Genomic DNA, 57,671 nt, shown 5'->3' with positions numbered 1-57,671 from the left:
AAGGCCGCTTTCCAGGTGCATAGCTGTTAAATTTGCCAGGCGTCAGATCAAACAGCTGTCCACGGTCTTGCAACACAAAGCCCAAATCTGGCGGGGTCATTCCAGAGCCCATACCACGGTAATTACTCTGGATCAGCGATACCATATTGCCATCGGCATCCGCTGTCGTTAGGTAGACGGTGTCGCCATGCAGTAAATTCGGATTACCCGGCTCAACACTTTTGGCAGCTTTATCGCGATCAATTAGCTGTGCTCGCTGATAGTTGTATTGTTCAGATATCAGCTGCTTAACCGGAATATTGTTGAAGTCAGGATCACTATAAAATTTTGCCCGATCTGCAAAAGCGAGCTTTTTCGCTTCAACAAACAGGTGGACATATTCAGGACTTAACGGCCCCATCGCTTTAAGATCGTATGGTTCCATGGTTTTGAGGATCTGCAACGCCGCAATTCCCTGCCCGTTAGGGGGTAATTCCCACACATCATAACCACGGTAATTAGCCGACACAGGTTTAACCCATTCACTATGGTGTGAAGCTAAATCCTCGTATGAAAGATAGCCCCCTTGTGCCTTAATATACGCCGCAATACTTTTGGCAATATCACCTTTATAGAAGACGTCACGTCCACCTTTTGCAATTTTCTCCAGTGTATTAGCCAACGCCGGGTTTTTAAAAATTTCTCCCGTTTTAGGCATTGCACCATTCGGCATATAGGTTTCTTTAAACCCCGGAAATTTACCTAACCGCTTAGCACTGCGTTGCATGTAATATGCGATTAACTCCGATACCGGAAAACCATTACGCGCGTACGCAATAGTCGGTGCCAGATTTTTCGACATAGATAGCTTGCCAAACTTTTTATGTAGCTCGTACCAACCATCTACCGCTCCGGGCACAGATACCGGCAAAGGGCCGTACGGAGGCAAATATTTCAGTCCCATCTTCTGCAACATGTCTAATGTGAGCGATTTGGGGCTGCGGCCAGACGCATTTAGTCCGTATAGTTGTTGCTCTTTAGCGCTCCAAACAATTGCGAATAAGTCACCGCCGATACCTGCTCCTGTGGGTTCAACCAGTCCAAGCATGGCATCAGCCGCTATCGCAGCATCGACGGCACTCCCTCCCTGCTTTAGTACATCCAAGGCGACTTGGGTTGCCAATGGCTGACTGGTAGCTGCCATGCCATGAGAGGCATAAACCTCAGAGCGACTGGCAAATGCAGCGCCGGTGACACGGTCATAAGCGAACGACGTAGTAACAAATAGAGCACCGACGAAAAGTGAGCTAAGGCCCCAGCAACAAACTCGCATGTTTTCTCCCAAAGAATGCTCTTTCATAAGCTGACAACGAACATCAGATTGCCGCTTTAACAAGGTAATCATCGAAAAGTAGCATAATTGTGAAGATTTGTTGATCAACGCTGCTGTAATAAAACATTTCAAAAAGAAGCAACTAGCCTTAAATGCGCTAAAACGAGGCTAATTTAGCCCAATAACATATAAATGCTGCACTACACTTAAATGGGTTATCGCGCAAGCTTGGGGACGTAAGGTATGAATCTGGTGATTTTACTAACGGTGCTACTGGTACTGTTCTTAGCATTTATGCATTTGTTGGCGCCTTCACGTTCCAAATTGCAAAAAGCGTCTGGCAAAGCCAGAAACCCCTATCATGCTGTAAGTATTACTAGCGACGGAAAATGCTGTGATGCCGCTGCTGCTATCGAGGGTAAACGTTATCTTTCTGCCGATGCGCCGACGTTACCGCTTAAACACTGCAATGAGGATTTTTGCCATTGCCGCTATCTGCATTTTGAAGATAGACGCGTGCCCGGTAGTGACCGGCGATTAGATTATGGCATCACCCACGACCTTTACGGTGCCTTTGGTGAGGTTAATCGTCGTAAAAAGCCAAGAGGTAGACGTGTAAGCGATAAGATTGTCATCCACGGATCATAACGCTCGTTAATCCTGCAATATTCCGTAATCAGAGACTCAGACAGGCGCGGTTTGCTCAAAGCATGGCTGTTGCGATAGCGCTTTCTGGCATAAATCTATCGATGGCGCGACTTTGCGCCAATTCAGTTCTGGGCAACGGAAATCTAAATAATCGACCACACATTTAAGCATAATATGCCGCACATCAAATGATGTTGCCGTCATACCGCTGCGCTCAACTTCCATTAATGAACGCAACACAGCTTGTTCGTGACGCATTAGCCATTTTGACGAACCACAATGTTGCTCAAACCTTTGTACTTCCATACGCAACCCAAAAGCCGCGTCCATGATTCCTTTCAACAGCGAAAACTGGGTGGCGGCTTCCCAGTCATTAGCTTTAAAAAATAGAGATCCATTTTGATGAGGTTGTGCATCCAGATAACGCAGAATCACTTCACTGTCATATAAAGCCGCACCGTCATCAGTGATAAGGCAGGGAATTTTCCCCAGAGGATTGGCCTCCAGCAACTCAGCATCATCAGCGAACGGGTCACACAGCTGCTCGTTGACACCAGCAAGATTTAAATATCGCCATGCGACGCGTACTGCTCGAGCATAGGGAGACGCTGCTGAATACAATAGTTTCATGATCTTGGTTACCAATATTTTTCTGTAGTGATCTGCCCCGGTTTGCGCCGTAGATTTTTAGAAAACCCTCGTTCACTAAGTAGAAGGTTACATTCTTTAATCATTTCAGGATTGCCGCACATCATTATCTGGCTCTGGTCTGGCGACAACGCTATCCCCAGCATCTGCTCTAGCTCACCAGAACTTATGCCTGTGGTGATCCGTCCGGCAAAACTGTCGGGATGCAACTCTTGAGTCATGGCCGACAAAAAATGGAACTGCTTATGTTGTACTTGCAACTGGCCAATTAACTCCCGATAGGCGAGATCTGATGCTTGCCTAATACCGTAAATTAAAATGACTTTGCTAAAGCGCTGCCATACCTGTGGCGCTTGCAATATCGATAAAAAAGGCCCGACGCCCGTTCCGGTGGCTAACATCCACAGATGCTCCCCTTGAGCGGGTATTTCAGATAAGGTGAGAAACCCCGTTGCACTGGTGGTGATATCGACCCAATCCCCCGCTTGTAGTTGATGTAATCGCGGTGAAAGCTGACCATCAGGCACTTCCATGGCGAGAACTTCGCTGTAATTCGTCCCAGGAGGGTTAATCAAAGAATAAGCCCGCGCCAGACGGCGCTCTTCAGCGGGCAAACTCAACTTAACAAACTGCCCGGCCTCAAATTGTAGCGATGCCGATAAACGGAGACTAAACAGCCGCTCATTCCAGTCGATACGCTCAATGACGTTGGTACTTTGCCACATAAGATTTCCTCCCGTCATAGTCACTTTAGCTTAACTCGCTGGCGCAAAAATAAAACCCCAACAAAGTGGGGTTTTATCCGTTCGGATAATTGGCTATTCAGTAGTGCTACTAGTAGCGTCAGATGGGCCTAACAAATCTTGCTGGAATTTCTGCAACCCTTGCTGCACGAAGTCATAGGTGGTGTCCACGCCATCCGCAATATCTCCATTGAGCACATTCAATTTATCGAGAATATCGCGCGCTTCGGCAAAGCCTTTATCGATGGCGCCACCGATTATGTCCATAAATCCGCTTAGCTGATCTTCAAACGAAGATTGCTGATTTTGCTGTTGATAAACAGAAAAAAACTGCGTTGCAAAATCTACAATTCTTCCCGCTGTCGCTTCTGGTGAATAATCCACACCGCTTGTGGCAATGGTTTGTAGCGGATTATCACCCAATGCTGGTTTCAACTCTTCATTAATGGCTTCCAACGCCGTGCGATAAAGCAATGCAAGAGGCTGATCGCCAGCACTCAAAGCAACATCTTCCTGCGCCGACAATACCGCAGCATTCATCAAGTCGCGGCTCTGAGCGCGAATACTTTTATTACTGGCAACTTCAGAAACGGCTTTACCGTGGTTACCATCTACGGTAGCCGTCTTGTCTTTAGCAACTTGCGACACCTGATAGCCATGATTTTGCACTTCCATAACCCATGCTCCGCTGTGAAGATATGATCAATTTTATCGACCATTATTTATACAAGTTTAGTTGCTGTTTAATAAATATCCCGTAAATGCGTATGATGTAGACTAACCTAATGGGATGAATAGCAAGATAACGTCATAAAATTAAGGGAGAATTTATGACTGATACGCAGTGGTTTATTTGGGGACTCGAACTTTTTTCCAGCTTGTTCTTAATTATCGTTGGCTGTGGAGTTCTGTTGCTGCTTTATATGTACCTCGCTGACCGATTACAAACTCGCCAAGCCGTAAGGCACAACTATCCAATTATCGGCAGGTTTCGCTATTTTTTTGAAAAGCAGGGTGAGTTCTTTCGACAGTACTTTTTTGCTATGGATCGCGAGGAGCTACCGTTCAACCGTGCCGAACGTAGTTGGGTGTATCGCGCGGCTAAAAATGTTGATCGCACCATCGCCTTTGGTTCGACACGTCCGCTGGATGCAAACGGATCTATTTTATTTCTTAATACCGCCTTTCCCAACGTTGAAGGAGAAAGCGTCGCCTCCGCGCCAATTACCATTGGGGAGCTCTGCGAACACCCCTACATCACCGACAGAATTTGCCATATTTCCGCCATGAGCTTCGGTGCATTATCTCGACCAGCCGTTACCGCCCTATCCCACGGTGCGGCGATGGCCGGTTGCTGGCTCAATACTGGTGAAGGAGGTTTAAGCCCTTATCACCTAAAAGGGAACTGCGACATCGTATTTCAAATCGGTACCGCAAAATACGGTGTGCGTAATGATAAAGGTCATCTTGACCACAAAAAGCTACGTCAGCTAGCCGCTAAACCTCAAATTAAGATGTTTGAGATAAAGATGAGCCAAGGCGCTAAACCTGGCAAAGGTGGCATCTTGCCCGGCATTAAAGTCACCGAAGAGATTGCTACAATCCGAGGTATTCCTGTCGGCCAAGATTCTATTAGCCCCAATGGCCATATTGAGTTTCAAACTGTGGGCGACATTCTCGATATGATCCACAAGGTGCGCCGCATCACTGGCAAACCGACAGGAATCAAATTCGTTCTCGGTGAGCAACATTGGCTTGCAGCACTATTTGCTGAAATCAACCAGCGCGGTGCAGCATCCGCCCCCGACTTTATTACAATTGATGGAGCAGAAGGTGGTACCGGTGCAGCGCCACAACCTTTGATGGATTATGTCGGTCTGCCACTAAAAGAAAGCTTGCCAATTGTCGTGGCACTACTTAAACAAAACGGATTGAAAAACCGAGTCCGTGTCATTGCCTCAGGTAAGTTAATCACACCGTCGCGGGTAGCATGGGCACTGGCGCTGGGGGCTGACTTTATCGCCTCAGCGAGAGGAAACATGTTCGCGCTTGGTTGCATTCAAGCACTGCAATGCAATAAAGATACCTGCCCAACAGGGATAACCACGCACAACAAAAAGTTACAGCAAGGCTTAGACCCACGAGATAAATCGGTCAGAGTGGCAAACTACAATCGAATTTTACATCACGATTTAGGAATGTTAGCGCACACCTGCGGCATTAATGATCCTCGCGAACTGTCTCCACGACATATCCGTATCGTCACCGAAACCGGCTTCAGTCAAGCTTTGGACGACAGTTATCGTCATCTGGAACGTTAAAAAACTTGTGCTCTTACAAAAATATAGAAAGTTACATTGTGCGCCGCATCACACAAATGGTAATATTTAATGCCAAAGTCACAGACTTTCTTATTTGAGAGGAGCAAGGATGAAAACTAGTTACGTGAGCCTGATGCCCGGCACAGACTGCGTTAAAGAGGCATCCTTTAGCTGCAAGAGCTGCAGCCGCATGATCGAAATTGAAGGTGAGATGTTGTGTTATCGCAGCGGTAAAATTACCGGTCTAAAGCCTATAAACCCTGTTGATGGCTGTAAGAATCTGCTCTGTGATGGCTGGGAGAAAGACCCGTCTTCAAACGACTAAAAGATTAACCATCCGCATTATTGCGGATGGTGAGCGACGGCAGTTTTATCAATCGACGCATAAAGCGCTTCATAATTTATCCCACCCATTTTCTTTTCTGACTTCATTGCTAACGTCAAACCTCGTGTAGTAATGATAAGTCCTGCGCGCAATTCGGTGTGTAACTGCGACAATTGCAGTTCATCCAAACCACGTTTTGTTAAGGTGGCAGATAAACTGCGCCAATCGGTGGTAACCTGATGTTGTGTGCCTTCCAAGCTGACTAACAACGAAATATTGTCCATATATCTTCTCCAGATTCTCTCTGTGTGGCGTCATTAGATACTAGCCAGCAGTTGCTGAATCCTCCCTGAATCTTGACCACGATATTGCACTAAAAATCAACCTTATAAAGGAACGAATGACTATGTCGCATACGGCCCAGTATCATTTTGCAACTTTTTTAGCATTCGCAGCGTTCACGAGGTTATGTCGGCTAGTTTTCTTTGGTAATCTAAGTTGAGCAGATAACAAGGGACTGATCAAAGCTAAGACAGGAGCTAACTAGATCTGTATAACTAAAGCAAGAAAGGTCCCCTTATGCCGGATTCAAAAAGTAAACATCCACCACTGCCATTGGTGCAGACTTGGGTGTGGATGATGGTCGAATCAAACGTGCCAGAAATTCGAGAAAAAGGAAAAAATAATCTCATCGCGTGTTTTGGCAGTTTGGCAAAAGCCAATGAATATGTGCAACAACAGCTAGAAACAACAAAGGCACCCTAAGGTGCCTTTTTACTTGTCTGCGACGAACGCTTATTTGGTCGCTCGTCTACGCGCTAACACCGCATCATTCAGCGTTGCCAATAGCGTTTCTGTATCATCCCAACCAATACAGGCATCGGTAATACTCTGACCGTAGCACAGAGGTTGTCCAGGCTTAAGATCCTGACGACCTTCAACCAGATGGCTCTCCACCATGACACCAAAAATCGCGTTTTCACCGGCCGCCATTTGCTGAGAAATATCCTCAGCCACAACCATCTGACGCTTGTAGTCCTTATTAGAGTTAGCATGGCTGAAATCAATCATGATATTCGGACGCAGTCCAGACTTACTCAACTTGGCTTTCGTTTCTTGTACATGCTCAACGCTGTAATTCGGCGCTTTACCACCACGTAAAATGATGTGGCAATCTTGATTCCCTTTGGTTGAGACAATTGCCGAATGACCAAATTTTGTTACCGACAGGAAGTAGTGAGATGCACTGGCAGCCCCAATCGCATCAATCGCGATTTTAATATTGCCATCAGTACCATTTTTAAAGCCCACAGGACACGATAAACCTGATGCCAGTTCACGGTGCACCTGTGACTCTGTCGTGCGTGCACCAATAGCCCCCCAGCACATGAGATCCGCCAAATATTGCGGTGTGATCATGTCAAGAAACTCACCCGCAGTTGGCATGCCAGCATCATTCACTTGCAGTAATAAACGGCGCGCTTTACGCAAGCCATCGTTGATATCAAAACTCTTATCCATGTAAGGATCGTTAATCAATCCCTTCCATCCGACGGTGGTACGAGGTTTTTCGAAATAAACCCGCATTACCACTTCCAGCTGATCCTGATACTTTTCACGCAGCACACTTAAACGGCGGCCATATTCCAAAGCAGATTCAGGATCGTGAATTGAGCACGGCCCAATAATCACGAGCAAACGGTCATCAGCTCCCTTGAGTATATTGTGGATACTCTTGCGAGAGTTAAACACGGTTTCTGATGCTGCTGCGGTTGCCGGAAATCGTTCCAGAATGGCTATCGGGGGTAATAGTTCTTTTACTTCGTTAATTCTTAAATCATCATTCTGGTACAGCATGATTTCTATGAGCCTCTGACATTCTACGACACGAAAGTTATAATTTATACTTTTTACACATATGTTGCAATTATTGAACAAAGTTTATTAAAACACAGTTTCAACATATGAATCCACTAATGATATTGGCTTTTTAATTAAATATACGTAAGTCACCAATATCGCTGATTTTGCAGACTCAGTTAGCCAAAAGTTAATTGCAACTCACTGGTTTATGAATAAAAAAACAGGGCTAATTAGCCCTGTTTTTGTTCACATTACTGCGTTGTTATTATGCGTTTTTAACAGTAACGAATTCTGGGTAAGCATCAACACCACAATCGTAAGCGTCTACACCGTTATACTCTTCTTCTTCAGAGACACGGATACCCATAGTCGCTTTCAGGATTGCCCAGATAACCAGTGAAGTACCGAACATCCATGCGAAGATAGTCACAGCACCCAAGGCTTGCGCACCAAAGGTCGCATCAGCGTTAGATACAGGTACCACCATTACACCGAACAGACCGGCAACACCATGCACAGAACATGCACCTACTGGGTCGTCAATTTTCAAACGGTCGAAGGCAACGATTGAGAACACCACCAGAGCGCCAGCCACCAAACCTACGATACCCGCCATAACCAATGATGGACTTGCAGGGTCAGCGGTAATAGCCACCAAACCAGCCAAAGCACCGTTCAATACCATAGTCAGGTCAGCTTTGCCCCATACCATCTTACATACGATCAGCGCTGACACTGCACCGAATGCCGCAGCAGAGTTGGTGTTAACAAATACTTTTGCTACCGCAGATGCGTTTTCAGCATCAGATACCATCAGCTGTGAACCACCGTTAAAGCCGAACCAACCGAACCACAGGATAAAGGTACCAAGCGTTGCCAATGGCAGGTTACAACCTTGAATTGGGTTAATTTCGCCGTTAGGACCATATTTACCTTTACGTGGGCCAAGTAACAGTACACCAGCCAATGCTGCTGAAGCACCCGCCATATGTACGATGCCACTACCAGCAAAGTCAGAGAAACCAGCTGCAGACAGGAAGCCTGAACCCCAAGTCCAGTAACCTTCGATTGGGTAAAGTACCGCAGTCAAAATTACGCTGAAGATCAAGAATGCCCACAACTTCATACGTTCAGCAACAGCACCTGAAACTACAGACATAGCTGTTGCTACAAACACTACTTGGAAGAAGAAGTCAGATTCTAATGCATGATCGGCACCTTCTGCTTGAGAGCCGATTAAGGCACCAAATGATGGCAACCAGCCACCTTCAGTGTTGTCTACATACATGATGTTGTAGCCCACCAGCAGGAAGGTCACACATGCAATTGCATATAGAACGAAGTTCTTAGTCAGAATTTCAGTGGTATTTTTAGCACGAACCAAGCCGGCTTCAAGCATTGCAAAACCTGCTGCCATCCACATAACCAGAGCCCCTGACACCAAGAAGTAGAAGGTGTCCAGCGCAAAGCGAAGCTCTGTAACGGTAGTCCCCAATTTGGTTAATTCTTCCATTGTTATTATCCCCTTTCCCCTTAAAGCGCTTCAGAATCAGTTTCACCCGTACGAATACGGATAACTTGTTCCAGATCTGTCACGAAAATTTTCCCGTCACCGATTTTGCCTGTATGGGCAGCATTAGTAATCGCTTCCAGCAGGTGATCTAAGTTTTCTGCTTTTGTCGCAATTTCCAACTTCACCTTAGGCAGAAAATCCACTTGGTATTCTGCACCACGGTACAGTTCGGTATGCCCTTTTTGTCGACCAAAGCCTTTCACTTCGGTAACTGTCATGCCTTCAATCCCGATTGCCGCGATAGCTTCGCGAACGTCATCCAGTTTGAATGGCTTGATGATTGCGCTGACTAATTTCATCCAGACCTCCAAATCGCCTTTTGTAAGTAGTGTTGTTGAAACTTTTAATTCAAGCATCAGGCCAAAATGTTAATTTTTTGTTTTACAAAGAGTTAGCGCATAACACACCATTTTGGAGCGAATCTTTTGCACCAATAGGAAACAAGGTGAAGAAAATTGCACCATTTTGACACAACTCCTGTGCATGAGCTGCACCGTTGTCGTTCTCAAAAAATATGTCCTAGTATTGAAGTCCGTCACACTTATGGAGAGCACCGTGATAAACAGTAATGACTGCGTCTTTGTTCTGGTGGATGTTCAGGGAAAATTGGCGCGATTAATGTCAGAGTCTGAACGACTACACCAACGCCTTCTTACCTTGATAAAAGGTTTACAATTGTTTGATATTCCTCTGATATGGCTCGAACAGTTGCCAGATAAACTCGGTGCCACCAGTGAGGAGTTACGTACGGTATTGGCCGAGCAGCATCACCCGATCATCAAGCAGCATTTCAGCGGTTGGCAAAATGAAACCTGTCGCCAAACCCTGCAAGATTGGGGACGAAAACAGGTGATTCTTGCTGGAATTGAGGCGCATATCTGTGTTTATCAGACGTGTACTGATTTTTTAGCACAAGGCTTTGATGTACATGTAGTTCTTGATGCAATCGACAGCCGCGACCTAGAAAACAAGAAAATCGCCATAAAAATGATGCAAGCTCAAGGTGCACAGTTGACCCAAACTGAGTCATTGCTGTTTGAGTTGCAGCACATTGCCAGCGGAGAGCGTTTTAAAAAGTTATTAACGCTCATTAAATAGCCGATGCTCATCGCGACCAATAAAAAAAGCCTTCGCGAACGAAGGCTTTTGATTTCACAATACTTCAGGAATTAGTAAGTTGCTTCGCGTTTTTTCGCTTCAGCATCCCACACTGGTAACACTTCTTTCTTGAATGCTTCTTTATCTGCATTCAGTTTATCCATGTCCAATCCCACAACCGCCTGAGCTTTTGCTTTGGTAGAAATGTCTGGAATCGCTACTGGCTGTGCAACACCTTTAGCCGCCAGCAACTGTGCCAGTTTGATACGAGCAGAAGCTGCTTTATCAACTGCAGTTCCCAAAATGCGCAGCGCTTCAGTTGGGTTGTGTGCATATACGCCGTGAGAAGCGATAGAGTAATCCCAGCGCCATTGCGCGTGACGGATATCCATCAGAATTGGCTTCATTTCCGCTTCGGTAGCACCAGCTTGCCACGCAGCCCCAGCTTCAAAGTGAGCGTGTACTAACTGGGTTTCTGCAGCAGCTTTCAGCTCTTTAACTTTTGCTTTGCCTTTTTCGTACTGACCGACCATAAACTCTTTGCTTTGGGTATGGCAGCGAGCACAGGTCTCCTCAAAGCGGTCAAATGGGTTACCCACTTTATGATCTGTGTATTTACGGCCTTTATCATTGGTAACTTTCGGCATATGGCAGTCGACACAAGACACATTGTTAGCACCGTGTACACCACTTGACCATGTTTCATAGCCAGGATGCTGTGCTTTCAGCATTGGTGTTTTTGAGATTTTATGCGTCCAGTCAGCAAAGTTCAGGTTATCGTAGTAGCTTTCCATGGCCTCAACCGAGGTACCATTATCCCAAGGGAATTTCACAAAGCCCTTACGACCGTCGACTTTCTCAAAGTAATACTCAACGTGACACTGTGAGCACACCATAGATTGCTTTTGGTTACGTGTTGCTTTATCAAACGGTTGGCCGATGGTTTCAAAGGCGCGCTCTGCAAATGGACGACTCAAACGCAGTTTAGAACTGCCTTGCTCGTGGCAGTCTGAACAGCCGATGGTATTGGTGATTTCGCTACCACCTTTATACCATTTGCCAGTGAAGTAGCCGTCTTCACCCTGCTCTTCAATCACACGTGGTACATCCGGACTCTTACAGCTCCAGCAAGCCATTGGCATTGGACCATCTTGATTAGAACGTGGGGCACCGGTACGCAATGTGCCACGAACATCACTTACTGCATACATATGACCACGAGGTGCATTGTAGTCTTTGGCAAAACCATATCCTGCCCATAACACGACAAGGTTAGGATCGGCTGCGAGCAAATCTGTGTTGTCTTTGCTTTCGGCAGTGTCGTGCCAAGAAGCATATTGAGGTTTAAATTTATCTTTGTAGACTTGGCTACGCGGTTCAGTTTTGTCACTGGCGAATGCGCTGGCAGCCATCACTGTGGCAGCCATCAGCATGCTAGCGGCGATAGATTTTCTGCTGAAGTTTTTCACCATCTCATCTCCGTGTTATTTTCGTTGTTGCGTTGCATTAGCACGACTTTCACGACGAAAAGTAGTCCTTTACATAGGGCCGATATATACCTCTTAGGGAATATCCGCCGCCAAACTTGCGTAAGATCAAATTACGCGCGCGATGTACCTCACAGTTTTAAATTTATGTTAAGTAACTTTAACTTACACTAATGAAACTAATATTAATCAGCACTCTGTGTAGGGATTTTATTTCCCTTCTTGAAGCAAATATTTATATTATCTTCAGCTAGATACCGCTAACCGAGACTCTTCAAAGGCGCTTACCATGAAAAAAGGAAGTCTGACAGCCACCATTCTCGGCATGATGATGCTGTTAATTTTGTTATCCAGCGGTTTGGCGACTTTTTCTATCGTGAACCTGTCTTATAGCCTGGGCGATGCCCGCGCAATTAATGCCTCTGGTTCATTGAGGATGCAAAGCTACCGCCTGCTGTTCTATGCCAATAGCGGCAGTGATGCTACTGACGAAAAAATCAAAGAATTCGAGAACACGCTATATTCAGACGCGCTGAAACACTCGATGGATTGGTCATCACCAGCAGCACTAAAACAGCAGTACCAGTTAGTGATCAAAAATTGGCAAACAATGAAATCCTATGCTAAAGCAGAAAATTCACGCAGCTATGCCGCAGCTGTAAAAGGGTTTGTCGATACCATTGATAAGCTGGTGTCGGAGATGGAGCAACACGCGGCATTTAAACTCAGAATTTTAGTCATTTCTCAAGCCGTAGGTTTGAGCCTGATGCTATTCATCGCCTTCTTTACCGTACGCTTTATGCGCCGCAAAGTGGCTCAACCATTAGGACAGATGATGGAGTCGGCCCACATTATTGCGCAGGGTCGTTTTGATGTGTCGATCCCCAATTCCGAATATGAAGAGTTGAGCGCCCTTTCCGGGGCATTACGTTCAACCGTCACACAACTTGCTAGCCTATATGGCAAGCTCGAGTCACAGGTCAAAGAGAAAACGCAGGCGCTAACACAGGCAAACAAGGAGCTGAGCTTTCTCTATGACAACCTGATAATGCTCAACTCAGGTCAACTCAACTTTGATTTACTGCGTAAGGCACTGATGCAGTTAAAAGATTATGAACATCTACACTATTTGCGCTTAGTAATCCAACAAGATGGCGAAGAGATGGATATGGTATCCGCCACTGATGATTGGCCCGAAGGCGCAAGCAGTACCTGCTATCCGGTAACCTTTGAACAGCAGCGCTTGGGCTATTTGGAAATCATTTCAGACGCCACACTCAATAGTAATCTGTTCCAAAATTTTGCATTGATGTTAGCCCGTTCCATCATCATTCATAACGCGTCTGAAGAACGGCAGCAACTTGCGTTATTAGAGGAGCGTGCGGTTATCGCCAGAGAACTGCATGACTCACTTGGCCAGTTACTCTCCTTCCTCAAAATTCAGATCAATCTGCTTGGAAAAGCGCTTGATGAACAGTGCCGCACCGACAAGGTTGAGCGTCAGCTAAGCGAAATCAACAGTGGTGTTAACACCGCCTATGCTCAACTTCGAGAGTTGCTCTCTACCTTTAGACTAACCGTCAAAGAGCCCAGCTTAGGCCATGCCTTAGAGGCCATGTTAGAGCTGTTACGACCACAAACTGACGCTGAGATCTCGCTCGATTATCGTCTGCCATCTCATCTGTTGGCGGCTCACCAACATATTCATATTCTTCAACTTACTCGTGAAGCCACACTTAATGCGATCAAGCACGCAAAGGCGCAACATATCAAAGTGTCATGTGAAAAAAATGCTGATAACATGGCCGTGATACGCATTTGCGATGATGGTATTGGCTTAGACCATATTAAAGAACGCGAACAACACTTCGGTATCAGCATTATGCATGAGCGCGCGAGTCGCTTAGCTGGTGAAGTCAGTTTTTCAGGGAATGAGTCCGGCGGCGCAACCGTAACGCTGGTGTTTCCTCCGCAACAGGAGCAAGACAATGGCTGAGGTTTATTCTGTATTGGTGGTCGATGATCATCCGCTACTCAGACGGGGGATCTGTCAGCTATTGGAATCTGACGATAGCTTCAGTTTGTTTGGTGAAGCAGGTAGTGGTATCGATGCGCTATCTGCTCTCGCAGAAGATGAACCCGATATCGTACTGCTGGACCTCAATATGAAAGGAATGTCCGGTCTCGATACCCTGAACGCGCTGCGCCAAGAGGATGTTACCTGTAAAATCATCATTCTTACCGTATCTGACGCCAAGCAAGATGTAGTACGTCTTTTAAAAGCCGGCGCCGACGGCTATCTGCTCAAGGATACAGAGCCTGATTTACTGCTCAGTCAGCTTAAACAAGCAATGTCTGGTAGCACTGTGGTGAGCGCTGAGATCGCGGAATATGTCGATGAACTAGCAACCACCACTGACGAGAATGAGTGGATTGACGCATTAACCCCAAGAGAGTTGCAGATTTTGCAGCATCTTGCTGAAGGCCTGAGTAATAGAATGATTTCAGACGTGCTACATATCAGTGAAGGCACGGTGAAAGTACACGTGAAAAACTTATTGCGTAAAGCGGAAGCCAAGTCGCGCACCGAAATGGCGGTAAGATATTTAAATCGTTGAGTGGTAACCGAGTTATCGCTTAACGTTGCGCGATGACATCTATTCGCAGCCAAAGAGCCCCGCTGTTTGGCTGTTCTTATCCCCAATTAACGTTCAGCAATAAAGCGCTGCCAGCTATCTAACACTTGCTCAAAGTCTTCAAGACCACAGTAAGCTTCAGATTCAGCATCATACAACGCCATGTTGTCTTCAATCTCCGCGTCGTTATCAAAGTCCATCACATGGGCGTAAATACGTACCTGCTCGGTGTCCATCTGTAAGGTCAAATCACCACCAACCAACTGCCAATCATTTAGCTTACGTTGCTGCAACTGATCAATCACACCTTTGACTTGCTGACACAGCGCATTATCGTTACCCAACTCTTCGGAAAACCATTGCCCCATTATCTGGTGTTCCATGCTGAAACTCGCCCATGGGGCCCCACTCAACATATCCCGTCTAAATTCATATTCCATGGAGTTTCTCGCGTCTTATACTGTTATTTCTATTTTAATCCAGCTCGGACAAGAATGCCTTAGCGAAACAATCTTCTCTTCTCAATAATGGCAGATTGGGTTAGCGTGAGGGCTCTGCAACTTAGGAGATAACAAGATGCCAGACGGATTAGTTAGCGCACTGCAACTTAATGGCGCAGGCGCCCCACTACAACTGTCCAAAGCCGAAGCATTAAGCCCAGCGCCACAAGGATTGGTGTGGCTACACTTCAACTACAAGCATCCTGCTACTGAACAATGGCTAGAACAGGAAAGTGGCTTAACGATGCTGGAAACAGAAGCTCTGCTGGCGCAAGATACACGCCCTCGGGTGCTGCGCTCTGGTGATGGTTTGCTGCTGGCACTACGTGGTATTAATCTCAATCCTGGTGCGGATCCTGAAGACATGGTGTCAATTCGCATCTATGTCTCCAATCACCGCATCATTACGACTAGCAGTCGCGATCTTCTCTCAGTAAAAAGCTTGGTAGAAGACATTATTAACGGTGCTGGACCCGTCAATAGTGGCGGTTTCTTGCTGGGGATTACCGAACGTCTGACGGAACGGAACGTCACTTTTATTGATCAGCTTGAAGAACGCCTCGATGAGCTAGAAGAACGGCTGCTGGATGGTGACCGCCGCGACTTACGCACCGACATTGCCGAACTCAGACGCCAAACCGTGGTAGTAAGACGCTACTTAGCGCCACAGCGCGAAGCATTTAGTAAGCTGCTGACCGACTCAGCAGGGTTGTTTGATGAACATCAACGGCTCAATTTCAACGAGATCAACGACACCTTAGTACGCGGAATTGAAGATCTCGACTCAGTGCGCGAACGTGCAACGGTCGCCCAAGAAGAGTTGCAAAACCATCAATCAGAAGCCGTCAATCAGCGTCTCTATTTCTTGTCATTGATTAGCGCTATCTTCCTGCCGTTAGGCTTTTTAACTGGTTTACTCGGGGTCAATATTGCGGGGATTCCTGGCGCCGAGACACCTTGGGCATTTGCCGCATTTTGCGGTGGACTAATGCTGATTGTGGGCGTGCAACTGTGGTTCTTCTATCGTCATCGCTGGCTGTGACGTTAAGTAATCGCCCATAAAAGCAGACAAATGTCATCTTTAGGGGCGATAAGCAAGATGGCAATTTCAGTCAGGCTTTCAATCTCAAACGCTGCCAAACTGCTGGCAGCTATTGAGGAGTCAGCAAATGTCAGTTCAATTTCAACGTATTGCCCGAGTTTGTGAGTTTATTCAACGTCACTTAGACGATGAATTAACGCCAGTACAACTGAGCAATATTGCCGCCTGTTCGCGGTTTCATTTTCACCGTCTGTTTGTCGCCTATATTGGCGTCAGCATGACGCGCTATATTCAGCTCGCAAAGCTCAAGCGCGCCTCGTATCAGCTCGCATTTGAGCCGTTGAAAATTATTGATATTGCACTGAATGCTGGCTTTAGCAGTCCTGAAGCCTTTGCCCGCACGTTTAAGAAAACCCTTGGACAAACGCCTTCGGAGTTCCGCAGTAACGCTGACTGGCCTCAATGGCATCAAGTATTTCAATTACCCAATGTCACGACAGGAGCTCATTCGATGCAAGTCAAAATCGTTGAAAAACCAACACAACAAATTGCCTATCTCACCCATCTTGGCGATCCACAACGAGTATTGGAAACCGCCGGAAAATTTATTGAATGGCGTAAGGCTACTGGCTTATCCCCAATTGCCAGTAGCGATACCTTTGGTATTCCGTTTGCGGATCCCAATACCGTGCCAGCAGAGGAGTTTCGCGTGGATATCGCGGGCACCATTAACACTCCAGTACCAGCCAACACGTTTGGGGTACAAAATGGTGAAATTCCCGGCGGCCGTTTTGCGGTGCTACGCCACTTAGGCAGTCACGATAATTTAAGTGATAGTGTCTACGCGCTTTACCGTGACTGGTTGCCTGAAAGTGGTGAGGAGTTACGCGACTTTCCTTGTTTCTTTCACTGGCTCAACTTTATTCACGAAGTAGACGAGTGCGACTTACAAACCGATATCTACTTACCCATCAAATAAACTAGGTTGCTCGGATAATAAACTCAGCCCCATAAGCGGCGATGGCTTTGGGGCTTATTCGTTAGCAAAAACTAGTTAGGTTTGACGCTTGGTAACGCCATATCATCTGTCACGCTTAATTGCGGATAGTGATGACTTAACTGCTGATAAAGCAACGGATACAGCAACTTAAGTAACGCCATGCGTCTGAGATGAAATTCATCAATTGTGGGCTGATAGCGCATCAAAATGTCGACCATTTCCAGCAGATGTTCTGCAGAAAATTGGTATCGCTCAGGAAATAGCACCGCATGGAGTGGGTCTTCACCATTGTCCTCGTCGAGATCAAACGGATAACCCTGCTGCTGTAGATAGTTCAACAGTGCGACATTGTGTTGCAGCGCTGCATAGTAAACTAAGGTTTTACCATGATCGTCTTTATTCGCTAAATCTGCCCCACCTTCCTCTAAGCGCTGCACCTTAAGCGGAGACAGATTATGTTGGGTAAGGATGTAATACGGCACATCTACGGTATACAAAGCACTATTTGCCAACTTGCGGTAATAGCGCCCGTCATAGCCTAACATCTGAAAAAATAGATTATTTTTCTGAACATCACTGAGCTGGTGTTGCTCGGCCAATTTAATAGCAGCATCGATATCATCATCTCGATTTAGCGGGGCAAAAATTGCATCACTTTCAGGTACAAAGCGCTGCGGAAAACTATTAATCGTTTGCTGGCGATACCAATCAACTAATAACGGATCGATCTTGGCCGCTTGCTGCATTAATAAATCGGGTGCATCAGGGTATTGCTGCTGTAGTTGCTTAAGTTGCTCTGGTGCACTCGCTACCTGCCAGCGTTGCCGCACCTCGGCCAACGTATCGTGGCAGTGCTGGAAAAACACCGGCGAATCATCAATACCGAATTGCTGATTAAGATACTCAGCTCGTTGCCGGGAAAGTTCGGTAATAAGCGGCGATTGACGATGCTTAACATCAAGAGCAATAGCATCTCGCTGAGGAATTTCCATTAAATCAAGGCCATAATCCTGCATTAGCTGACGCACTTGTGGTGGCTCAAAACGAAAGTAATTTCGCGGAATGTAGCCCTCAATATTCTTGTCATCCTGCGCCGAAAAGCGCGCGCCTAAGTCATAGGGCAGTAGCATATTAACAATGTCGACTGCCACCGTAACCTGAGTTTTGTCATCGAATATATGGTCACTTAAATTGATCAATGCCCACTCTTGTGATGAACCTAAATAACGATCATTACTCGGTTGAACGCCCGCATCGAGCAACTGTTTAACAATGCCAGCACGGTTGCCATAGATGGCATAATCCAACAACGACGTAGTGGCAATTTTGTCATAGCCAACAGTGGCGGCGGGATTTTCCAGATGAGTCAGCAACCGCTGAATATCCGCTTCCTTCGTTTCTATATCAATAAGGAAGTAAGCGACATCGTCAATGGAAACCTGTTGAGGCATAGGTCGTTTTGCTTTTTCTGCGTCATCGAGCGCCATAAATTCCGCTAAATCGGGCACTGGTATCTTACGTTGAAGTTTAAATCCCAGCGCTTTTGCACCTTGCAAAACATCGTCAGGCGCATTGTCTTCAAACGTTTTTTGAATGCTGAGATTATCTTGAGTAAGTTGGCTATGTTTGCGTAACTGCTTGATTCGAAATTCTTCTGCAAAATTTGAATTGCCTAGGTAATCAATCGCTTGGGTAATCTCATCCAGTGAATAGCCTTGCGCTAAATAGCGATCCCACTGTTCATAATTTTCCCACAGCCAGGTATTTTCGGCTTTATCTTTGTCTTTTGTCAGGCGTCGACAATCAGCAAAATTATGCGGGTCCGGTGGCGACGCTGTTGGGATTGAACGGCCTGCCGCCGTAGCAGCACCATTTTTTACAGCAAACTGTTGCGGCGCGACAGGCGTTATCTGCTGAGAACTTGGCTGATGGGATGTGGATAGCAGCAATAGCAAAACAATGACAACAACCACCATCGCGGCGAGTAATAACGTCCATTTACGAGACAAAACACGATTCCTTGTATGACGACGAAAGCAAAAGAGCCAGCGCCTGACTCTGTCGCAATGAGGTCACAAGGTCAAGATCTTCGCGAAAGTTTACTTTGGTGAAAATAATGAATAATCAATATCTTGATGAGTAAATCAGGATAAACTCTGGCGCATAACATGTTAAGCAATAAGGCTACTGACGTCCTGTTAGCTTACGCCAGCACAGGACAATCAGATGCAACAGCAACAAGCCCGAAAAAGCACAACAAAAGAAAAATAAGGCAATGGAGTTAACCGATTTAGGCGTATCGGCAAACAGATAAAACCACGTCGGCCATCCTATCAGTGACAAAACGGTCAGTTGCCACATACAGGTTTTGCAGCGGCCAATTTTCTGTTTAAACACGTCGCTAAAGCAGGCATCACACGCCATCAATAGATCCAGCAATCAATCATCTAATTCCACTAAGCTTAGAGCTTATTGCGCTACAACTCTAGGGCATAGGCTCGCAACTTGGTTCGCGAGTTGTTGTTGTTTTTTCTCGCCCCCAAATACTGACATTTTTAAACTATCCAGCTCCATGCGTTGGGCTTCACTAAGTTGCACTGCTGCAGCCTCCATAATCACGAGGCGAGTGTTGATAGAGTTACATAAAATGGATTTGGCGCGCGACTCATCGCCTTTATCTAACGATTCTAGTACCGACACCATCTCCACCAGTCATTGAGGCACCGCCCCCTGAAAGAGCAAGATACATTCCTGTGTAAATACCAACAAGAGAGCGTTCAAACGTCCCCCTATTGCGCTAACTCTTAAAACTGTCCACCTGCCGATTAAGGGCCTGATAAAGATCGGAAATCTGTACCGATTGCTGCTGCACTTGTTCGGCCATCTCATTCACACCGTCTGTTTGTTCCTTTAGCGCCACCAGATTTTGATTGATATGGTTGGCAACTGTGGATTGCTCCTGAGTCGCCTGCGCGGTTTGTGCGGCCATCTCCTGCACCTTATCAAACGACTCACTAAGACAGTCAAAGATGCGCATCACCTCTTCAAAATTGGCCACGGTGGTATTAGCGTTATTTCTGCTGTTTCGAATCGCTTGTGCTGCTTCGGTCACACTTGTTTTCAGCCGTTCAATCATGGTTTCAATTTCATCTGTACTGCTTTGAGTCCGCGTTGCTAATACCCGAACTTCATCGGCGACCACTGCAAAACCTCGGCCCTGTTCGCCGGCCCGCGCCGCCTCAATTGCCGCATTTAATGCTAATAGATTGGTTTGTTCCGCTATTTTACGAATAACTTCCAGCACGGAAGCAATAGCGGCTGAACTCTGTTCCAGCACGTTAGCGCGCTCCAACGCCACTTCAATATCTTGTACCAGACTATCAATGGCGCGATTTGAGGTGGTCACGGCTTTGACCCCGTTTTGCGTTAACAGACTCGAATTATTGGTTTCATCAGCAGTACTTTTCGCCAGCTCCGCCATATGTTGATTGGACATATTCATTTCGCTGCCCGCACTGACAATCGCTTCCGATGCCTGCACTAACCCAGAAATGATCTGCCCCGCCTGCACCGATACTTTATTGAGCTCAAAGGTGGTTCCCCCAAGCGCAGAGGAGTTTTGTTGTATGTTGCCGACAATGCAACGTAAATGTTCCACAAAACCGTCAAACTCGCGCGCCAAATCACCCAACTCGTCTTTGCCTTTACTACCAATTCGTTGGGTTAAGTCACCATCACCAGCCGCGATTTCTTTAATCCGCTGAGTGATATGTTCTACCTCACGAGTCAATTTTAGCGGTACTAAATAGCCAACAATAAGTGCCAAAATAAACGCTACACAGATAATCACCATCGCTACGTTTTGATAGTAGGCCACATTCTTGTGTACCTCATCTTTCATCACCCGCGCATGCTCTCTGGCGGCTTCGCCCGCCTTATCCAACACGCCGCGAATCGCCGCGAACTTGGTCTCCATGGTATGTAAATCCGCCGGTAAACTCTGCTGTGTTCTTGCTTGAGGAGAAGCAAGCAGCGCCTGACATTTTTGATACCACTGGTTATATAAGGTGTCGAAGCCGTCATAGGGCGCCACCAGCGCCGGTTCACGAATAAGATAACTGCGATAGTTATGAAAACGCTGCAGTACCTGTTTAGCATTCTCATCGAAAAACGTCTGATTTTGCTCAAAATCACCCACGTGATGCACTAACTTTTGCAGAGCTAAGCGCGCCTGATAGATATCGCGATCGGCATTTAATACCTCGGCCATCGCTTCAACATATTGCGATATGTCCGCTGTTTTATCTTTTTCGACATCCTGGGTATGGGTACGTAGGGATTCACCCGCTTTATCGAGCATATTGCGGATTTGCTGGAATTCGTCATCCCCTGCCTGTAATTCCTGCGTCAATTTCACCGACACATGAGCGCTATCCATCACCTTGGCACTCGCTTGCAGCCACTCATGATAAAGCGTGTTGAAATTGGCAAAAGGTGCTGTAACCTCTGGCTCGTCCGCGAGGTAGTCGAGATACTTATGAAAACGCTGGTAAACCTGATCAGCATTATCATCAAAGTCTTGCTGATTGGCGTCACGAGCGCCCTCGCCGTTAATCAGCCGCTCTTGCGCAATACGCGCTTGGTAAATATCTCTATCGGCATTTAATACAACCGCAATCGCTTCAAAGTAATTTTCAGCCTGCCGTTTCATCGCATTGGACTGCACTAAACTCATGATCACCATAAAGCTGAACAACGCGATTAATATCAGTGCCAGAAAGGCAATTGGAAGGATCATCTTGATTCTGATTGAGTGAATACGCATCTAAGCCCCAACATTCCGTGTTTTCCCTGCTGTAAAAGGAGTTTAGGTAACAGCTTCGCATCTCGCCAAATATCAGACCGTTTTTTAACCACAACATGGTTTATGACCGGCATCAGTAAACAATCATGCAAAGTGTAGAAATTAATCATCATAAATATCTATTTCTGTAGAAAATATTCACTTATAAACCACGTATCATTAGAAAATATGGCAATTTAATTCTCCTTCTTCCGCGCTATCTTAAATACCAATAATTTGGATGATGGCGACAACAATCATGCACACCGCTTTATGGAACACCTTTATCGCAACTGTAAAAGCTGAAGTAATCCCGGCTCTGGGTTGTACTGAACCCGTCTCGGTTGGGCTTGCGGCGGCAACAGCGCGGCAAAAACTGGGAAGCGTGCCCCACAGTGTACAAGTGCAGGTGTCACCCAATCTGATGAAAAACGGTATGGGCGTAAAAGTGCCGGGAACAGGGATGAATGGTCTGGCGATTGCGGCCGCTGCCGGCGCTTTTGGTGGCGATGCGGATGCTGGCTTAGAAGTTTTTCACAGTTTGAATGAGCGCCAACTATTGCAGGCCAAGGCATTAATAGAACAAGGAAAAGTTAAAGTCTCCGTCGCTGATACCCAGCGCGTGTTACTCGCCCAAGTGACCTTATTTGCCGAAGGGCATTCAGTGCGCGTCACAATTGCCGATGACCATACCAAGATAGTGTCGATTGAAGAAAACGGCATCACCACCTTTCTCGCAGAAGCTGCAACCAATGTCACACCGATTGCCGCTAGCAGTAAATTACCGGCCAGTGTCAGCGTAGAAGATATCTATCAATTCGCCACGCAAGTGCCATTAGCGGACATTGCTTTTATCGAACAGAGTAAAATCTTAAACGAAGCCTTATCAAAAGAGGGATTGAGTGCAGATTATGGCTTACAAGTTGGTGCAACCCTGAAGCGTCACGTAGATCGTGGTCTGCTAACCGGCGGGCTGTTAACCGATGTGATTAGTCGTTCGGCTGCCGCATCCGACGCTCGCATGGGCGGCGCCATGTTGCCCGCTATGAGTAACTCCGGTTCAGGCAATCAAGGCATCGCCGCAACTATGCCAGTCGTTGTAGCGGCAGAATATCTTAAGGCTTCACATGAGCAACTTATTCGCGCCTTAATGCTGTCGCATCTCTTGGCAATCTATATTAAGCACCACCAGCATAAGCTATCTGCATTGTGTGCAGTGACCACCGCAGCGATGGGCTCTGCGGCGGGCATCACCTATTTGCTAGGAGGCAGCTATCAGCAAATCAGCTTTGCGGTCAGCAGCATGATTGGTGATGTAGCAGGTGTCATCTGCGACGGTGCGAAAAATGCCTGCGCAATGAAAGTGTCGTCGGCAGCTGGCGCCGCAATGAAGTCCAGCTTGATGGCGATTGATAATATTTGCGTAACGGGAGAGGAAGGGATTGTCGCCGATGATGTCGATGGCTCCATCCGTAATCTGTCGGCGCTGGCCAATGGCGCCATGACCCATATCGACCAGCAAATCCTCGATATTATGGTAAAAAAGGCGCAGTAACGACGCTCAGACCGGTAACGCTGTGGAGTACTTTAACGGCTCCATGGCGAACGTCGAGGTGACCTTAGAAATCCCATCAACATTGTTAACCAGCTTCTTATAAAAATCATCAAAGCTTTTCATATCAGCTACTTGTACCTTCATCATATAGTCGTACTCGCCAGCCATACGATAGAATTCCATCACCTCAGCAAAATCACTCACTTTCGTCACAAAGCGTTGATACCACTCATGGGAGTGGTTATTGGTGACCACCAACACAAAAGCAGTAAGCTCCAAACCCAGCTTTTCTGGGTCTAACAGCGCCACCCGTTTACTGATAATTCCCTCATCTTCCATGCGCTTTAAGCGTTTCCAGCATGGCGTCGTAGTGAGGTTTACCTGTTCGGCCAACTCATTGAGCGAAATCGTGGCATCCTGCTGCAACAACCTGAGTAGGGTTTTATCGATTTTATCTAGCTTCATACGCAACAAACACTGAATAAGGCGATTGCAATTAAAATAACCTCTAAATCTACTTAGTTGAAGAAAATATTTCTATTTTATCCTCGATATGAGTCACCAACCTTTGCTAATGAATCTAGCGTCTGACCGTTAGTCTAGCCCCCATTTAGCCACAAGACTCACCACTCACTTTCGGTTATTCAGTCACGTAACAATTCATACAAATGTTAAATACTTTGATCTAACGCAAATAATAATACTTATCATTTGCCAGTGCATTTTTGCCACTATAGAATCGCCCTCACTTGATTAACAAATGCTTACATTTACCGGTTTTGTTACTGGACTATTTTTTCGGCACATTGCCATTTTCTGGGGATAACACTTTGAAAAAGCGCTACTTAGCATGTCTTATTGCTTCAACTCTGACTCACACTGCATGGGCCGATGATGATGTAGAACGGCTACAAGTGTGGGGCACCAAAGTCACCAGCTCTTCTGTTTATGTCGATGATGAAGCCATTGCTTCCAAGCAAGCAGATCATTTGAGTGATTTGTTAAGAGAAATACCAGGGGTTGATGTGGGCGGAACGCACTCGCTAAACCAACGTATTAACGTGCGCGGTTTGGATGATACCGATCTGGAAATTATGATCGACGGTGCCTCACAAAATAACAGTATGTTTCACCATATGGGCAACCTGAATATCAACCCGGATATTTTAGAGTCGGTAGATATTCAAGTAGGTTCCAACTCAGTAGTGCACTCAGGTTTGGGTGGCGCTTTGGAATTTCGCACGAAATCGGCACGCGACCTGCTTGACGGACAAAACCAATTTGGTGGCCGAATCTTAGTCGGCTACAACAGCAACAACAGTGAATATCTGTCATTCACTGGTTATGGACAACTCACTGACAGCTTAGATCTTCTGGCTTATGGCACCACGCAAAACCGCAATAACTTCAAAGATGGTGATGGCATCAAAGTGTTGGGCAGCGATGGCACCATTAGCAACGCGATGGCCAAATTGGGCTGGGATATCAACGACCACCAACGTCTGGCAGTAAAATACGATACTTATCGTAACCACGGTGATTATACCGCCCGTCCTGATATGGGAGTACGTACCAACACTGCCATTGGTGGCGGCGATGTGCCCTTGTATGACACTCACTATGACCGCGACACTGTGAGCGCTCACTATGAGCTAGATTACGGTGCGGCACTGAATCTGCGTGCAGATCTGTACCGCAACACCTCAGATCTATGGCGTAACTACGAAGGTGATGAAACCTCAGGCACCTCAGAAAACACCGGCTTAACCTTGATTGCCAACAGCGCGCTGAAAACAGCGTCCATCAGTCATCAATTCACCTACGGTGTGAAATGGCTTAAGTCGGAAAACGACAGCGAATCTGGTAGCGGTGATGACATGACTCGCGGCCATGAACAAGCCGATGATTTAGGTCTTTTCGTTGAAAATACCATCGACTTTGGCAACGGCCTAACACTGACACCGGGAGTGCGTTTCAACCACTACAGTAAATCCTCTGCAGCAATGCCTGAAGAGCAAAGCTGGAGTAACTGGCAAACTGCACTGGCAGCGCAATATGCCATCAATGACGACTGGACCATTCACGCCAGTACCACTGAACTGTTCAAAGGACCACAACCGGGAGAAATCTTCAGTAACGAGCAAGCGGGCAAAGTCCGTAACCCGGATTTAGATCCAGAAACCGGCCGCAACAACGAAGCGGGAATTCGCTATAACGCCGCCGATATTCTCGGCGCGGATGAGGTCAAACTGGCATTTACCGCCTTTGAAACCCAAATTGATGATTATATAGAAGCGGTTGATTATCCATTAGACGACTGCACTGGTCGCAACTGTATGGAGTGGGATCAAAACATCGGCAAGGTGAAGATACATGGCTATGAAGCCAGTGCCTTTTATGCGTTGGATGAATTCTCAACCTTAGTCACCTACGCCAGCTCAGATTCAAAAGTGCATAACACTGGCGTTACTGGTGGCGAACCACTGGAGCGTGAAGTTGGTGACAGCGCCAGCGTGACCCTGAAGTACTTTGTCACCTCACAGGATCTCGAACTGCGTTGGCATTGGCAGAAAACCTTCGCCGAAGACACTAAAGCAGGTTATCAACTGCATAATGTTTCGGCGGTGTGGGAACCAGCGGCATTTAATTACAAGTTGAACGTGACCCTTGGTATCGAGAATCTGTTCGACAAACTGTATGTATCGCATGCATCTCGTACTGGCATAGCTAACCACCCAGTATTTGGCATTCTGCAGTTAGATGACTATGAGCCAGGTCGTAACATTAAGTTGTCAGTCGCGTATAAGTTCTAACACTTGCGTGAATCAGTGAGGGGAGCAAAGCTAAAGCTCCTCTCACAATCGCGTTACTCATCAACTACCTAACTCCGCCAAGCGTTCAGACAGAAAGAGGCAGATAAACCTAACTGCGGTTTTGTGCGGATTTAAATGCTTCAATCAGTATTGCCAGTGAATGAACGAACTCATTCCCCAAGCGTGCATGAGCGCCCTCCGGAGTTGTCTCTAACAAAACTGCGCCGCTTGGACCTTCAACCAGAATGCCTGCTGACACAGATTCGAGAACTGCTTTTGTCGCGGGCGAATCTGCCCCTCATCAGGATCGGACAACACCTCATAACTTAGCCAACAATCGGCGCAAACCACGTCAGGATTTGGTGAAACTGCTTGCTCAGTTTCCTGAATTTTTTGCACCACAGCCCCATTAGCAAAACGTACCGTCTGAGTGGTGCGCACCATCGCGCTCCACTCATCTTCACTGTGTTCGTGACTGACCTGACTTTCGCTTATCAGTGCACCACTGTCGTGCGCATTTATTGCCTGAATGTAATGAAACAGCGCATCCATTCATTAACTCCTAGCTTTGGCTTATCGCCCTAGCTTATGCCGAAAACCCACAATAATTAACCCGCAGTTATTGCGGGTTTTCGCTGCTAGCTAATTGGCTTGGTCCGGCTTTTGCCATTCGGCATCCATGTAAGCCTCAATGTCGACCACATCAATCTGCGCATCATCCAGATAACGCCGGGCATATTCCAAGTAAATACCAGAACTTAAAAATAACTTGAACACATCGGCATCCACATGCCCCTGCTGAACCATCTGGTACAGGATCTTAATCGACACGCTGACCGGTTTGGCCTTTTTGTATGGGCGGTCACTGGCGGTGAGGGCTTCAAAAATATCCGCCAGCACCATAATACGCTCAGGGATAGACAAAGATTCTGCGGTTAACCTCCGCGGATAGCCACGGCCATCCAAGGTCTCGTGATGCGTTGACGCATATCTGGGCACTTTGGCCATATCTGCCGGGAATGGCAAGGTATCAAGCATTTGAATGGTACTGACAATATGCTCATTAATCTTAAAGCGATCTTCGGCGGTGAGCGTGCCCCGTTCAATCATCAGATTGTGTAATTCACCGTGGTTGTACAACAACGCCGGTACATCCATTTTGATGCCCAGATGCTCAGGATAATCCACACTATGATAACGCGGCACCTTATGGATCGGCTTATCGGCGAGTAACGGTTCTTTCACCGGTAACTGTTCTTCTGCCGATAATTCGTCATAGCAGCGTTCCTCTAATGGCCCTAATCCTAGACGATCACTCAAATACCGTGTCCATTGCTGTTGACTAATCTGCCGCAAACGCGCTTTATCTTCATCACTCAGCAGTTCACCGCCGACATTAGTTTTGGCGACAAAGGCAAAATCCTCCATGATCTGCGCCCGTTTTACTTCTCGCTGATGCGCGAACTCAGCCTGCTTTTGCGGATGTTTTGCCACTTGTTGCAGATAGTCAATTTCCGCATCACGCAACAGCACCTCAAAGCGCATTCGCACTTCATGGATACGGTTATAAATCATCTCTAGCTTGGAGCCTTTATCGACAATATGCTCCGGCGTAGTGATTTTGCCACAGTCATGCAGCCAGGCACCGACTTTAAATTCTCGCCACTCGGATTCTGATTCAAAATGAAAATCAGCAAATGGCGCCTCGTTCGTCGCATTGGCACGTCGCACCAACATCAACGCTAACTCCGGCACCCGTAAGCAGTGACCTGCGGTGTAGGGAGACTTATAGTCAATCGCCTGTGCAATCAACTGAATAAAGGCATCTAACAGCTCTTGCTGGCTCTGCTCATGTTGTTCAATAGAATGAGACATCTCCAGCATTGACTGACCCAAGCTATGAATTTCAGTGATGCTACTGCGCGGAATATCCAGCTTATCATATTGACGTTGTTTGATTTTTTCGTTTTCCTGCGCCAAGCGTTTAATCGGCGAGACGATAGGCGCCGAAAATAACCAAGAGGCGGGACTCAGGATCAACAGCACTGCAATGGTAATCCCAAGCGATAACGCAATACGATGGATCGCTGCCGACAACAGCTCGTTCCGCGGTAGTAACACCGCCAGAAAATGGGTGTAGGTATCGCTATGGTCAACTGGGGTAACGTAAACAAAGAAATCCTCTCCTTGCTCCGTTAGTTGCTGCAGACTATCTAATTTTGCCGGCGCAGCGGCGAGATCTATTAGCCCTGCATAAGGAACCGTGGTTGAGCTTGATTGCTGCCACTGACCCGACAACCAGCGCTCAGTTAACAAGCTTTTGTAACGCTCATTCACCGCGTCAATCGCCTGATTGATAATGGGCAACAACTCCTCATCACCTTTCTGCAGTACAAGATGCAACTCGCTAGGGACACCAATTTGGCTTAAGTCGAGTTGAGGATGATATTTCAAACCGCTGATAAAGTAGTTTGCCGCCTCATATTTCAACACCGCTTCGGAATCAATGCCGCCATAAACTTCGCCGTTCACTACCGCTTTAAGCACGCCCTGTGTGGAGTCCACCTCTTTGATATTGATTTGCGGATAGGCACGCTGCAGATAATGAATAATGGTCCAGCCTCGCGGAATGGCGATGGTTTTGCCATACAGAGAGGCAATGTTATACAGCTCAGGTTGCTGTTCATTAGTGACTAACACATAAGGCAGATCGAGATACGGCTTGGAAAAAACACCCAGCTCAATATTGGTATCGCTCTTATTAATCGATTGCAGCATATCGATGTCATGCTGATTAAATAAGCTCAGCAACGATTGCCAGCCCACACCATTAACATAGTTAAACTGAATCCCGGTCGCGTCAGATAACAGCTTAAGAAAATCAATACTGTAACCTTTCGGGTCGCCATAAATAGTGAAGTCGATAGGCGACCAGTTGCGCTCGTTGGAGACTTTTAGCCAAGGGTAGCGCGACAACACTTCTCGCTGACTCACCGTCCAATCTAACGGTGCCATCTTCGGCATTGGCGCACTGCGACTATTACCATTGACTGCCGCGATCAGATTGCCAGAGGGTTGAAAGATAAAGGCTTTGGTGTCCTTATCCTGCATTTTGTCGGAGAAATATTGCAGCACTGACGACAAGGCAATATCCACCGCAAACACCGTTTTGCCGTTGTCCGACTTTAATGAATATGTTTGCCCTGGCGCTTGTAAGTGTTGAAAGAGATAGGGTTCGGTCTTACTCACCGCGCCTTGTTTGGCTTGTTGATACCACAAGCGTTTATTGGCCATGTAGCTGGACACTTCATTACGGCGATGGCGTACGTTAAATTCGTCGTCCATAAAAGCTAACTGGCGCAAACGTTGACCATTAACGTCGGATACCGTCAGCAATATCCAGCGGTCCTGCATGTCGGCGTTATACATGATGCGGATTTGCGGTGAACTGTCGAGATTGATCACTTCGTACATATCACCATCATCAAAGCCCATGTAGATGGCGTAAAACATCGGGTTAGCCCGCATAAACTCGGCAAATAACGGTAAGCGATTAGGGGCTACCTCAGCGAGTGCAGTCGCTTGTTCCTGTTTAGCCAGAATTTTTACGGTACTTGAAGCATCACGATCCAGCTGCTTTAACGAGCGACCGACTTCAGCGCCAAAATGACGAAAGCTCTGCTCAACATTGTCCTTGGCCAGTGAAAATGAGAAATGATATTGCAATGAAAGCGCCACAACAGCCGTCAGTAATGTGGCAAAAATAAACACGGAGACAACGGTGACTTGGATAGAGAAGTTAAGTCTTCCCATCACTTTTCGCAGATTCAGCATTATCGCCTCCATGCCAAGAATCCAACTTCAAAGATGTAAGTTAAGTGTAATCTCATAACTGCCTTGTATGAGATCTTTACCTTAACAGATGTTTTATACTTAGAAACCAGCCAAAATGCCGAATATTGTGTAAATAAACTACGGTATAAAAAATTAGAGTACAAGCTCCAATTCATGCAATAACCCACTGTCACTCAATCAAGATTAGCTGAGCGCTAGATAAAGGTGGAATTTAAAAATTAGACTTTTACCTGTTCGACGCGATAGAGCCCTCCGAGCACCATAAACTCTTGTTCACCTTGCAGACTGCCGGGCAACAGCGAATCAAAACTGACAATTTTGCTAAGCGGTACTTTTACCGCGACGACTTGCGCGCCAAAATGCAACGCATCTTCGGCTGTGAGCGTAAATGAGCTGAGATTATTCAACAGCGTCGCAGAATGGCCATCAAATTGATAACTCGCTAGCTCGGCGCTACCTCGATACAGGGTGATATGTTCACACTCAGGAAAGCGTAAACTGAGTTCTAGCTGACAAAATTGATAGAGTAAATCGAGTTGCTCAAACAGTTCGTTGGTGTTGTAAGTCGCCACCGCACACTGGTGGCGAAAGCGCAAATAAGCCTCACTTTCCGGCCCCAGCACTTCCTCCTGATGAAAGCGGGTTAATAAGCCAAAGCGTGATTCGACCCAACTGCGCCACGCCGCGCCTTGTTCATTATCTGAATCAAACAACCACCCTAAGAGTAAGCGCCGATAATTCACTTTAGGACGGCTAGGTGCGTCTAACTCCTGCGCGGCTTGCAGCAGCTCTTTAGAAAGGCAAAACCGCAACTGCATAAAATCGTTAAAACTGGCAACACGATCAGTACTGTTTTCAAATTGTCTCAACGTCGTAAATAGCTTCTGATACCAAGTGCCGACACTGTCCAACTGCAGCGGAATAGGACGTTGCTGATAAGCCAAACTCGCCAATAACCAAGACGGCACATTGCAATGATTCAGCGCTATCGTCACCTGCTGCAATAATGCCATTTCTGTATCGCTACAATGATAGGCTTGCGCTAGCGTCACTATCACACTCCCAGACTATGCTGACGCGAAGCATGGAACAGTGCATCGGCAAGTTTCAGTATCTCATCATGTTGATGAAGCGCTTGACGCCAGTCTGGCCGAATATGCTGGTAGCCATAAAAGGCACCGGCGAGTTGGCCAGCAATCGCTGCCGTAGTATCGGCATCATCACCTAAATTGGCTGCCAGTAGCACACATTCTGGGTAACTTTCACTATGAGTAAAACACCATAATGCCGCCTCAAGACTATCGATCACATAACCACTGCCTTTAATCTCATCCCGACTTTTCGAGACAAACTCACCCGCTTTAATGGCATTAATTTCGGCAGTACGCGGGGTATAGGACAATTGCTGATAAATCTGCTTATCTGCACCGTTTATCAGGTGCATCAACAGCTTGGCAAAGTACCGACTGGCGTCGTGACACAGCTCTGAAGCATGAGTGGTCAAGGAACTTTCACCGCCATAAAACTCAGCTTTCTGCGAATCCTCTTGATAGAAAATCGCCACCGGTGCCATGCGCATCAGGCAGCCGTTCCCCGAACTCCAACGATTTTTAGCGCCTGAAAATGGCTCACCGGTTTTCTGAAACCGACGCAGCGCAGTGGCAACGGTACTGCCAACATCAAAGCAGATACCGATACTGCTCATGTAACCGTTATCCATCCACTCGCAGTAACGCATCATTTGATCATGCGCATCAAAGCCATCAGACTCCACCAGACTGTGACCAAGACACAAGGCCATCGAAGTATCATCGGTCCAATAGCCTTTTTTCAGTGAAAACGGACCACCACCGACCATGTCATCAATCGGGGTAAAACTGCCACGCGGCTGGAACTCAAGGGTGGTGCCTACCGCATCCCCTATCGCTAAACCAATTAAACAACCACGCGCTTTATCCTGCAGTTGCTCAGACGATAATGGCGTCATAACCGCTCCTTAGTTGTCTCAGTTATCATTAACATAAGCGATTGTCGGCAAATAAACATGACGTCGAGCAGTTTTGTTGTATTTTCGTGCGACAGACATAAAAAACGGCAGCCGAAGCTGCCGTTTATTTTATCTAGCGGGTGACTGAAGACATTACTCAGCAGCCAAAGAAGACATGTCGATAACGAAGCGGTGCGCCATGTCACCTTGTGCCAAACGTTCAAAGGCGCTGTTGATTTCGTCCATTTTGATCATTTCGCAATCAGGGTAAACATTGTGCTCGGCACAGAAATCCAAGACTTCCTGCGTTTCTTTGATACCACCGATCAAAGAACCTGCAACGCGGCGACGCCCCATCACGAATGGAATGCTCATTAGCTCATCCAATGGGCCTACTTGACCAACGATAACGATAGTACCGTCAATGTCCAACAATGACGCATACATGCTCACATCGTGTTTCACAGGTACAGTGTCGATAATCACGTCAAACGAGCTGGCAGCAGCGGCCATTGCATCCGCATCACCTGAGGCCAAAATACCTTTGGCGCCCATTTCAATCGCTTCTTTCTCTTTGTTTTTAGAACGGCTGATAGCGGTCACTTCAGCGCCCATAGCCACCGCCAGTTTAACCGCCATGTGACCCAAACCGCCCAGACCGATAACCCCCACACGAGTGCCTTTGGTTACATTCCAGGTACGCAGTGGAGAGAAAGTCGTGATACCCGCACACAAGATAGGCGCAGCTTTACTGATATCCATATTGTCCGGAATGCTCAGCACAAACTCTTCACGAACGACGATATGTTTAGAATAACCACCTTGCGTGATCTCACCCGTTTGACGATCTGGCGCACCATAGGTTGGCGTCATCCCGTTACGGCAGAACTGCTCTTCGTGGTGATGACATTGGTCGCACTCCAGGCAGCTGTCTACCATGCAACCCACGGCAACACGGTCACCGACTTTGTAGTTTTTAACGTCTGGGCCAACAGATTGCACCACGCCGACGATTTCGTGGCCCGGCACCAATGGATAAGGCTGCGGGCCCCAATCGCCATTGACTGTATGCAAGTCTGAGTGACAAACGCCACAATATAGAATTTCAATCGCAACATCATTTGATCGCAAATCGCGGCGCTCAAAGTGATAAGGAACTAATTCTGCATCCGCAGAGTGCGCTGCATATCCTACTGTTTTCATAAAATCGATTCCCTATTTCTCTTGAGTTAAAAATACAGATAATAAATACCATTACATTATGGAAAATTTCTCACCATAAGTACCTGCCTGATCCTCTTTCATTATTGCCCAATTTTTCGAGGCAAGTCGTTCAGGCGGTAAATAGCAACGGCATTTCTGGCGTGCGCCTAGTTTAACTCAATTTTTTATAAACAAATTTCATAATGGTTATGAGGCACATAAACATAGAGAAATAAGCAGCTGCAAGCCGATACTGTGGTTACCCCAAATCCCCTGCTAGACGAATAGCAGAATTTTAGGTGAGCCAAGGAAAACCGTTGAGAAGGATTTGGCTTGCTTAAAATTCCAATCTAACCAAGCGAGTACAGTGGATTAAGAGGAGGTTTTCTCTGGTGGCACGCTCACAAGTTCAGTTTGCGCAGCGTTCGATAGCCGTCATTGCAGACGGCTATCGATATAGCGATTAGCTGAATAAACTGAGGATTAGCGTGGCAAGGATCAACATCATGGCACCGCCAAGACGTGAGGAGATCTGCGCAAATGGCATCAACTCCATGCGTTTACACGACGCCAATACCGCCACATCGCCAGTACCGCCCATGTTCGCCATGCAAAGACCACCGGTAATTGCCGCTTCAATCGGATAGAAGCCCATCATACGGCCAATCAAGGCACTGCCCACCACGGCGCCCAACACGGTGGAAAATACCATTAGCAGATTCGACAGTGTCAACGAGGCAACAATCTGACCAAGGTCTGTGTACACCACCCCAATGCCCACCAACAGTGCCGGGGTGAGATTATCCAGCACAAACTTACACCAGCCGTGAGCAGCTTGTTCCAGTTCGCGCGGCAGCACACCTGAGACTTTTACCAAGGCAACAAAGATGATCATCAGCGCATAAGGATGCATCTCAATCACAGTGCCGAGCAGCGTACCGACAAAGTACATAGTAATTGCCAGTAATGCGCCTAAGCCAAGTTGCTGCACACTGTGTGATTGCGGCTCTTCCTCGACAACCTCTTTAACATCACCACTGATCATCAGCCGGCCATTACCAGTTAGCGAAGGCACATATTGCCCCAGCTTGTGCAACAGGCCTGCGGTGACAATGGCAATTGCGTTACCAATCGCTAGCGCGGGTACCATTTTCGACATCAGAACATCGGCGCTCATCTCGGTACGTCCGGCCATGATCTCCACCAATGGCACCGCGCCCGCGCCCATACCGCCGCCCATAATCGGCAAAGCGATCAGCATAATGGAATCAAAGAAGCCTTCTCCGAGTAGTTCGCCCACCAGCCCTGCAAATAGAAATGCAAAGGCCACACTACCGAGGATCACCGGGATATATTTAAAGGCGGCTTTTTTGAGGACGTCGGAGTCCATACCAAGTACAGAGCCAGTCACCAAACTGGCAATGAAAAAGGCAAGAAAACCACCACCTTTCATAAAGGTAGTCACAGTGGCAACCGTTTCTGTCGGTACTATGCCGCTATGAAAGAGATAGGATGATCCAAAAATCACCACAATCGCTCCGCCACCAAAAAATTGATTGATGATGGGCGTTTTATTGCCGATGAGATTCAGGATGTAACCCACTACCGCCATAATCCCCAGAGCCCCAATGAGTCCAGACGGTAACTTATTTTGAAGAGTGGCCAGCGTTATAATTACCGCTGAGAGTAAGAACACGAAGTTAATCGTGCGCTTGTCTTTGGCAGAAATTGAAGTGCTATTCATTTATTATTGCTCGCTCTTGCAGAGTTTTTAGTATTTCCCTTAATGGGATTTGTATGCCCCCGTTACCGGGTCGTTAATTAAACGTCTGCGAAGACTAGCATCTTTAAACTGGCGGGCGACTCAGCGGTATATCATTAAAAACTAAAAGATAGATATGTAACTAAAGTTAGTGATTGGTATATCTAACCGCCATTTCGGCGGCATTCTTGGGCAATTAACTGTGGAATGGCGGACGCAATTAATGATTTGTATGAAGAATAACGCGACCGCCATGATATTTATCTAGTCGTCAGTGCCATTTTGACTCGGAAAAAGTGGCCGCCAGACGCCACCGAAGTGTTCATCTTCGGTACCAATACTCATCACACTGCCCGGCACATTAACATTTGGTGCCGCTAGCGCCTCCACTTTAAAGCCATCGATTGGCCACGCTGCAGCCGCATGTTTCAACGCTTCTAGCGGTGTTTTAGAAGAATTTTGCGCTAACCTGGCAGCGGCATACACCACTGAGCGGAACGGGCCATTATCACCAGCATCTTGCGTCGCAACCGCCCAAATGATGCCATCGTTATCGAGATAAAGATCAGAGATAGAGCGATACTTCGCTGTGCGCCAAGATTTCGGGGCTTTTACTTTTACCGCTTGCTCCGCATAGTGTTGCCAATCGATGCTCGTCGGCTGCAGTACCCCAATCCGCAGCACGCCATGGCGATAAGCTTTGCTGCCGCCACGCTCGCCGAGGATCACTAAGGTGTTAGCGCCCATCTTGGCACAGAGCATCCCTTCAAAGTTATCGCCGTGTTTACCTTTGCCGCTGGGGATTAACTTAGGCACATGATAGACCTGCAGCACATTCGCCTGTGTTCCGTTTAACTCCACGCGAAAGATGCGGCCAAATTTGCCATCCCAGTAACCGGACTCAGCCAGCAAATACTGATTTTGGCTGCCAGGCAACTGACACACAGATTCCAGATCACTACTTGGTCCATCCGGGTCACGCCAGTTATCAATCTGCAACGGTGTGTAATGCTGTTGTCCATCAGCACTGAGCTGAAAAATGCCGACACGGTCGCCCGTCTCAAACACCTTCTTGTCTTGCACCACCAAATAACTGTCGCCCGTCATGCGCGCCATGCCGCTGAATCCCAGTTCTAACGCCGAAGCGCTCGATGTGGCTGCCAGCAGCAAGCACAATGCGTAACCCAATTTCTTCATCAACCACTTTCATCCATCAGCGAAAATATTCGGCGCAGCATCGCATGCTGAATATCAAGTTGTCGACTATAAATGCCAAGCCGCTGATGTGGTGACGAGCAACGCCATTCACCTCGCTTGAACAGCGTACGTACATTGTCGAAACCTCGCCAAATCATGTGCACTTTGCCACAAAAGGTCGCGTTCGATGTTTATTAGTGAACTGATTTAAAACAAGTTAATACTTGGTATAAGGTTTGAAACAGCCAACTGAACAACACCTACCTTCAGGAGTGACAGATGGAACAACTGCAACAGCTGCAAAAAGAGGTACGCCGCGCCAAACGAATCGCAGCAGAACGCGCTGGTGAGCTGCATGACTTGGTCGAAGACCGCTTACCATTGGCTTATGAAGACATCCCTGCGTTGGCACAAGCCTGTTATGACGCATGCCAACATTGGGCCACACTCAACCAGCAACTTCTCGCCGCCGAGACCCACGCAGCGGCAGTCAACGCGAATGAATAAAGCAGCATAGCCTGGGCGATAAACGCTGGCGCCTATGCCAGAAAAAGTTAAAAATTTATACTTAACAAATAGTTAAGATAAAAATAAAAACAATCGGCGGTAGAAGCTTACTGCCATTCACGACAATATTCGTACGCCGCCGGTTTTATTTTTGCCCAATAACAAGATATCGATGGACTTATGCCCATAACCCACCTATGATGCGCGCAGCTGAAAGATTCCACTTATTTAAAACCTACAATTCGGTGTATTAGTCATAATTCTTCGTCCTGCAGTTTATAAGTTTGAGTTCCAAAGCTACATCGCCTTACCAAAAAGGCTAAAAAGCTAATTAAATTCAAAGGATATTATTATGTCTAATAAAATCATCGGTACTGTAAAATGGTTTAACTCTGATAAAGGTTTTGGTTTCATTTCTCAAGAATCAGGTCCAGATGTATTTGCACACTTCCGTGCAATCGTTGGTGACGGTTTCAAAACCTTAGAAGAAGGCCAAAAAGTTGAGTTCGTAGTAACTCAAGGCGCGAAAGGCCCTCAAGCGGAAAACATTGTTGCGCTGTAATATACAACGCTCATAATTCCGAAAAAGCATGCCACAAGGCATGCTTTTTTTATTGTCTGATGCGAACACCTGCACTTTTCCGCCAAGCAATTCTGCCTATCCACCCAATTCCCCCCATACGCTTACCGCCACTTATTAACGAAATTACGTTACGACTCATTGCCCAAGAATGCGTCTCATCATTTTAAAAACTTACACAAATCACACCCGAATATGCAGCTGAGAATAGGATCACAAATATAGAAATATGCCGATTAGCGGCGGCATTAACAGCGCGCAAAAACGACGTTTTACGACGCCAAAAGCCAATTTTCCCACTGTTTTCTTAATTCTTAATATTCTGATTTAATTAACTATCTCGCTGTTTGTCCTATATCTCCCAGCCACTTAATGGTGAATAACAGAATATAGGTCACATTATTTTTTAGCTCTATCGCCACCTACCCGTTTAATTCTGTGATGTGTTTTTTACTTTTTTATATTAATGAAACATAACAAAGAAATTTGAACACCTGCTCGCATATTGCCCACGTTTTGCGAAGCACTCCAAAGACACTACGCGCAATTCTTTTGGTCAAACATCATATGTCATATATTTCACATCAAGGATGGCTGGTGTGGAATTTGACCGATGCAATGCAGCCTCAAGTGTGCCTTTAACCAGTAATTCAGATGCGGTTATTACCAACCGCCTGTCAGCATAAACGCCAAATTTTGTCGTTATTGATGCGGGCGCTTGGAATAAAAAAATGCGTAGAGGAGTATAAAAAAATGAGTAATGAGAAACAAAAGCAGCTCGATCAATACACCACTCATGTTCTGCAACATGGTCTTTCACGCCGTAGCTTCCTGACCCGTGCCGCAATGGGCACAGGTGGTTTAGCGGTTGCTGGCTTGGGTATGGGCTCTGCCGCTGCAGCACCACTGCAAGTCGGTCAAGAATATGCTGAAATCGGTGGCGCTACACTCGGTTTCCTGCCTAAGCCAAAAGAGATTTCTGATGCAGAAATCGCGTCAACTCAAACCTTTGACGTAGTCGTTGTTGGTGCTGGCGCATCAGGTGTACCTGCGGCCCTGTCTGCTCGCGAATCAGGTGCTTCTGTTGCCTGTCTGCAAAAACAAGCCACGGCAGTTTCACAAGGTAACACTGGTTCAGGTATCGACCTGAAAAACAGTGACAAATCAGCTGTTGAAGCTTTGGTTAGCCGCCTGATGGCTGACAACCAACACCGTTCTCATCCAGAACTGTTGAGAGAATGGGCCTATAACTCAGGTGAAGCTGTTACTTGGGCAATTGATCGCATCAAAAAAGGCGGTGGTCAGGTAGTTGACCAAGGTACTGGTCCACAACATGGCATTCACGGTATTGCTGACAAAGGCGACCGACTGAACTTTGTTACCTCTTTCTGTGGCCCTAAACCATACACCACTGGTGATGGTATGCGCGCACTGGCAAAAACTGCCGAGAAAGCGGGTGTTAAGTTCTTCTACAACATGCCAGCACAACAGCTGATCCAAGAAAAATCAGGCAAAATCATCGGTGTTATCGCACAAGATCGTGACGGTAAGTACCACAAATATATGGCGAAAAAAGGCGTTATCCTGTCTTCTGGCGACTACCAGAACAACAAAGCCATGTGTGACTTCTTCATTCCAGATCTGAAAAACTTCGAACGTAAGCAACAAGGTCGTATGGGTGACGGTTTTGCCATGGCCTACTGGGCAGGTGGCGTTATCGAACCTGTGGGTCACACCAAAATGCTGCACGACTTCGATGCGGGTCCAGCATCAATGTGCGACATGCCATTCCTGGCAGTAAACCGCAAAGGTGAGCGTTTCGTTAACGAAACCGTCGAAATGTCATTGATGAACAACTATCTGAAAGATGCAGTGAACCAAGGTCACTACTCTCAGGTGTTTGACTCAGATTACATGACGACTGCCAAAGACTGGCCAGGTCATCTGTATAACCCTGAAGAAATCAAAGTGTACATGCCTGAAGAGCCAGGTGAGAAGAAAGGTGTATTCCCTTCAATCACTAACACTTACAAAGCAGACACACTGGAAGAACTGGCGAAGAAACTGGAATGCGATCCTAAAACCTTCGTGGCCAGCGTTAAGCGTTATAACGAGCTGTGTGCCAAAGGTAAAGATGAAGACTTCGGTAAAACGTCAAGCCGCATGGTGCCAGTACTGAAACCTCCATTCTACGGTATCCATCGCCGCATGCGTATTTCTACCCTGTGTTCAGGTGTACTGGTGAACAAACATCACCAAGCACTGGATGCAGACGGCAAGGAAATCCCAGGTCTGTTCATCATCGGTAACATGGCCGCAGGTTTCTACGGCGGCGTTGACTATCCGTTGACTGTGTTCGGTTTGTCTCTGGGCCGTTGCTACACCTTCGGTTACCTAGCAGGCAAATACGTTGCCAAGCTGTAAGCAGCAGCGTGAGCAAAAGGGTGGCCTATAACTTAGGCGCGTTTTACCGAATAAGATAAATGGAAAAGAAAATGAAGAATTTCAAATTATTCAACATCATACTTGCTGCTGCGCTGACTGTATTTGCTGGTAGCACTATGGCAAAAAGCGATACTTTACTGGACCAAACGCACTTTTCAAAAGGCATCAAATGTGCCTCTTGTCATGGTGACGCTCAACCACGTGAAGCAGTGACTATGATGAAATGTGTGAAGTGTCATAACACTGAAAAACTAGCTAAGAAAACCAAAGACATGAAACCAACCAACGTGCACAACAACCGTCACTTTGGTACTGAAACTGATTGTTTAAGCTGCCACAAAGTGCATCAGAAATCTGAAAACGCTTGTGTAAGCTGTCACCCACGTTGGGACTTCAAAGTACCTTAGACACGTGGTCTACATCCCTTGTTAAGTATGAAAAAGGCGAACCTGCGGGTTCGCCTTTTCGTTTGCCGTATTTGCTTATTGATTACTGCTCAGGCGGTTGAAAACCATAACGGGCAAGAATCGTCTGCCCTTTCTCAGACAGAATAAAGTCGGCTAACTGCGCAGTGTCTTTACTAGCGCCGTTTAGTACCAAAAGGCCATATTTCGCGCCCACGGCCAGCGCTTGTGGCACCTGCACTATCTGCAAATCCGGGACTTCTTTTTGCGCTAACTTAGCATTGGTGCAATAGGTCAGAAATACGTCGGCCTTTTTATTGGCCATCACCCAGCCATAAGGGTTACGGCCTTTAGGCGGTTTAGCGCTGGAGGGGCCGCCGGTAAGTTTATGCGCCTTCTGCTCTAATGCGGCCTGAGCGCCCACTTTCATCGCTTCAGCTTTGGCAAACAGTGTCCACGCATAGTCACCCGCAGGATCTGACTTAGGCGTTGAGGTGCCAAGGGTAATATCAGGATCTAAAATCGTCTCTAAAAAATTAGCCGTGGTCAGCGGTACATTTTCCTGTGCCAAGGCACACAGCTGATTGCGGGCAAACATGGTCACTTTCTCGCCCGCATTGGCTGCCACTAACGCTTGTGGATGCTTCATATTGGCTGAAGCAAAAATATCGACCTTTTCACCTGCTTCAATGCGCTTACGTAACAAGCCAGATGGTGCAAACTGTGCCGACACTTTCTGCTGCGTTGCCGCCTGATAATCGCCGACAATTTCCGTCATCGCCGCTTTTAAACTGCCAGCAGCACGCAGCTCAATCGCCGTATTATTTTCAGTTGCCGCCGTCACGTTCTGCATCACTCCCATCATCAGCGTCGCCCCAACGCTTAACGCCAATACCCGCTTTTGCTTTGTCATGCTGTGTCTCTCCGTAGAACCGCAAATTCTTTGATTTATGCCTCGCCAACAACACGCGGACGCCCCCACAAGGTGAAATATTATCGTGGCTCCCACCTTTATGTAATCAGTTATATAACGATAATTAGTCGAAGCGCAAAGAAGAGGTCGTTGGTTGGTTAAACAGGTGAATGACTGGCATTAGCAAAAGGAGCATTGCATGCTGCACCATTATTAAAAAGTGTAGCTGCTAACCCTTTGCTAACAGCCAACTGTGGCGCTGCTCGGCGGATAAAAAGCTCCACATCATAAAGCGGCTGATTTTTTGCCCTTGCGCCATTTCGACAATCTTGGCCTCAACTGCGCCGGCTTTTTCCAGCTGCTTTCTCATCCAGCGCACATTGTCTTTTTTCGAGATCAAACTGCTGAACCACAGCACCTGCGTTGCAAACTGCGCACTTTCAAAGGCCATATTTTTGAGAAAAGCGGCTTCACCTCCGGGACACCAGAGCTCCGCCTTTTGGCCGCCAAAATTCAGCGTAGTCGTTGTTGATGCCATTGGCTCAGTACCAGCAGCTGATTTGGCGCCGCGCTGTTGCTGGTGTTTTTGCAGATTGGTGAGTTTGCGCTGGGTACCCTGCTGCGCTTCGGCCAGCGAACTATGAAATGGCGGATTGCAGCTGGTCAGTGTAAAGCGCTCACCGTCGGCAATAATGCCGTTAAAGATCGCTTGTGGGCGCTGTTGCAAACGGCATTCGATGTGCTTTTTGAGCGCCGGATTACTGCTCGCAATCAGCTGTGCATTTTTGACTGATACTGGGTCAATATCGCTGCCGACCACACGCCAGCCATATTCGACAGCGGCAATAATTGGATAGATGCAGTTCGCGCCCACGCCGATATCCAGCATGCGCACATTGGTTGGTTGCAGCGCCGGACAATCGGCATATATCAGCTCGGCGATACGGTGAATATAATCAGCACGACCGGGAATGGGCGGACATAAAAACCCCGCGGGAATATCCCATTGGCGCACGCCGTAATGATGCGCCAGCAGCGCCTTGTTGAGCAGTTTTACCGCCTCAGGATTAGCAAAGGGAATGGTGTCTTGCCCACGTGGATTTTGCGTGACAAAGTGCTTGAGCGCAGGCTCCGCTGTTACCAACGCGGCAAAGTCATAACTGCCGCGATGACGATTGCGCTGGTGCAACCCGGCTGCCCCTTTGATGATCGCTACCTTCATGTTTGAGGGCTTGGCGGTTGAGGCTGGCGGTTGGGCTGACTTTTTGGCGGCTGAATTGCCTTTCACCACAGATTTCATCGCAGGTTTAGCCATGTTTACTCTTTTCAAAATCCCCAACCATCATCCATTATCAAATATCACCGCACAGGTCGCGAATTAGGCTAAACGTTATCAGCCAATCGCGACGGCGCTATTGTGATGGTTTTCGCGACGAAGTGCCAATCCTCGCCCACGAATTTAACCGCGAAGTCCACGCGACACCGTTAAACGATGCGCGTAAATCGGCTAAATGTACTTAGGTTTAGCTGGCTAAGACGAGGACAGTTTAATCCCGACAATTCCGGCCATAATCAACAGTATGCTGACGAGTTTAACAGCGTTCATCTGCTCACCAAATAACAGCGCCCCGGCAATCACCGAACCGATAGTACCAATCCCCACCCAAACGCCATAAGCGAGGCTTAGGGGTAAGCTTTTCAGCGAGACACCCAACAGCACAAAACTGAGAACTAAGCAGATAATCGTGATAAGTGACGCAACCGGCTGGCTGAAACCTGCTGAATATTTCAGGCCAATGGCCCACGCAATTTCGCTTAAACCAGCAAAGACAAGGATAACCCACGCCATATATGCAAACCTCTGATATATGGGGTCGTCCCCGAGTAAGATAGAGCGGTGAGGTCGTCCTCACTTCCTTGGAAAGGAGGATTCTACCTCATTCGTTAGCGGCTAAATAGCCCGAACACAAATCTTTGAATGGAAGCAATGAACCGCTTTTTAATCAGCGGCCCAGAGGTTAATACGCACACTCGCAACACACAGCTAAACGGCAGACATGATTGCTGCCGTCACAAACCAACGCGGCTGAATCAAGGCTTAGCAAAGCTTTGCCTGCACAAGCCAACTACTGGCGACGCGATGGACGATGCAACGCAGAAACACGGAATTCGCTAAGCAACCAACTGCCCAACCACGAACCCACTGACAACAACACCAATGCCAGCAATACTGAAAGTGCACCTGCCGCTAAAAATGCTTCCCAATCCATCTGTTCATCCCCGTTGTTATTACTCGTGTCCGAGTATTAATTTTGTCTAATCTTAAAGGATCGAGCAGAGCGCAGGTGTCTACACCGTCACAGAATGTTGAAAGATTCAGTTAAGAGTAAAGCTGTGATAAGTGACTTATCTGTTTAACGTTGATGTGCGCATCAAGGCGGATCTGTTTCGGATTAAACCAAATCGCGTTGATACCCGCATGCAGCGCTGGCTCAATGTCGTTGTCATAGCTGTCGCCCACCATGATCACCGCCTGAGGTTCAACGTCCAGTATGTCGAGGATTTTGTGAAAAAACGCTGGCGTTCCTTTGCCAATACCGAGGTTGGCTTTGCAAAAATATCCGGCAATGTAGGGTGATAACCCCACGCGCTCAAAGGCTAAGCGAATATCCGCTTCAGCTGAATCGGCAGCATTAGTCGCCACGTAGATCAGATTGTGTTGCGAAAGCTGCTTGAGCACGTCTCGCGCACCATCAACCGCTTCAACCCTTGGCCAGTCACACATTTTTCCCTGCTGCTCAAGAAAATCGACCATCAGCGTATCGCCCCAGTCAAACAGATAGATGTTGCTCACTTTGCCTCCGGTCGTTCGTGCCCATTGCTGAGCGTTATGCTTGGTTGTTTGCTGCTGAATTGTCAGTTAGCGCTGTTAACGCATCACCATAACGGTGACATCAGTTACGCCAACGAGTATGTTACTTAATTCCACGATAAATCGTTTTTTTATTATCTGCACTTATGTCGAACAAAACCTGCATCAATCTCGTTTTCGCTTCTCTGTTGCTGTTCGCCGCGGGCTGTACTGCTGCGCCCGACAGTGTGCCGTTATCCGACCGTGACTATTGTGCGCTGCAGCAACCCCGCACCACCGAGACGCTCGCTCAATTTACTGCGCCCTACGCCAAAGAGATGCAGCACAAGACGGGGGTTTATGTGTTGGAGCAAGGCACGGAGGCGATGATGTCGCGCGCTTGGCTGGCGGAACGAGCAGAGAAAACTATCGACGTACAATACTTCATCTTTTCCATTGATAACGTGGGCTTGATTGCGACTGACTATTTAGTGCGGGCGGCAGAGCGCGGCGTCAAGGTGCGGGTGTTGGTGGATGACATCATGCTGGAAGCGCGCGGCGATGAGCTATTGATGCTCAACGCCCACAAAAATATTGAGATTAAGATCTATAACCCGAACGTTAATTTGGGTAAGAACATTTTCCAAAAAGTGACAGGGCTACTGACCGATTTTCACGGCATCAACCAGCGGATGCACAACAAGGTGTTTTTGGTTGATCAGCAGATTGCCGTCACCGGTGGCCGCAATATTGCCGACGAATATTTTGGCTTCGACCACGAATATAATTTCAGAGATCGCGATGTTTTTCTAGCCGGCAAAGCCGTTCACGCGGTGGAAAGCTCTTTTGAGCAGTATTGGCAAAGCAAGCTCAGCGTGTCCATCGCCACACTGTTCGATAAGCTGCCCGCCCCTGACAATCCAGAGTTTTCGCGGCTACATTCCTACGCCTGCAATCCGGCCAATTTCAGCCCTGAAATTCGCGCCGAGATTGAAGATGTACCCGCCACCTTTAAACAGCTTGCCGATGAAGGGAAGTTTTTATTCGTCGATAACGTGGAATATATTGCTGACCTACCGGGTAAGAATGACCGCCGCCATTTTCTCGGTGGTGGCAGTATTACCAACGCAAAATTGGTGGAACTGGCAGAAAGCGCCAGCGACAGCATAGTGATTCAAACGCCCTACTTGATCACCACCAAAAGCGACCGCGCATTTCTGCGCAAACTGATGCAGCGAGGGATCAACATCAAAATCCTCACCAACAGCTTGGCTTCGAACGACAACTTAGAAGCGTTTAGCGGTTATCAACGGAATAGAGCCGCATTGCTGGCAACTGGGGTAGAAGTGTATGAATTCAAACCCGATGCCAAAATCCGGCAAAAGGTGATGTCTGAGCATATGTACAAACGCTCGGCAACCGTGCCCATCTTCGGCCTGCATGCTAAAACCATGACCATTGATAATCACATCACAGTGATTGGCACCTACAACTTTGATCCCCGCAGCGCCAACCTGAACACCGAAAGCATCACGGTAATTGACTCACCGGCAATCACTCAAGACGTGAAAGCCTCGATGCTCAAAGAGATGGACGCCGACAACGCTTGGCAGATCACCAAAGACTTTAACCCCGACAGCACCGAGAGTTTATCCAAGCGCATCGGGGTGAAATTACGCAGAATTGTGCCGAAGAATATTTTGTAGCTTTCTATTCGGCTTGATTACAAAAGCGGGAGTTACTGGCGACTAGATGGACGATGCAGCGCAGAAAAACGGAATTGGTCAATCAACCAACTTCCTAACCAAGAACCCACTGACAACAACACCAATGCCAGCAATACTGAAAGTGCACCCGCCGCTAAAAATGCTTCCCAATCCATCTGCTCATCCCCATTGTAATTACTCGTAACCGAGTATTAATTTTGTCTAATCTTAAAGGTTCGGAATCAGCAGCGGTGTTTGCGAGGTCACATAATGAGCGGACGCCACTCAAAAAACAGCTGTTGGAGAAAAGCCCGTTAGGACGTCTGAGGTATCAAATCAATTTCGGATAACAATTTATGGATTAACTCCGGCGTCAACCGACATTGCCTGGAGGTCGGATTGCACGCCCTTGTTAGGCGCTTTTACATTTTTGATGTCAAAGAAAAACCACACTGACTCAGCTATCTTTTCTTCATCCTTATCTCTCGCTACAACGTACCATTTGAAACTTCCCGTATTTTTCATGGAAATAGAACTTGAGGACGATAACTCAACTTTCCTACCTTCACTTTCAAGTGGAAACCACTTTTTATTCTTTTCGTTATACTTCTCAATAATAAGTATATATTTAACGGCATCTTCAATATCTTCCCAGTCAAAATTTATTTCGGAAGTATTATTTCTGACTTGGGCTCCATCGAGTGGTTGCAAAAGTTTTATAGGTTTATCTTTGAAGGGATTAAATTCTTGATAAAGAGTACTGCAACCCCATATTACCAACCCAACCGTTAAAGTACTCAGAACACCCATTGTCCACTTCTTAGACTCTGACCATTCTTTCTTATCATTAGTAGGCACTTTAGGGATACTTTCTTTAGCATATCCGACATAATTATGATAAAGATCACTTAATCTAAACTCATCCAGCAAAAGCTTCCATGTTTTGTAGGCTGTAACACTTTTTGTAAATACAATTTCAGGATTTTTAACTAGCTTAGTAATTGAAACTCTCCGTTCTTCGCTTAATGATGAGTATTGATAATTTTCCAATATATAAGCCAGAGAAATGGCCAGTTCAAATAAATAGTGAGAGCTTTCAAATTTTCTTTTAATGGATTGATCTTCACTAGTTTCTGAAAAGTATCTAGCTAAAATGCCTTGCCGATCTATTAGAATGCTATTTTTATCTACCTGATGATCATCATTTTTAGAAATAACGCTCTTAACTATGTCGGGCTTTGGATTTTTATGTCGAGTAAGCAGTTCTACAGCAGCTTCGTTCTCGACTAAGTTATCGCTTTTGTTACTTTCTAGCGCAACATATGGATAAGCCTTAAGCTTACGTTGAACAGGACGACTCTCTTTTCCTCCTGAACAAATTATTGAGCAGATTGCTCTAACTAAAGTTAATAATTCTTTATGGGTTTCAATGTTTATTATCTTCTGCAAATCATCAATGCATCCATTAAAGTCTATTTCATCGGCCGATATAGAAATAATGACAAGCTCAGAAGAGAATTGGTGAATTTTCATTTTTACTGGTACTTTTACACCAGCAATTGTTCCTTCAAACGGAATTCTTTTGCCAACAAATCCATTCTCTGATTTTTGTGGCTCTATGGCATTATAAAAGACATTTGTAGGTTCTAAAGTATTTGGATAGAAATCAAAAGATGATATTCCACCAATTTTATTTATAAAGTTCTTTGCAGTCTTTACATTAAAGTGTTTGATAGCATTACAATAGTTGACGCCATTTTCAGGCGCCCCAACCACTATTTTCCATGCTAAATTTAGCTTTAACTTCATTCTGAACCTTAAAAAGTTTGGGTTGGAGGGGGTGGGGTCGAACCACCCTTCATATGAAGCGCCCACTGCGCCCCCCCTTAAAATGGACATTCTACAATATTGCTACATCTCAGGCACCTATCGCCGCCAACACGGGCCTAGCGGAGCGAGGTCCAGCCCGCGGCTTCTCGCGGGCGATTGTGCTTGGCCTTGTTAGCGCTGATTTTAGAATGGGATATCATCATCAAAAGACTTGGGAGCCGGTGGATTTACTCTTTTATTGGCTTTATGTAGAAGTTCTTCGTTTTCTAGTAAGTAATCAATTCCATCGGCTGTTATGGAAAAGGCGTAATACTCACTGTCATTGTACTCGTGATCTATTGCGATGTTCCTATCTAAAAATCCGACTCGCTCCAGCTTAATTGCTGCTAGGCTAAGTATTCCTTGCTCAACACCTTTGAGATCGTTGAATGTACTCCATACCGAAACACCATCAGGAGAGCTCGCATAGCTTTCTAGTACTTTAGCCAGTAATCGATGCTCAACATCACCAAGCTTGTAGTTGTATCCGACTTTCCTGCGGGCTTTTGTTGGGATATTTAGATCTTGAGAAAGCAACCCTAGATTAGCGACTTCTTTTTTTATTAAAACACAGGGGTGATTAACAGCAGCCTCAAGATTTCCATCTGACCTCTCGCCGTTATAATCGGCAGGTGTAAGCCCCAAGAGATCAGTAGGAAAGTGTAAGTCTGTATCTCTGGGCTTTACTATAAAGCACCTTTCTTTTCCTAATGTCCCTACAAAGAGCCCAAGCTCGAACACTACATTATCTCGTACGATGTGCTTTTGCTGATTTCGGATTTCTGCTATGTCATCTGGGGTAAAAATGAAAATGGCAAAGTCTACTGATTCTGCCATATTTACCAACGAATCAATTGTATTCTGAGAAAGATTAAAGCCGTGCTTCCAAACGGTCACTTCAGCCTGGTGGTCTAAATTTACATTGAACGCATCAGCAACATCTAAGCTCTCTACCGCTGAGGCTATAAATATTCTCGGTTTTCTCATATATCTTCCTTATAGCTCGGTAAGGGCCGCTAACAGTATATTAGACGACATAATGTCGCTTTTTTACGCTTACATCATGTCGTTTTCTATGAAACCTTGTCGTCTAATCTATGCTCACATCTTATTGAACACAATAGGAAAAGTGATACTTGGTTCTAAGAAATTGCATCAAAATATGCTCAAACGATAGCAAACGGTATTCAGTTAACGCTGAGCAGGAGGATGTACTCCGACATTTAACAGCACATGCGGACTTGTGGCCGTCGCCAGCATGGATGCTGGCGCCGAGATTACACGGACGTACTTGCATCGTGCCACAAGGTTGCGTGTGCATAAGCCTGCGGCAGGCAATTGACTACTGGGAGCTAAAAACAAAAAGGCGAACCTGTCGGTTCGCCTTCTCAAGCTTCAAGCTAACTTGTCACACAAGTAGCGATTGACCCGTTACTTGTACTCCGAAACCGGAATACAAGAACACATCAAATTGCGATCGCCGTAAACATCATCAATACGATTAACGGTCGGCCAAAACTTATTGGCACGTACTGCCGCACTTGGGAACACCGCCAGTTCACGGCTGTAAGGACGCTCATCAAAGGTTGGGTCCATGATATCTGCCATAGTGTGCGGCGCATTATGCAGCGGGTTGTTATCCGCTGGCCACTCACCGGCTTCCACTTTGGCGATTTCGCCGCGGATAGACACCATCGCTTCAATAAAGCGATCCAATTCCACTTTTGATTCAGATTCGGTTGGCTCAATCATCAGCGTACCCGCTACTGGGAAGCTCATGGTTGGCGCATGGAAACCGTAGTCGTTCAAACGCTTAGCGATATCCATTTCGGTTACGCCTGACGCTTCTTTTAACGGACGCAGGTCGATAATACATTCGTGCGCCACGCGGTCGTTACGGCCACGGTACAACACGGGGTAGTGCTCAGACAGCTTCTTAGCTAAGTAGTTAGCGTTCAGCATGGCGTTTTGGGTCGACAGACGTAAGCCTTTCGCCCCCAGCAGCTTGATGTACATCCAGCTGATTGGCAGGATGCCCGCACTACCGTATTGCGCCGCAGACACTGCGCCGTTGTTGTCGCTGTCTTTGCCCAGTTTTACCACTGAGTGACCGGCGACGAACGGTGCCAAGTGTGCCTTAACACCGATAGGACCCATACCTGGACCGCCGCCTCCATGAGGGATAGCAAAGGTCTTATGTAGGTTGAGGTGCGATACGTCAGCGCCGATAAAGCCCGGAGCAGTAATGCCCACCTGTGCGTTCATGTTGGCGCCGTCGAGGTAAACCTGACCGCCATGTTGATGCACGATATCGCAGATTTCGCGCACAGATTCTTCATACACACCGTGAGTCGATGGGTAAGTGATCATGATACAAGCCAAGTTGTCAGCCACTTCTGCAGCGCGCGCGCGCAGATCCGCCAAATCAACGTTACCTTGCTTGTCGCATTCAACCACCACCACTTTCATGCCTGCCAGCTGTGCTGATGCAGGGTTAGTGCCGTGGGCTGAGTGTGGGATCAAACACACATCGCGGTGCGCTTGGCCGTTGGCTTCGTAGTATTTCTTAATCGCCAACAGACCGGCGTATTCGCCTTGTGCGCCTGAGTTAGGCTGCATGCACACTGCATCGTAACCGGTGATTTCCACCAACCAATCAGACAGTTCGTTCACCAGTTGGGTGTAACCTTGTGCCTGATCTTGTGGGCAGAATGGGTGCATGTTGGCAAATTCTGGCCAGCTTACTGGGATCATTTCCACCGCAGCGTTGAGCTTCATGGTGCATGAGCCCAGAGAAATCATTGAGTGATTCAGCGCTAAGTCTTTGTCTTCAAGACGTTTGATATAACGCATCATTTCAGTTTCGCTGTGATACTGATTGAAGGTTGGGTGCGTCAGAATCGCATCTTCACGCACTAAGTGCTCAGGGATAGAGGCAGTACCGTTTGCGACGATATCGCTATCCAGCGCAGCCACATCCAAGCCATGACCCGCACCCAGAATGATATCGAACAGTTGAGCGATATCAGCGCGAGTGGTGGTTTCGGCCAAACTCACGCCCAGTGTGCCTTCAGCATCAATACGCAGGTTAACCCCCGCAGCGGTTGCACGGGCGACGACTGCATCAACATCAGCGACGGTGAAGGTCAGAGTGTCGAACCAAGTGCTGTTAGCGATGCTCACGCCTTTGGCGGTTAAGCCAGCGGCCAGAATATCGGTTAAACGGTGAATGCGTTCAGCGATGGTTTTCAGACCTTGTGGGCCGTGATAAACCGCATAGAACGACGCCATGTTGGCCAGCAATACCTGTGCAGTACAGATATTAGAGTTGGCTTTTTCGCGGCGGATATGTTGCTCACGGGTTTGCATTGCCATACGCAGTGCGCTGTTACCGCGAGTATCTTTTGATACGCCGATAATACGGCCTGGCATAGAACGCTTGTGCGCATCTTTAGTGACGAAGAATGCTGCATGTGGGCCACCAAAGCCCATTGGCACGCCAAAGCGTTGAGTAGAACCAAACACCACATCTACGCCAAGGCTTGCTGGTGACTGCAACAGCACCAGTGACATGATGTCAGCCGCTACTGTGATGATGGCTTTCTTCTCTTGCAGTTTGGCAAACAGCTCAGCGTAATCGCCAATCGCACCAAACTTGTTGGTGTATTGGAACAGGGCACCAAACAGCTCGTAGTCGGCGGCGGTGTCAGCCGGGCCAACCACGACGTCGAAACCAAAACATTCGGCGCGGGTTTTGACCACGTCAATGGTTTGTGGGAATACGTCATCAGCGACAAAGAAGATGTTAGCTTTTTTAGCTTTAGATACGCGCTTAGCCAGTGCCATTGCTTCAGCGGCAGCGGTGGCTTCATCCAGTAGTGATGCGGAGGCGAGATCCAGACCAGTCAAATCCATCGACATCTGTTGGTAGTTCAGAATCGCTTCTAAACGACCTTGGGCAATCTCTGGCTGATATGGCGTGTATGCCGTGTACCAACCTGGGTTTTCCAGCACATTACGCAGGATCACGTTCGGTACTTCAGTACCGTAGTAACCCATACCGATGTAACTTTTGAATACCTGATTCTTGTCGGCAATCTCACGCAGATATTCAATACCTGCCGCTTCAGTGCAAGAGTCATCCAGTGCCAGTTCACGGCCAAGACGAATAGCTCCCGGCACGATTTGTGCGGTGAGATCTTCCAGAGAATCCGCGCCAACATAGTTGAGCATCTGATGCTGTTGTTCTGCATCAGAGCCGATATGGCGGCGAATAAAGAGATCGTGTTGCTCGAGCTGAGCGAGGGTTTGCTTGGTCATTTGACTATTGTTTCCACTTGTCGCCGATATGCGTCTGTAGGGGGAGACGATGTATCGGTCTATTCTTGTTCAAACAAACGAAGCCCCTTATGTGGGGCTTCGTTGGCATCGACGCTTATTCTTCGTCGATAACAGCCTGATAGGCTTCAGCGTCCAGCAGGTTTTCCAAGTCGCCGTCGTCAGTTGGCTTAACACGGAAGAACCAACCGTCAGCATATGGCTCGCTGTTTACCAGCTCTGGGCTATCTTCTAACGCTTCGTTTACGGCGATCACTTCACCGGAGATTGGCGCGTAGATATCAGAAGCGGCTTTTACAGATTCAGCCACTGCACAGTCGTCGCCTGCGCTCAGAGTGTCGCCCACTTCTGGTAGCTCAACAAACACCATATCGCCCAGCAGCTCTTGTGCATGCTCGGTGATACCTACTGTGTAGCTGCCGTCAGCTTCTTTGCGAACCCACTCGTGAGAAGCGGTGTAGAGTAATTCGTTAGGAATATCGCTCATTATTGTTTTCCTTTACCGTAATTCAGAAAGCTTGTTTTCCGTTGCGCACAAAACTTGGTGCTATCACTTTAACAGCGACGCGCTTCTTGCGCATTTCCACCTCGGCAGAATCCCCGATTGCGTTTGGAACCCGTGCCATCGCAATAGAATAGCCTAATGTGGGGGAGAATGTACCACTGGTAATAACGCCAGTATGTTCAACACCGTTTGCATCGGTGAAATACACTGGCATATCGTGGCGCAGTACCCCTTTTTGTTCCATCACTAAGCCCACCAGCTTTTCAGTGCCAGCGGCTTTAAGTTCGGTCAATGCTGCGCGACCAATAAAGTCACGGTCGCTTGGTTCCCATGCAATGGTCCAGCCCATGTTGGCTGCCAGCGGATTGATGGTTTCATCCATATCCTGACCATAGAGGTTCATACCAGCTTCCAGACGCAGCGTATCGCGTGCGCCAAGACCCGCAGGCTTAACACCCGCTTCTAACAGTGCTTGCCAAAGTGCGGGGGCATCATCTTCTGGCACCATGATTTCATAGCCAGCTTCACCGGTGTAACCTGTGGTCGCAATAAACAGCGTACCCGCTTGCACACCAAAGAACGGCTTCATGCCTTCAACGGCGGCGTTTTGTGCTTCAGTGAATACGGTGGCGGCTTTGGCCTTGGCGTTCGGGCCTTGGACGGCAATCATCGCCAGTTGTGGACGTTCAATCACGCTAACGCCAAAGGCTTCGGCTTGCTTGTTGATCCACGCTAAATCTTTTTCACGGGTAGCTGAGTTCACCACCACGCGGTAGTAAGTGTCAGTCAGGTAATAGGTGATCAAGTCATCGATCACGCCAGCAGTCTCATTCAGCATGCCGCTGTAGAGTGCTTTACCGGAAACTTTTAGTTTGTCGACGTCATTCGCCAACAGATAACGCAGGAAAGCTTTCGCGTTATCACCTTCAATATCTACCACTGTCATATGAGATACGTCGAACATGCCAGCGTCTTGACGCACGGCATGATGTTCCTCGATTTGGGAACCGTAGTTGAGGGGCATATCCCAGCCGTGGAAGTCGACCATCTTAGCGTTGGCTTCCAAGTGCTTTTGGTAGAGAACAGTTTTATTAGCCATTGTTATCCCTTCTCTGTCGGGGCTTGCGGTTTTCTTATCCTGCTGACACAGGGTTAAAATGCTTCCCGAGTATAAACTGCGTGCGATTTTGTTATACAGGTTAAATTTCTAATCCGATCTATTTTAGATTAGTTTTTTTAATCCGATAACATAATACCATTACACTAGCGGTGAGTTTGTGAGCAAAATAAAAGCCCAAAATATGAATTTATTTTGGGCTTTTATTTTGTAAATATAGGTTAAAACAGCGATTTTAATCAGGCTTACACAAGCTAGGTAACTTAAATTTATGTCCCATGGCCTGTTGCATGAACAGTGTTTTCATTCCTGAAACACTATTGACTAAGTTTAAGCCAATATCGCGGATCGCTTTCTTGAGTGGATTGTTACCAGCAAACAAACGGTGGAAGCCTTCCATCGCCGCAATCATCTCCATCGCTTCCGCTTTACGCCAGCGCTCAAGACTGCGTAAATGTTCGTAAGCCCCAATATCTTTGCCTTGCTCGTGCAGCTTAGCTATCTCTTCGACAATGGCGCCCGCATCTAAAAAGCCAAGGTTAACCCCCTGCCCGGCCAGCGGATGAATGGTATGCGCGGCGTCCCCCGCCAACACCAACCTATGCTGGGCAAAATGGCGCGCAAAGCGCATCCGCAGCGGAAACGATTGGCGTTCGCTCTGCACTTCGCATAAACCTAGCTTGCCATCAAACGCCGCGGTCAGCGCTTTACTAAAGCTGTCATCATCCAGTGCCAATAGCTGCTCAGCTTTTGCAGGCGGTACTGACCACACAATCGAGCACAGATTGGCATCGTACAAAGGTAGAAATGCTAATGGGCCTTCAGCGGAAAACGCCTGCCGCGCACACGCGTTGTGCGGCATCTGGGTTTTAATGGTGGCAACAATTGCCTGATGATCGTAATCCCAGAAGGTGAGCGGAATACGGCATTGCTGCCGTACCCACGAATTGGCACCATCGGCCGCAACCACCAGCGCGGCACTGATGCTGTCGCCACGTTCTAGGGTGATCCACGCTTCACGTTCGCCAAAGGCTAACTGGCGGATCTTTTCATTTTCCAGCAACCGCAGATTGTCATACTCGCCTGCCGCTTGCGCCAAGGCATAGTGAATCGCGTCGTTTTCGATAATAGTGCCGAGCGACGTTGCACTGATAGACGCCGCATCAAACTGAATCGCGCCCATGCCGTCTTTTTCCCATACGTCCATTTTGCTGTATGGCGACAGACGGTCGGCGGGAATGTTGCTCCACGCCCCCAAATGCTGCAGTAATGCCTGACTGGCTTTATTGATGGCGCTGACGCGCAAGCGTGGTTCGCCACTGACCGGGGCGGCAGCCTTGCTGTCAATGACCACTACATCTAAACCGGATTTGGCGAGGCCGCATGCGGTGGCGAGTCCCACCATGCCGCCACCAATCACGGCCACATCATAACTCTGCGTTTTGAACATGCTTAGCTCCTTGCCCAACAACGGGATTGCTGCCGTCCTTGCCACCCCATGGCGCGTTTTGCCACAGGGGTTTTTAGTGGTGGCAACCAAGACAACAGCCGTAAGCCGAGGTTACGCCCTGCCACCAGCGGCCAATACTGATTTGAGAATCCGCGCACCAGTAGTTCGATACTGGCTATGGTTTCGCGGCGATCCACTTCGCGGCTCTGTAGATAATGATGGATCACTTTCGCGCCACCGACATCTTCATTTTGCGTCAGCGCTTCGGTCACCACATCAATTAACGCCATTACATCGCGCATGCCGAGGTTAAAACCTTGTCCGGCAATCGGATGCAGGGTCTGGGCGGCGTTGCCGATATAGAGGGTGCGGTGATAGGCCGGACGCGGCATTAACGAAAGTGCCAGTGGGTAACTGTGGCGTTCGCCGACGTTAATCAAGTCACCTGCGCGATTGCCAAAGGCTTGCTGTAGTGCTTGTAAAAATTCGGCATCGCTCAGTGCCAGATGCTGCTCCAACAACGGCGTTGCCATCGCCCACACTAATGACAAGCGTGGTTGACCTGCGCTGTCGGCCATCGGCAGTAAGGCAATCGGGCCATTTTCAGTGAAACGTTCCCACGCCATATGATGGTGCGGCTGACGACTGGTGATATTGGCAATAATGGCGCTTTGCCCAAATTCATTGACGTCGAGCGGTTGCTGCTGCAACTCACGCACTTTGGAATTTAGCCCGTCGGCGGCAATCAGCAACTTACAGCTGATTTGACGGCCATCATCGAGGGTTAACAGATGTTGCTGCTGGTCACTGTCGATAGTGGCGAGCGTTGCCGGACAATAGTACTCAATGTCGCTCTTGTGCAGCATAGCTTCCAGTATCTGTCCGGCGCGCGTCAGTTCTATCACTTGCCCCAGAGCATCGAGATGAAAGCGCTCGGCGTTAATTTCGGTCATGCCGAAATGGCCACGGTCTGAGACGTGAATATCGCGAATAGCCGTACCGAGTTTGGCCAGTTTTGGCCAGAGACCGAGTTGCGTGAGGGCGAAGATAGAACCTTGCGCTACCGCAATCGCGCGCGCATCAAATCCAGATGCGTGTTCGCCAGACTGGTGCGCTTCAATCAGCGCTATGCGCAGCGGTTTACCAGCTGCTTGCGCTTGCTGTGCTAATCCTAATGCGGTGGTTGCGCCCACCATAGCACCGCCGACAATCGCAACATCTACTTGAGTCAAGTTGGCGTTTGAATCCATGTCGATTTTCAGACCGCGGCTGGCGGCCTGTACTCCTTAGTGCAAAATACCTTGGTCTTGCGCGCCGGTAGCGCTGGCTTGTGCATGCAGCACAAATTCGGCAAAACAGAGAATGGCGGCCATACGCACAAATTCGAGTAACTCTTGAAACGCACTTTCACACTCATCATCTTCAGTGACGTTAAGATCGACTTGGGTGATCTCCGCCAGATCGCGAATCACATCGCGCACATCTTCCGATGCTTGATTGAGTTTAGGCTGCACCACGGCAATGCCCGTCAAAAAGCTTTGAGTCCATAGCGACAGCGCTTCTAATCGGGAAGAGAGTGACTCTTCCTCTTCCGGCAGTAACAGGGTAAAGCCAAATTCTGGGTCGGCCAGACGCGCAACCACGTCTTGATGCATCTCTTGAATGAGGCTACTCAGCGACGTGGGTAATGCCTTACCATCATTCATCAGTTCGCACATAGGTTGTAGCCAATCGGTTTCAGCACCGCCGCCGCTGATAATGCCCACCAGCGCACCATGAACTTCTACCGGATGTTGGCCAATTTCGGCACTGTCTAACTGTTCGCGCAGCTTATCAATCTGCAATGAAGGAGGAGTCGCCATATCCCACAATCTCAATGAGTAAATTACTTTGGCAATGCTATCAGAGTTGGCGAAACTGACCAAGGTAAAGGGCAAAAACTGCCGAGCTTTACGCGCTTTATCTGCAGAACTGTTCAGTGAAACACCAAACAAGAAGCAATCGGCGTTTCGTTCAGCTTTGGTGACTTGCACTTTAAAACGCAGGCCTTTATAGTCCGCCTCAGAAGCCGGGCAAATGGAAGATTGTCAAAAATGAGTACTAACGCCGTTGATATCACGTTGATGGGACGCAGCTACTCAATTGCTTGTCCCGCGGGGCAAGAAAAGGCTCTGAAGTTAGTAGCGCACAATATTGAACAGCAGTTAACGCAGCTGAAAGGGCGTACTAACAGTCTCAGCAGAGAAGATTTATTAGTGATGGCTGCATTAAATATTGGCCACGAACTGCTGACAGAAAAACAGAAGAATCAAGAATATATGCAACAGATGGATGAACGTATTCTGCTGTTGCAGTCGACACTAGAGCAGGCGCTGGTTGAGCGTAGCGATAGAGACGTCTAAAATAAGATTATGAGTCATAGACTCGAACCCAGATTTGCTCCCTGGAGTGTGCGATAGCTGGCAATGTCCCTGTGCCGATATCTTTGACCTTAGGGTTACTGTTTTTACTGACATTGAGCATGCTCGGCGCGAACCGAGAAGCCTTAGGATGTAATCAGTGACCCGACCTTGAA

At 47.4% G+C, this 57,671-nt stretch carries 54 protein-coding genes and 1 other RNA gene (2 of these 55 cut by a window edge); 18 read left to right on the top strand and 37 right to left on the bottom strand.

Going from position 1 to position 57,671, the window contains the following annotated elements; genetic code table 11:
• Positions 1 to 1,312, bottom strand: partial view of a gamma-glutamyltransferase gene (gene ggt / locus HR45_RS02090; RefSeq protein WP_037439437.1) — the 5' portion only. The gene continues 395 nt to the left of window position 1, outside the view; only the first 1,312 of its 1,707 coding nucleotides appear in the window; its start codon is at positions 1,310 to 1,312; the stop codon falls past the left edge of the window.
• A gap of 243 nt (positions 1,313 to 1,555) precedes the next feature.
• Here ggt and HR45_RS02085 point away from each other — a divergent pair, with 243 nt between their 5' ends.
• Positions 1,556 to 1,960, top strand: coding sequence for a hypothetical protein (locus HR45_RS02085; protein WP_037439194.1), 405 nt, complete (start codon positions 1,556 to 1,558; stop codon positions 1,958 to 1,960).
• Positions 1,961 to 1,996: 36 nt separating this feature from the next.
• Here HR45_RS02085 and HR45_RS02080 read toward each other — a convergent pair whose 3' ends face one another.
• From HR45_RS02080 to HR45_RS02070, 3 genes are all read right to left on the bottom strand, one after another.
• Positions 1,997 to 2,590, bottom strand: coding sequence for a glutathione S-transferase N-terminal domain-containing protein (locus tag HR45_RS02080; RefSeq protein WP_037439435.1), 594 nt, complete (start codon positions 2,588 to 2,590; stop codon positions 1,997 to 1,999).
• An 8-nt stretch (positions 2,591 to 2,598) separates the two neighbouring features.
• Entirely contained in the window at positions 2,599 to 3,333 is a 735-nt protein-coding gene (locus tag HR45_RS02075; protein WP_037439193.1) for a ferredoxin--NADP reductase, read from the bottom strand.
• 93 nt (positions 3,334 to 3,426) lie between these two features.
• Positions 3,427 to 4,026: a DUF5610 domain-containing protein gene (locus HR45_RS02070; RefSeq protein ID WP_037439191.1), complete on the bottom strand. Its 600-nt coding sequence runs from the start codon at positions 4,024 to 4,026 to the stop codon at positions 3,427 to 3,429.
• A gap of 155 nt (positions 4,027 to 4,181) precedes the next feature.
• Between HR45_RS02070 and HR45_RS02065 the strand changes: the two genes are divergently transcribed.
• On the top strand, positions 4,182 to 5,672 hold the full coding sequence (locus HR45_RS02065) for an FMN-binding glutamate synthase family protein (RefSeq protein WP_037439189.1): 1,491 nt from the start codon (positions 4,182 to 4,184) through the stop codon (positions 5,670 to 5,672).
• 109 nt (positions 5,673 to 5,781) lie between these two features.
• Entirely contained in the window at positions 5,782 to 5,997 is a 216-nt protein-coding gene (locus HR45_RS02060; protein ID WP_037439187.1) for a hypothetical protein, read from the top strand.
• A gap of 17 nt (positions 5,998 to 6,014) precedes the next feature.
• Here the strand turns inward: HR45_RS02060 and HR45_RS02055 are convergent, their stop codons facing one another.
• On the bottom strand, positions 6,015 to 6,281 hold the full coding sequence (locus tag HR45_RS02055; protein ID WP_052074423.1) for a hypothetical protein: 267 nt from the start codon (positions 6,279 to 6,281) through the stop codon (positions 6,015 to 6,017).
• 295 nt (positions 6,282 to 6,576) lie between these two features.
• On the opposite strand from HR45_RS02055, the gene HR45_RS02050 reads away from it, so the two are divergent.
• Positions 6,577 to 6,762, top strand: coding sequence for a hypothetical protein (locus HR45_RS02050; RefSeq protein ID WP_037439180.1), 186 nt, complete (start codon positions 6,577 to 6,579; stop codon positions 6,760 to 6,762).
• Positions 6,763 to 6,792: 30 nt separating this feature from the next.
• On the opposite strand, the gene aroG is transcribed toward HR45_RS02050, so the two are convergent.
• The 3 genes from aroG to glnK all read right to left on the bottom strand — a co-directional run bounded on the left by aroG (position 6,793) and on the right by glnK (position 9,732).
• Positions 6,793 to 7,854 carry a 3-deoxy-7-phosphoheptulonate synthase AroG gene (gene aroG / locus HR45_RS02045; RefSeq protein ID WP_037439178.1) on the bottom strand — a complete coding sequence of 354 codons (1,062 nt, stop codon included), beginning with the start codon at positions 7,852 to 7,854 and terminating at the stop codon, positions 6,793 to 6,795.
• A 271-nt stretch (positions 7,855 to 8,125) separates the two neighbouring features.
• Complete coding sequence (locus HR45_RS02040) at positions 8,126 to 9,373, bottom strand: ammonium transporter (RefSeq protein ID WP_037439176.1); 1,248 nt, start codon at positions 9,371 to 9,373, stop codon at positions 8,126 to 8,128.
• 20 nt (positions 9,374 to 9,393) lie between these two features.
• Positions 9,394 to 9,732, bottom strand: a complete 339-nt coding sequence (glnK, locus tag HR45_RS02035) for a P-II family nitrogen regulator (protein ID WP_037439174.1) — start codon at positions 9,730 to 9,732, stop codon at positions 9,394 to 9,396.
• 256 nt (positions 9,733 to 9,988) lie between these two features.
• On the opposite strand from glnK, the gene HR45_RS02030 reads away from it, so the two are divergent.
• Positions 9,989 to 10,531, top strand: coding sequence for a hydrolase (locus HR45_RS02030; protein ID WP_037439173.1), 543 nt, complete (start codon positions 9,989 to 9,991; stop codon positions 10,529 to 10,531).
• A 71-nt stretch (positions 10,532 to 10,602) separates the two neighbouring features.
• Here the strand turns inward: HR45_RS02030 and nrfA are convergent, their stop codons facing one another.
• Positions 10,603 to 12,003, bottom strand: a complete 1,401-nt coding sequence (nrfA, locus tag HR45_RS02025) for an ammonia-forming nitrite reductase cytochrome c552 subunit (RefSeq protein WP_037439172.1) — start codon at positions 12,001 to 12,003, stop codon at positions 10,603 to 10,605.
• 304 nt (positions 12,004 to 12,307) lie between these two features.
• Between nrfA and narQ the strand changes: the two genes are divergently transcribed.
• Together narQ and HR45_RS02015 are read left to right on the top strand one after the other, a co-directional pair.
• Positions 12,308 to 14,014: a nitrate/nitrite two-component system sensor histidine kinase NarQ gene (gene narQ / locus HR45_RS02020; RefSeq protein WP_037439171.1), complete on the top strand. Its 1,707-nt coding sequence runs from the start codon at positions 12,308 to 12,310 to the stop codon at positions 14,012 to 14,014.
• Positions 14,007 to 14,636, top strand: coding sequence for a response regulator (locus HR45_RS02015; protein WP_037439169.1), 630 nt, complete (start codon positions 14,007 to 14,009; stop codon positions 14,634 to 14,636). The genes narQ and HR45_RS02015 overlap by 8 nt, the downstream gene beginning before the upstream one ends.
• Before the next feature lie 86 nt (positions 14,637 to 14,722).
• Here HR45_RS02015 and HR45_RS02010 read toward each other — a convergent pair whose 3' ends face one another.
• The gene (locus tag HR45_RS02010) at positions 14,723 to 15,094 is read right to left on the bottom strand and encodes a YacL family protein (protein ID WP_037439167.1); all 372 of its coding nucleotides are present in this window, start codon (positions 15,092 to 15,094) and stop codon (positions 14,723 to 14,725) included.
• A 136-nt stretch (positions 15,095 to 15,230) separates the two neighbouring features.
• On the opposite strand from HR45_RS02010, the gene HR45_RS02005 reads away from it, so the two are divergent.
• Both HR45_RS02005 and HR45_RS02000 read left to right on the top strand, forming a co-directional pair.
• A complete protein-coding gene (locus tag HR45_RS02005; protein WP_037439165.1) occupies positions 15,231 to 16,196 on the top strand; it encodes a zinc transporter ZntB in 966 nt (321 codons plus the stop codon).
• Positions 16,197 to 16,323: 127 nt separating this feature from the next.
• Positions 16,324 to 17,175, top strand: a complete 852-nt coding sequence (locus tag HR45_RS02000; protein WP_037439163.1) for an AraC family transcriptional regulator — start codon at positions 16,324 to 16,326, stop codon at positions 17,173 to 17,175.
• A 71-nt stretch (positions 17,176 to 17,246) separates the two neighbouring features.
• Here HR45_RS02000 and HR45_RS01995 read toward each other — a convergent pair whose 3' ends face one another.
• The 4 genes from HR45_RS01995 to HR45_RS01980 form a co-directional block, all read right to left on the bottom strand.
• Positions 17,247 to 19,205: an ankyrin repeat domain-containing protein gene (locus HR45_RS01995; RefSeq protein WP_037439161.1), complete on the bottom strand. Its 1,959-nt coding sequence runs from the start codon at positions 19,203 to 19,205 to the stop codon at positions 17,247 to 17,249.
• A gap of 175 nt (positions 19,206 to 19,380) precedes the next feature.
• The gene (locus HR45_RS01990; RefSeq protein ID WP_037439159.1) at positions 19,381 to 19,620 is read right to left on the bottom strand and encodes a DUF3624 domain-containing protein; all 240 of its coding nucleotides are present in this window, start codon (positions 19,618 to 19,620) and stop codon (positions 19,381 to 19,383) included.
• A 45-nt stretch (positions 19,621 to 19,665) separates the two neighbouring features.
• Positions 19,666 to 19,899 (bottom strand): hypothetical protein, encoded by a 234-nt coding sequence (locus HR45_RS01985; protein ID WP_037439157.1) that lies wholly within the window; start codon positions 19,897 to 19,899, stop codon positions 19,666 to 19,668.
• 94 nt (positions 19,900 to 19,993) lie between these two features.
• Positions 19,994 to 21,994, bottom strand: coding sequence for a methyl-accepting chemotaxis protein (locus HR45_RS01980; RefSeq protein ID WP_037439155.1), 2,001 nt, complete (start codon positions 21,992 to 21,994; stop codon positions 19,994 to 19,996).
• A gap of 304 nt (positions 21,995 to 22,298) precedes the next feature.
• On the opposite strand from HR45_RS01980, the gene HR45_RS01975 reads away from it, so the two are divergent.
• A complete protein-coding gene (locus tag HR45_RS01975; protein ID WP_037439153.1) occupies positions 22,299 to 23,594 on the top strand; it encodes an L-cysteine desulfidase family protein in 1,296 nt (431 codons plus the stop codon).
• A gap of 6 nt (positions 23,595 to 23,600) precedes the next feature.
• On the opposite strand, the gene HR45_RS01970 is transcribed toward HR45_RS01975, so the two are convergent.
• Positions 23,601 to 24,059 carry an Lrp/AsnC family transcriptional regulator gene (locus HR45_RS01970; protein WP_037439152.1) on the bottom strand — a complete coding sequence of 153 codons (459 nt, stop codon included), beginning with the start codon at positions 24,057 to 24,059 and terminating at the stop codon, positions 23,601 to 23,603.
• 365 nt (positions 24,060 to 24,424) lie between these two features.
• On the opposite strand from HR45_RS01970, the gene HR45_RS01965 reads away from it, so the two are divergent.
• Positions 24,425 to 26,407, top strand: a complete 1,983-nt coding sequence (locus HR45_RS01965) for a TonB-dependent receptor domain-containing protein (protein WP_037439431.1) — start codon at positions 24,425 to 24,427, stop codon at positions 26,405 to 26,407.
• 210 nt (positions 26,408 to 26,617) lie between these two features.
• Here the strand turns inward: HR45_RS01965 and HR45_RS01960 are convergent, their stop codons facing one another.
• The 8 genes from HR45_RS01960 to HR45_RS19345 all read right to left on the bottom strand — a co-directional run bounded on the left by HR45_RS01960 (position 26,618) and on the right by HR45_RS19345 (position 36,569).
• Positions 26,618 to 26,959 carry a hypothetical protein gene (locus HR45_RS01960; protein ID WP_037439150.1) on the bottom strand — a complete coding sequence of 114 codons (342 nt, stop codon included), beginning with the start codon at positions 26,957 to 26,959 and terminating at the stop codon, positions 26,618 to 26,620.
• 90 nt (positions 26,960 to 27,049) lie between these two features.
• The gene (locus tag HR45_RS01955) at positions 27,050 to 30,241 is read right to left on the bottom strand and encodes an HD domain-containing phosphohydrolase (protein ID WP_052074420.1); all 3,192 of its coding nucleotides are present in this window, start codon (positions 30,239 to 30,241) and stop codon (positions 27,050 to 27,052) included.
• A 239-nt stretch (positions 30,242 to 30,480) separates the two neighbouring features.
• Positions 30,481 to 31,314 (bottom strand): NAD(+)--dinitrogen-reductase ADP-D-ribosyltransferase, encoded by an 834-nt coding sequence (locus tag HR45_RS01950; RefSeq protein WP_052074419.1) that lies wholly within the window; start codon positions 31,312 to 31,314, stop codon positions 30,481 to 30,483.
• 2 nt (positions 31,315 to 31,316) lie between these two features.
• Positions 31,317 to 32,249: an ADP-ribosylglycohydrolase family protein gene (locus HR45_RS01945; RefSeq protein ID WP_052074418.1), complete on the bottom strand. Its 933-nt coding sequence runs from the start codon at positions 32,247 to 32,249 to the stop codon at positions 31,317 to 31,319.
• Positions 32,250 to 32,402: 153 nt separating this feature from the next.
• The gene (locus HR45_RS01940; protein WP_037439147.1) at positions 32,403 to 33,452 is read right to left on the bottom strand and encodes an NAD(P)-dependent alcohol dehydrogenase; all 1,050 of its coding nucleotides are present in this window, start codon (positions 33,450 to 33,452) and stop codon (positions 32,403 to 32,405) included.
• Between the two features lie 463 nt (positions 33,453 to 33,915).
• A complete protein-coding gene (locus HR45_RS01935; protein WP_037439142.1) occupies positions 33,916 to 35,196 on the bottom strand; it encodes a 2-hydroxycarboxylate transporter family protein in 1,281 nt (426 codons plus the stop codon).
• A gap of 282 nt (positions 35,197 to 35,478) precedes the next feature.
• Complete coding sequence (locus HR45_RS01930) at positions 35,479 to 36,411, bottom strand: hypothetical protein (RefSeq protein ID WP_052074417.1); 933 nt, start codon at positions 36,409 to 36,411, stop codon at positions 35,479 to 35,481.
• Positions 36,411 to 36,569 carry a hypothetical protein gene (locus tag HR45_RS19345; protein WP_156103987.1) on the bottom strand — a complete coding sequence of 53 codons (159 nt, stop codon included), beginning with the start codon at positions 36,567 to 36,569 and terminating at the stop codon, positions 36,411 to 36,413. The genes HR45_RS01930 and HR45_RS19345 overlap by 1 nt, the downstream gene beginning before the upstream one ends.
• 121 nt (positions 36,570 to 36,690) lie before the next feature.
• On the opposite strand from HR45_RS19345, the gene HR45_RS01925 reads away from it, so the two are divergent.
• From HR45_RS01925 to HR45_RS01910, 4 genes are all read left to right on the top strand, one after another.
• Positions 36,691 to 36,918, top strand: a complete 228-nt coding sequence (locus HR45_RS01925; protein WP_037439140.1) for a CCE_0567 family metalloprotein — start codon at positions 36,691 to 36,693, stop codon at positions 36,916 to 36,918.
• A gap of 352 nt (positions 36,919 to 37,270) precedes the next feature.
• Positions 37,271 to 37,480: a cold-shock protein gene (locus HR45_RS01920; protein WP_037439137.1), complete on the top strand. Its 210-nt coding sequence runs from the start codon at positions 37,271 to 37,273 to the stop codon at positions 37,478 to 37,480.
• 771 nt (positions 37,481 to 38,251) lie between these two features.
• Positions 38,252 to 39,922, top strand: a complete 1,671-nt coding sequence (locus HR45_RS01915) for an FAD-dependent oxidoreductase (RefSeq protein ID WP_037439135.1) — start codon at positions 38,252 to 38,254, stop codon at positions 39,920 to 39,922.
• Between the two features lie 71 nt (positions 39,923 to 39,993).
• Positions 39,994 to 40,350, top strand: coding sequence for a cytochrome c3 family protein (locus tag HR45_RS01910; protein ID WP_037439133.1), 357 nt, complete (start codon positions 39,994 to 39,996; stop codon positions 40,348 to 40,350).
• 82 nt (positions 40,351 to 40,432) lie between these two features.
• Here HR45_RS01910 and HR45_RS01905 read toward each other — a convergent pair whose 3' ends face one another.
• The 5 genes from HR45_RS01905 to HR45_RS01890 all read right to left on the bottom strand — a co-directional run bounded on the left by HR45_RS01905 (position 40,433) and on the right by HR45_RS01890 (position 44,114).
• Entirely contained in the window at positions 40,433 to 41,260 is an 828-nt protein-coding gene (locus HR45_RS01905; RefSeq protein WP_037439131.1) for a molybdate ABC transporter substrate-binding protein, read from the bottom strand.
• A gap of 229 nt (positions 41,261 to 41,489) precedes the next feature.
• Positions 41,490 to 42,575 carry a 23S rRNA (adenine(1618)-N(6))-methyltransferase RlmF gene (gene rlmF / locus HR45_RS01900; protein WP_052074416.1) on the bottom strand — a complete coding sequence of 362 codons (1,086 nt, stop codon included), beginning with the start codon at positions 42,573 to 42,575 and terminating at the stop codon, positions 41,490 to 41,492.
• Positions 42,576 to 42,791: 216 nt separating this feature from the next.
• Positions 42,792 to 43,109 carry a DMT family transporter gene (locus tag HR45_RS01895; protein ID WP_037439129.1) on the bottom strand — a complete coding sequence of 106 codons (318 nt, stop codon included), beginning with the start codon at positions 43,107 to 43,109 and terminating at the stop codon, positions 42,792 to 42,794.
• Positions 43,110 to 43,386: 277 nt separating this feature from the next.
• Positions 43,387 to 43,530: a hypothetical protein gene (locus HR45_RS19340; RefSeq protein WP_156103986.1), complete on the bottom strand. Its 144-nt coding sequence runs from the start codon at positions 43,528 to 43,530 to the stop codon at positions 43,387 to 43,389.
• 110 nt (positions 43,531 to 43,640) lie between these two features.
• Entirely contained in the window at positions 43,641 to 44,114 is a 474-nt protein-coding gene (locus tag HR45_RS01890) for an HAD family hydrolase (protein ID WP_037439128.1), read from the bottom strand.
• A gap of 164 nt (positions 44,115 to 44,278) precedes the next feature.
• On the opposite strand from HR45_RS01890, the gene HR45_RS01885 reads away from it, so the two are divergent.
• A complete protein-coding gene (locus HR45_RS01885; protein WP_037439126.1) occupies positions 44,279 to 45,817 on the top strand; it encodes a phospholipase D family protein in 1,539 nt (512 codons plus the stop codon).
• A 32-nt stretch (positions 45,818 to 45,849) separates the two neighbouring features.
• Here HR45_RS01885 and HR45_RS19335 read toward each other — a convergent pair whose 3' ends face one another.
• The 9 genes from HR45_RS19335 to HR45_RS01845 all read right to left on the bottom strand — a co-directional run bounded on the left by HR45_RS19335 (position 45,850) and on the right by HR45_RS01845 (position 56,958).
• Entirely contained in the window at positions 45,850 to 45,993 is a 144-nt protein-coding gene (locus HR45_RS19335) for a hypothetical protein (RefSeq protein ID WP_156103985.1), read from the bottom strand.
• Positions 45,994 to 46,171: 178 nt separating this feature from the next.
• On the bottom strand, positions 46,172 to 47,626 hold the full coding sequence (locus HR45_RS01880; RefSeq protein ID WP_156103984.1) for a hypothetical protein: 1,455 nt from the start codon (positions 47,624 to 47,626) through the stop codon (positions 46,172 to 46,174).
• 204 nt (positions 47,627 to 47,830) lie between these two features.
• Entirely contained in the window at positions 47,831 to 48,673 is an 843-nt protein-coding gene (locus HR45_RS01875) for a TIR domain-containing protein (RefSeq protein WP_037439122.1), read from the bottom strand.
• Positions 48,674 to 49,117: 444 nt separating this feature from the next.
• On the bottom strand, positions 49,118 to 52,006 hold the full coding sequence (gcvP, locus tag HR45_RS01870; protein ID WP_037439120.1) for an aminomethyl-transferring glycine dehydrogenase: 2,889 nt from the start codon (positions 52,004 to 52,006) through the stop codon (positions 49,118 to 49,120).
• 115 nt (positions 52,007 to 52,121) lie between these two features.
• Positions 52,122 to 52,511 (bottom strand): glycine cleavage system protein GcvH, encoded by a 390-nt coding sequence (gcvH, locus tag HR45_RS01865; RefSeq protein WP_037439118.1) that lies wholly within the window; start codon positions 52,509 to 52,511, stop codon positions 52,122 to 52,124.
• Between the two features lie 22 nt (positions 52,512 to 52,533).
• Positions 52,534 to 53,628: a glycine cleavage system aminomethyltransferase GcvT gene (gene gcvT / locus HR45_RS01860; RefSeq protein ID WP_037439116.1), complete on the bottom strand. Its 1,095-nt coding sequence runs from the start codon at positions 53,626 to 53,628 to the stop codon at positions 52,534 to 52,536.
• Positions 53,629 to 53,881: 253 nt separating this feature from the next.
• The gene (locus HR45_RS01855) at positions 53,882 to 55,096 is read right to left on the bottom strand and encodes an FAD-dependent oxidoreductase (protein ID WP_037439114.1); all 1,215 of its coding nucleotides are present in this window, start codon (positions 55,094 to 55,096) and stop codon (positions 53,882 to 53,884) included.
• A 2-nt stretch (positions 55,097 to 55,098) separates the two neighbouring features.
• Entirely contained in the window at positions 55,099 to 56,346 is a 1,248-nt protein-coding gene (gene ubiH, locus HR45_RS01850; protein ID WP_037439112.1) for a 2-octaprenyl-6-methoxyphenyl hydroxylase, read from the bottom strand.
• Positions 56,347 to 56,382: 36 nt separating this feature from the next.
• Positions 56,383 to 56,958, bottom strand: coding sequence for a UPF0149 family protein (locus tag HR45_RS01845; RefSeq protein ID WP_052074432.1), 576 nt, complete (start codon positions 56,956 to 56,958; stop codon positions 56,383 to 56,385).
• Between the two features lie 231 nt (positions 56,959 to 57,189).
• On the opposite strand from HR45_RS01845, the gene HR45_RS01840 reads away from it, so the two are divergent.
• The gene (locus HR45_RS01840) at positions 57,190 to 57,498 is read left to right on the top strand and encodes a cell division protein ZapA (RefSeq protein WP_037439110.1); all 309 of its coding nucleotides are present in this window, start codon (positions 57,190 to 57,192) and stop codon (positions 57,496 to 57,498) included.
• Between the two features lie 35 nt (positions 57,499 to 57,533).
• Positions 57,534 to 57,671, top strand: a non-coding RNA gene (gene ssrS / locus HR45_RS19160) — 6S RNA; it runs 47 nt beyond the window's last position.

Source organism: Shewanella mangrovi (assembly GCF_000753795.1).
Taxonomy (GTDB): domain Bacteria; phylum Pseudomonadota; class Gammaproteobacteria; order Enterobacterales; family Shewanellaceae; genus Shewanella; species Shewanella mangrovi.
Note: the sequence above shows the minus strand (reverse complement) of the source record. Positions and strands in the feature narration are given on the sequence as shown.

Bases quoted from the DNA above. Each gene is read 5' to 3' on its own strand.
- HR45_RS02085 (WP_037439194.1), top strand. From the start codon at position 1,556: ATGAATCTGGTGATTTTACTAACGGTGCTACTGGTACTGTTCTTAGCA.
- HR45_RS02080 (WP_037439435.1), bottom strand. From the start codon at position 2,590: ATGAAACTATTGTATTCAGCAGCGTCTCCCTATGCTCGAGCAGTACGC.
- HR45_RS02075 (WP_037439193.1), bottom strand. From the start codon at position 3,333: ATGTGGCAAAGTACCAACGTCATTGAGCGTATCGACTGGAATGAGCGG.
- HR45_RS02070 (WP_037439191.1), bottom strand. From the start codon at position 4,026: ATGGAAGTGCAAAATCATGGCTATCAGGTGTCGCAAGTTGCTAAAGAC.
- HR45_RS02065 (WP_037439189.1), top strand. From the start codon at position 4,182: ATGACTGATACGCAGTGGTTTATTTGGGGACTCGAACTTTTTTCCAGC.
- HR45_RS02060 (WP_037439187.1), top strand. From the start codon at position 5,782: ATGAAAACTAGTTACGTGAGCCTGATGCCCGGCACAGACTGCGTTAAA.
- HR45_RS02055 (WP_052074423.1), bottom strand. From the start codon at position 6,281: ATGGACAATATTTCGTTGTTAGTCAGCTTGGAAGGCACACAACATCAG.
- HR45_RS02050 (WP_037439180.1), top strand. From the start codon at position 6,577: ATGCCGGATTCAAAAAGTAAACATCCACCACTGCCATTGGTGCAGACT.
- aroG (WP_037439178.1), bottom strand. From the start codon at position 7,854: ATGCTGTACCAGAATGATGATTTAAGAATTAACGAAGTAAAAGAACTA.
- HR45_RS02040 (WP_037439176.1), bottom strand. From the start codon at position 9,373: ATGGAAGAATTAACCAAATTGGGGACTACCGTTACAGAGCTTCGCTTT.
- glnK (WP_037439174.1), bottom strand. From the start codon at position 9,732: ATGAAATTAGTCAGCGCAATCATCAAGCCATTCAAACTGGATGACGTT.
- nrfA (WP_037439172.1), bottom strand. From the start codon at position 12,003: ATGGTGAAAAACTTCAGCAGAAAATCTATCGCCGCTAGCATGCTGATG.
- narQ (WP_037439171.1), top strand. From the start codon at position 12,308: ATGAAAAAAGGAAGTCTGACAGCCACCATTCTCGGCATGATGATGCTG.
- HR45_RS02015 (WP_037439169.1), top strand. From the start codon at position 14,007: ATGGCTGAGGTTTATTCTGTATTGGTGGTCGATGATCATCCGCTACTC.
- HR45_RS02010 (WP_037439167.1), bottom strand. From the start codon at position 15,094: ATGGAATATGAATTTAGACGGGATATGTTGAGTGGGGCCCCATGGGCG.
- HR45_RS02005 (WP_037439165.1), top strand. From the start codon at position 15,231: ATGCCAGACGGATTAGTTAGCGCACTGCAACTTAATGGCGCAGGCGCC.
- HR45_RS02000 (WP_037439163.1), top strand. From the start codon at position 16,324: ATGTCAGTTCAATTTCAACGTATTGCCCGAGTTTGTGAGTTTATTCAA.
- HR45_RS01990 (WP_037439159.1), bottom strand. From the start codon at position 19,620: ATGGCGTGTGATGCCTGCTTTAGCGACGTGTTTAAACAGAAAATTGGC.
- HR45_RS01985 (WP_037439157.1), bottom strand. From the start codon at position 19,899: ATGGTGTCGGTACTAGAATCGTTAGATAAAGGCGATGAGTCGCGCGCC.
- HR45_RS01980 (WP_037439155.1), bottom strand. From the start codon at position 21,994: ATGATCCTTCCAATTGCCTTTCTGGCACTGATATTAATCGCGTTGTTC.
- HR45_RS01975 (WP_037439153.1), top strand. From the start codon at position 22,299: ATGCACACCGCTTTATGGAACACCTTTATCGCAACTGTAAAAGCTGAA.
- HR45_RS01970 (WP_037439152.1), bottom strand. From the start codon at position 24,059: ATGAAGCTAGATAAAATCGATAAAACCCTACTCAGGTTGTTGCAGCAG.
- HR45_RS01960 (WP_037439150.1), bottom strand. From the start codon at position 26,959: ATGGATGCGCTGTTTCATTACATTCAGGCAATAAATGCGCACGACAGT.
- HR45_RS01955 (WP_052074420.1), bottom strand. From the start codon at position 30,241: ATGCTGAATCTGCGAAAAGTGATGGGAAGACTTAACTTCTCTATCCAA.
- HR45_RS01945 (WP_052074418.1), bottom strand. From the start codon at position 32,249: ATGACGCCATTATCGTCTGAGCAACTGCAGGATAAAGCGCGTGGTTGT.
- HR45_RS01940 (WP_037439147.1), bottom strand. From the start codon at position 33,452: ATGAAAACAGTAGGATATGCAGCGCACTCTGCGGATGCAGAATTAGTT.
- HR45_RS01935 (WP_037439142.1), bottom strand. From the start codon at position 35,196: ATGAATAGCACTTCAATTTCTGCCAAAGACAAGCGCACGATTAACTTC.
- HR45_RS01930 (WP_052074417.1), bottom strand. From the start codon at position 36,411: ATGAAGAAATTGGGTTACGCATTGTGCTTGCTGCTGGCAGCCACATCG.
- HR45_RS19345 (WP_156103987.1), bottom strand. From the start codon at position 36,569: ATGATTTGGCGAGGTTTCGACAATGTACGTACGCTGTTCAAGCGAGGT.
- HR45_RS01925 (WP_037439140.1), top strand. From the start codon at position 36,691: ATGGAACAACTGCAACAGCTGCAAAAAGAGGTACGCCGCGCCAAACGA.
- HR45_RS01920 (WP_037439137.1), top strand. From the start codon at position 37,271: ATGTCTAATAAAATCATCGGTACTGTAAAATGGTTTAACTCTGATAAA.
- HR45_RS01915 (WP_037439135.1), top strand. From the start codon at position 38,252: ATGAGTAATGAGAAACAAAAGCAGCTCGATCAATACACCACTCATGTT.
- HR45_RS01910 (WP_037439133.1), top strand. From the start codon at position 39,994: ATGAAGAATTTCAAATTATTCAACATCATACTTGCTGCTGCGCTGACT.
- HR45_RS01905 (WP_037439131.1), bottom strand. From the start codon at position 41,260: ATGACAAAGCAAAAGCGGGTATTGGCGTTAAGCGTTGGGGCGACGCTG.
- rlmF (WP_052074416.1), bottom strand. From the start codon at position 42,575: ATGGCTAAACCTGCGATGAAATCTGTGGTGAAAGGCAATTCAGCCGCC.
- HR45_RS01895 (WP_037439129.1), bottom strand. From the start codon at position 43,109: ATGGCGTGGGTTATCCTTGTCTTTGCTGGTTTAAGCGAAATTGCGTGG.
- HR45_RS19340 (WP_156103986.1), bottom strand. From the start codon at position 43,530: ATGGATTGGGAAGCATTTTTAGCGGCAGGTGCACTTTCAGTATTGCTG.
- HR45_RS01885 (WP_037439126.1), top strand. From the start codon at position 44,279: ATGTCGAACAAAACCTGCATCAATCTCGTTTTCGCTTCTCTGTTGCTG.
- HR45_RS19335 (WP_156103985.1), bottom strand. From the start codon at position 45,993: ATGGATTGGGAAGCATTTTTAGCGGCGGGTGCACTTTCAGTATTGCTG.
- HR45_RS01880 (WP_156103984.1), bottom strand. From the start codon at position 47,626: ATGAAGTTAAAGCTAAATTTAGCATGGAAAATAGTGGTTGGGGCGCCT.
- HR45_RS01875 (WP_037439122.1), bottom strand. From the start codon at position 48,673: ATGAGAAAACCGAGAATATTTATAGCCTCAGCGGTAGAGAGCTTAGAT.
- gcvP (WP_037439120.1), bottom strand. From the start codon at position 52,006: ATGACCAAGCAAACCCTCGCTCAGCTCGAGCAACACGATCTCTTTATT.
- gcvH (WP_037439118.1), bottom strand. From the start codon at position 52,511: ATGAGCGATATTCCTAACGAATTACTCTACACCGCTTCTCACGAGTGG.
- gcvT (WP_037439116.1), bottom strand. From the start codon at position 53,628: ATGGCTAATAAAACTGTTCTCTACCAAAAGCACTTGGAAGCCAACGCT.
- HR45_RS01855 (WP_037439114.1), bottom strand. From the start codon at position 55,096: ATGTTCAAAACGCAGAGTTATGATGTGGCCGTGATTGGTGGCGGCATG.
- ubiH (WP_037439112.1), bottom strand. From the start codon at position 56,346: ATGGATTCAAACGCCAACTTGACTCAAGTAGATGTTGCGATTGTCGGC.
- HR45_RS01845 (WP_052074432.1), bottom strand. From the start codon at position 56,958: ATGGCGACTCCTCCTTCATTGCAGATTGATAAGCTGCGCGAACAGTTA.
- HR45_RS01840 (WP_037439110.1), top strand. From the start codon at position 57,190: ATGAGTACTAACGCCGTTGATATCACGTTGATGGGACGCAGCTACTCA.